This window comes from Frischella sp. Ac48 (genome assembly GCF_019641635.1).
GTDB lineage: Bacteria > Pseudomonadota > Gammaproteobacteria > Enterobacterales > Orbaceae > Frischella > Frischella japonica.
Map to the genome: position 1 here is coordinate 567,694 of NZ_JAETXP010000009.1, position 57,671 is coordinate 625,364.

A 57,671-nucleotide genomic window follows, 5' to 3' on the forward strand; every position below is an offset into this window, starting at 1 on the left:
GTCTCCTATTTTTTGTTCAAGCGTTTCACCGACAGCTGGTAGTATTCCTTCTTTGCCAGTTAGCAAATAAAGAGCTCGCTTATTAATACCTCGATATTGCGCTCGTGCAACCATTTCTTGACCGCAATAGCAACCTTTTGTAAAACTAATGGCATCAAAAAGTTGAAGATTAAACGCTTGTGGTAAAAATTGTTCACTTGCTTTAAGGTCAATAATAGGATAATTAGCTTGCATATCCAGTAATGTCCATTGTTGAGATGAAGAGTGGGGTAAATGAGTTAAAACAGATAAGGATGCCATATCTTGGGAAGGTCCTATAACGATATAACGTGGTTCAGGATAATCAATTTTTATATAAGTAAGATTTTTGATGGTGGCACAATTATTTGTTTTGGTTAATTTAGTTAATTCTTCAATTTGCACAGATGTGATGTTTCTACCTACCAATCCCATCATGGTCAGTGAAAAATCTGCTGCTATGGTGACTTTAGAAAATATGGCAAATTTTTTGAGAGCATCTATTTGCCGATCGAGAACGCTTTTACGTACAATATAGTAAATATCATCGGCACGTTTAAATAATAATAAATTACTCAATGTCTTACCTTTCGGATCACAATGTACACTAAGTAACCAATGACTTTCATTTAATTGATTAATATCGGCAGTAAGTTGCCCTTGTAAGAATTTGCTGTTATCAGCACCAGAGACCTTGACTAATTGCCAGTCATCAAGCGTTAAAGTTGATAATGGTAAATTTTGCGCGGGATATAGCATAGTTGAGCACCTAAAAACGTATTTTGTTGTAATATATCATACCTCTTCAAAGTAATTAAGCTCATGAACTACCTAAAAGGGATTAAACTCATCTATAAAATTTAATGACTAATTTGATTAAATCAATCATTTAATTTGCCAGATGGGTTGCAAAAAGACTTCAGATTTAATAAAAATTAGTTAAAAAAGTTAAGAATAACCGTTCAACAATTTTAATTTAATTTCCCTAATTAATTTATGTGGCGAACTGAACTTAAGTTATCTTTAAAACAATATTTGATATTTTCTGGATTCTATCTGGTATTCATTATTTTATTAATGGCATCATTTTATCAAACTAGTCTAGATGATTTCACATCGATAGCGATATTGTTGCTAATCATCGAATGGTGGCGAGCGTGTTGTTATAGTAGCAAGATGTGCGGTGAATTGGCATTATTTTATCACATAGGGCAGATATATTGGTCTCGCCAACGTTGGAATGTGATAAAAAAACCGTTATTCTTGCACTACTTCGTCATAATCAATTTGCAATCCAGGCGCAATGGTAAATATGGTATATTGTTTTTAACATATGACAATTTATCTTATCAAGATTGGCGAGGATTACATTATTTTCTTAAACTGTTTTATAATAATTGAGCTTCTTAATTAAAGGTTTGCTATATTCAAGATTATTTTTGCAAACTAGGATTGAGTATAATTATCGGTTAGCTACATGGTAATTAAATGCATTTATTTCATATTTCGGCAGTTTTATGTGTTAGACCAATTTGATAAAGTTGATTTTTTTTCAACCCATAAATTTCTGCGACTATAGCTGCTGCTTTTTTCAGTGGCAATTCTCGTTGTAATTGATGAAGTAATTGAATGGCTTTTGGATCAAGCGTTTGTTGCTCAACTTGTTGAAAACCTTCAATAATTAGTACAAATTCACCTTTTTGACGATTAGAATCTATTTTTAACCAAGCAATAAGTTGACCAAGAGGTTGATGAATCACTGTTTCCCAAGATTTGGTAAGTTCCTTGGCTAAGACCACCATGCGATCAGCGCCATAAATAGTGAGCATATCATTCAAACTATCCATAATCCGATGGGTTGATTCATAAAATACGATAGTGCGTGTTTCTTGTTGTAACTGTGTTAATAGATCAATTCTAGACTTGCTTTTTGATGGTAGAAAGCCTTCGTAACAAAAGCGGTCTGTCGGTAACCCTGATACGCAAAGCGCAGCAATAGCCGCACAGGGGCCCGGTATTGGTACGACGTTAATTTTCTGCTCGTAACAAGCTTTTACTAGATGATAACCAGGGTCATTGATTAATGGTGTTCCTGCATCTGATATTAAAGCGATTGATAAGCCAGATTTAAGTTTTTCAATGAGCACGGCAGATTTTTGTTGTTCGTTGTGATCATGTAAAGCAAACAAACGACCTTGTATAGCCAAATGTTGTAATAATAGACCACTATGACGAGTATCTTCAGCGGCAATTAAATCGACTTGTTTTAAAGTTTCGATCGCCCTAAGGGTAATATCACCCAAATTACCGATGGGGGTTGCAACAATATAAAGGGTAGACGGTTCCACTGTGATGAATGACGACATAATATCCAATAAATATAGTATGAAAAATTTTTTTAATAACTTAACATAAAAAAGATACGAATTGGAATGATTATTCCAAATAGAATTTTTTAATACAAATAAAAATTATTTCTATTAATGCTATTATCATGTTTTTTTACAAAAGTTGTGTATAATAATAGCAATCTATACTGAAAATAATCCATTATGCTAAACTGCATATTACAGAAAAATAAACATTTAAATTCAGTTGATTATGTAAATTATTAGTAATGATAATTTATGATTGCTATGATAGTCTTATTGTAACGATTAATGTTGTAGAATTGAATTATTTGATTTAATGTGAATTATTAAGGAGTATTGTCTTGATTACGTTAGCTAACCAAAGCATGATTAAAAGTTCAATGAAAAAATGTTTCATAAGTTCTTTTATTCTATTCATAGCATCTTGTAGTCAAACTGATCCCGCTCGGGTAAAAGACATATCTGATTCGCCAGAATTTGTCGCTGGCTCAACCACAGAAAATGTTAGTGAAGTGACATCTGATTATACAGTTCCACCTAAAAATATTTCATCCTCGGAAACGTTTTCTTCAACTACTACAACCAGTAGTAATGGTGATATTGTAGAAACGTCACAAGAACGATTTTTTTATAATCGTAATTATGAAGATATTCCTAAAGGCGGTTATCAAGGTAACACTTATACCGTTAAACGTGGAGATACTTTATTTTATATCGCTTGGATAACAGGTAATGATTTCCGTTCTTTAGCAGCTAAAAATAGAATTTCTGCACCTTATGAATTAAGTGTCGGGCAAATATTGGATGTGAGTGGTGGTACTACAACGGTTGTGGTTACCCGAAAAACTGTTATACAGCCAACACAAACAAAAACTAATCCAAAACCAATTACAACAACTACTACCACCACAACTTCGAGTAATAATCAAAAGCCAGTCACACAAATTAATACCACCACAAGTACTCCCCTTGTTGATCAAAGAAAGCAGCCAATTATCTCGCCAAATACAGCTGCCATCGTTTGGCAATGGCCAGCTAAAGGTAAAATTATTGAACGATTTTCAAATGCATCTAAAGGAATTGATATAGCGGGAAATGTCGGGGATAAGATAGTTGCTGCAGCAGACGGAAAAGTTGTCTATGCCGGTAACGCATTACCAGGATATGGTAATTTAATTATTATTAAGCACAATGATGATTATTTAACTGCTTATGCACATAATCAAAGTTTTTTAGTGAAAGAGCAACAAGATATTAAAGCTGGGCAGCAGATAGCCACAATGGGCCGTACGGGTACTAGTTCACCACGACTACATTTTGAAATTCGTTACAAAGCGAAATCAGTTGATCCAACGCGTTATTTATCTAACCCATAAGAATTTGACTAGGGATTCAAAATGTGACTGTTAAAGAATTGTTAAAATATTAATTCTAAATGAAAGGAGTTATCCATGGCAGTAAAAAAATTAGTCTTAATTAGACATGGTGAAAGTGAATGGAATAAAGAAAATCGCTTCTGTGGTTGGACAGACGTAGATCTTTCTGAAAAAGGTCATCAAGAAGCAATTGAAGCGGGTAAGTTACTAAAATCAGAGGGATTTAAGTTCGATTATGCATATACTTCTGTTTTAACTCGAGCGATTCATACTTTATGGCATGTTCTTGATGGCGTGGAACAACCGTATGTTCCTGAAGAAAAAAGTTGGCGCTTAAATGAACGCCATTACGGAGCCTTGCAGGGGCTAAATAAGGCAGAAACGGCAGCAAAATATGGTGATGATCAAGTGAAATTATGGCGTCGTGGTTTTGCAATCACGCCACCAGCTTTAGAAAAATCAGATGAACGTTATCCAGGTCATGATTCTCGTTATAAAGGTTTAACTGACAAGGAGTTACCATTAACTGAAAGTTTAGCGCTAACCATTGAACGTGTTTTACCTTTCTGGAAAGAGAGTATTGCACCTCGCGTTGCAGCTGGTGAACGAGTTATTATTGCCGCTCACGGTAATTCGTTACGTGCCCTAGTTAAATATTTAGATAACATAAGTGATGATGATATTATTGAACTTAATATTCCGACAGGAGTGCCGTTAGTTTATGAGTTCGATGATAATATGAAAGTTATAAAACACTATTATTTAGGGGATGCTGATGCGATTGCAGCAAAAGCCGCAGCTGTTGCCAATCAAGGCAAAGCCAAATAATTAGACTATTGTGATAAACTAACAAGGAAGCAAAGTGCTTCCTTTTTTAAAGCTTAATAGATCATTTATACGCTACACTTTTTTATCAATTTAGATAGTATTAGCAAGTTATCACTTTAGTTTGTTTAGTGACTTGCTCAACTAATTGAGTATCTACTGATTGGTTGGTAATCAGTCCCGTTACTTCACACCAGTCGCAAATTTTATATAAACTTTTACGTGTAAACTTGCTGTAATCAGCTAAAATAAAGCGCTGTTCAGAGTGAGCTAGAATGACCTGATCAATATAGGCATCCGATGATGAAGGGCTTGATGGACCATTTGAGTTACTAAAGCCATCAGTCCCTAAGAAGCAAAAATCAACATGAATTTGATTAATCATAGCTACTGTCCAGCCACCACAAACCGAACTGCTTTTATTACGTAATTCGCCACCAAAGAGAAAAACTTGATTTTCTGATTGAATTAACAAACTTGCCACCGGTAATGAATCTGTGAATATTTTAAAACCCGATTTAATAGATAAAAGTTTAGCTAACTCCAAAGTAGTACTACCGGTACCAATAATCATGGTGCTATTTTGCGGGATTAATTTTAATGTTTTTTGAGTTATCGTTTTTTTAATAATAATTTCTTTTTCTCGGACTTGAAAAGAGTGCTCAAAAGCAGATTGCTTTAATGTTGCTTCACCATGGCTCTTAATAGCAAAGCCAATCTGTTCTAAATGAGCCGATATTCCGTTAAATTGTCATATTAATTTTACATTAAATATTATCTTAAAAAATTTTCATCAAATTTGACACGATATAGTAACAATAGGTCAACAAATTGATCCTAATTTGGTTAGTCATTTTTTTAAATTATATAACTCAAGCGAAACATATTTTTGTCGCTGGTGCGAGTCGTTCAGGGTTAATGATTAATGCTTTTGCTAATCGTTTATTACATTTAGGTTATTCCGTAAGTATCGTTGGTGAAATTAATTCCCCCTATTCCCACCAGCCAATTTGTTGATTATTAATTCAGGATCAGGGGCAACGCTACGTTAATTGAACAGGCGAAACTCGTAAAGCAAATAAGGTTAATATTTCCTTAATTACCAGCAATATGGCATTGAGTCTAGCAAAACTTGCTGATTGTGTGATAACAATACCGTGTGAAATGCGAACAAGTAAACAACCCATGGGTTCATTATTTGAACAATCTAGCTTACTTTTAACGGATAGTCTGGTATTGTGTTTAATGGCTCAGCAAGCAGAAACCAGCCAGTCAATGACGGTCAGACATGCTGACCTTGAATAAGTTGGATATTAAAACGATGAGTTGTTATTCAGCTTAATAGTTGTTTAAATGTATTTAATAAGCTTACAAAAATCGGATATGTTGTATTAACTATAATTAGATTAAGTTACTTTATTTCATAACAATAAAAAAATCATTATAATAGCGAGTTTTGGAGCATTAATCATTGAGATGAATATGAATCGAAGTAACATTAAGTCATTTAAATCACAACTACATCCTCGTAATCGACATCGCAATGGTTATGATTTTCAAACTTTGATGGCGATATTACCAGAATTTTCTCAATATGTATCTCATAATCAATATGGTAACTTATCAATAGATTTTTCTGATCCGAATGCGGTGAAATTGCTTAATAAAGCATTATTGTTACAATTTTATCGCATCAATTATTGGGATATCCCGAAAGACTATTTATGTCCACCCATCCCAGGTCGGGCTGACTATATTCACTATTTAGCTGATTTATTGGCACAAGACAATCAAGGTAAAATACCAAAAGGGCGAGGGATTCGCGTGTTAGATATTGGTATAGGAGCGAATGTGATTTACCCCATTATTGGACATGCTGAATATGGTTGGTCGTTTATAGGAAGTGATATTAATCAAACAGTTATTAAATTAGCTAAACAGATTGTTCAAGCAAATGGGAATTTGTCATCAGCATTAGAGTGTCGTTGGCAAAAAGATAATCAACATATTTTTAAAAATGTAATAAATCATCATGAACGATTTGCTTTAACACTATGTAATCCACCTTTTCATGCTTCATTAAGCGAAGCACAAGCAGCAACACAACGTAAGTTATTTAATTTGGGAAAATCATTTGATCCTGCCAAACAACCTATGCAGAATTTTGGAGGGCAAAATAGTGAATTATGGTGTAAAGGGGGAGAAGTAGCTTTTATTGGTAAAATGATTCAAGAGAGTACATTATACAAACAGCATTGCTTATGGTTCAGCTCGTTGATTTCAAAAAAGGATTCGTTAGCGATCATTAAACGTAAATTGAAACAAATTAATCCGCAAGATGTTATTACTGTTCCGATGGCGCAAGGGCAGAAAATTAGTCGCTTTATAGCCTGGAGTTTTTATACTTCACAACAACGACAACAATTATTAGGTCAATGGCAGCACACATCGCATGAGTAATAAATCAAAGGATAGCAATTCTAATTTGATATCCTTTTAAAAGATCATACGTAGCTTACTACAACATTCCTTTGAGGCGATATAAAATATTTAATGCTTCTTTGGGCGTTAAACTATCAGGATTAATATCATGTAAAGCTTGTTCAACTTCTGATGTTTCATGTTCAGTAATTAGGGTTAATTGCGAACTATCGACATGACTACATGAGGTTTGTAGTGAGAGTGATTCTAACTCTTTTAATTTCTGTTTTGCTCGTTTTAATATCGTATTGGGTACTCCGGCTAAGCCTGCAACTGCGATACCATAACTTTTATTTGCTGCACCTTCCCGCACGGTGTGTCGAAACGCAATGGTATTGTCATGTTCAATGGCATCGAAATGAATATTATAGATGCCATTGATATGATTGGGTAGTTGGGTTAATTCAAAGTAATGGGTCGCAAATAGGGTCATCGCCTTAATGTGATTAGCTAGATTTTCAGCACATGCCCAAGCTAATGAAAGCCCATCATAGGTTGATGTGCCTCGACCGATTTCATCCATGAGTACCAAGCTTTGTTCAGTTGCGTTATGCATAATGTTGGCTGTTTCAGTCATTTCAACCATAAAGGTCGAACGTCCCGACGCCAAATCATCTGATGCACCTATTCGCGTAAAGATGCGATCAACAGGCCCAATAACTGCTTTAGATGCAGGAACAAAGCTACCAATATAAGTCAGTAAAACAATCAATGCGGCCTGACGCATATAGGTGCTTTTCCCGCCCATATTTGGGCCCGTAATAATAAGCATTCTGCGGTTTGGTGATAGCAAAAGCGAGTTTGCAATAAATGGTGTTTTTAAAACTTGCTCTATAACGACATGTCGACCATCTTTAATTTCAATTCCGGCGCTATTAGATAATGTCGGGCACTGATAATTAAGTGTTAAAGCACGTTCAGCAAGGTTAGTTAGTACATCAAGTTCAGCTATTGCATCAGCACTCATTTGCATATTCGCTAAATCAGGCAATAGTAACTCAAAAAGTTGATCGTAAAGTTGTTTTTCTAAAGCTAATGCACGACCTTTAGAGGTTAACACTTTATCTTCATATTCTTTTAATTCTGGAATAATATAACGTTCAACATTCTTCAATGTTTGCCGTCTGGTATAGTGAATCGGCGCTAAATGGCTTTGCCCTCGACTGATTTGAATATAGTAACCATGTACCGCATTAAATCCGACTTTTAAGGTATCGATACCTAGCGTTTCACGCTCGCGAATCTCAAGTTGTTCCAGATAATTCGTTGCACCGTCAGCAAGATTACGAAGTTCATCTAATTCGGCATTATAGCCAGTTGCAATCACCCCTCCATCACGAATAATAACGGGTGGGGCTTCAACAATCGCTTGATTTAAAAGATCGGCTATCTGATCAAATTGATTGATTTTAGCTCGTAAAGCAATTAAATAAGGTGATGAGTGATGATTTAACAATTGTTGTAATTCTGGCAATACATTATAGGCATCACGTAAACGAGCAAAATCGCGTGGGCGTGCTGTTCTTAACGCTAATCTGGCTAAAATTCGTTCCAGATCACCAATTTGCTTTAAGATCGGTTGAATATCACTAAGATCTTGCTGTAATTCGCTAATGGCTTCTTGTCTATTTTGCAAAATAACCACATTACGGATAGGCGAATGCAACCAACGTTTTAACATTCGGCTTCCCATAGCGGTTTGCGTTTTGTCTAATATATCGGCAACCGTATTTTCAGTGCCACCACATAAATTTTCGGTGATTTCTAAGTTTCGGCGAGTAGCTGCATCTAAAACAACAAAATCATAGGCTGACTCTTTAATGATAGAGCGAATATGGGGCAGGGCTGTGCGCTGAGTATCTTTCACATATTGCAATAAACAACCAGCGGCAGACAATGCATAACAACAATCCTCAACCCCAAATCCGACTAAATCATTCGTTCCAAATTGTAACTTAAGCTGTTGTTTCGCTGTTTCAAGATCGAAGTCCCACAATGGGCGCCGTCTTAAGCCATTACGATTGTCAATTAATGACATGGATTCGAAATCTTCAGGATAAAGGAGTTCAACTGGATTAGTCCGCTGTAGTTCTGCTTGCATTGCTTCAACGTTATCGCATTCAAATACAAAAAAACGACCAGAACTGATATCAAGAGTTGCATAACCAAAATGATTTTTGTGCTGCCAAATGGAAGCCAGCAAATTATCTTTTCGATCTTCTAAAAGTAATTCATCACTTACTGTGCCAGGAGTGACTATACGAACAACCTTACGCTCAACAGGCCCTTTACTGGTAGCAGGATCGCCAATCTGCTCACAAATTGCGACCGACTCACCCAACGCAATGAGTTTTGCTAAATAACTTTCAACTGCATGATAAGGCACGCCTGCCATTGGAATAGGTTCACCATTTGAAGAGCCTCTTTTAGTTAACGAGATATCAAGAAGTTGCGAAGCCCGTTTAGCATCATCATAAAACATCTCATAAAAATCACCCATACGATAAAACAGTAAAATATCCGGATTTTCTGCTTTCAATTTTAGGTATTGTCGCATCATTGGTGTGTGGTCGGTGAAGTTGTCGTATTCGGTCATATTATCAATTCTTTTTTATCTAAAACTCAGGCGATTACTATATATAATCTTACTAACTTTTTCGCAAAATCTTTGATTTTGCTTTTAAGTATTAAGGTAACTGTCTTAAAAAACCTAAAAATCGGTGAAACTTATTATATTAGGCATAGTTTAATATTAAATGATTGTATCACTTTATAGGCTGTATTGAAAATGAGGTGATTAAGTTATAAGCAAATTAAAGTTTATTATTAGAGTTTAGTCTGGTAATGATTAAATTTAGCTGATGGTGTAAGGATAGAAGATTAAAACTGAAAAAATTGTTCTATGGGATAATCGCAGCACAAACCATATCCGGTATGGCGCATAGCGGCATTGACAGCATTCCTCGTGAGGGTACGTGGTTATTAGATAAAGGTAAGCGTGTTGTTGACGCTAGAACCAATGCTGATTTAAAAGACTTCTTGCAAACATCGAATAAATCAGGCGGTAATATAACTGTTAATGTGCCCGTTAATATCGGTGATAGCGGTTTATCAGATGAGGAAGGAAAGCAATTAGGTAAAAATATAAAGGAAGCAATCCGTCTTCAAATCCAACATGAGCAGCGACCAGGAGGGCTACTAAATAAGCGTTGATTTAATGGTTTAAATTTCATACTATTACCTAAAAAATAAGGAGAATGGCATGAAAAAGTTAATTGTATTTATTATATTTATTGTGATATCAATAGCAGTATTTTTGATTTATGTATCTGAGGCTATTAGTGATAGTGACGTTTTTTTGTATGACCTAAAACAGCGTTGTTCATTTGCAACAAAAGAAAGAATGGTATCGCCATCTTCTTATAAAATTCTGGATTTATCTTTGTATAACAAAAAAAATTGGGATAAAGATAGAATTGAAAAATATTTCTCAGAATATAAAATAAGTGAAATTTTAAAAGAGGAGTATAGTGATCCTAGTAATTTTTATGACATAACAGCTATAGTTAAGTTTTCTTCTAAAAACGGGCTTGGGGTTGACTTGGTCGGATATTCCTCATGCGAATATTTTATTACTAACGTTCCTACAATAGACATTGACGGGGTAGGCGATATAAATATAGATGGACATGATTTTAGTAAGGATAGTTTAGATTATATTTATGCTAAACTAACTTTGAAAAAACGCGTAAAAGAGTATTCATTAATGGATAAAATAAAAATGCTAATGAATATGGAATTTAACTATTGACTACCAAAGCAATTTAATCAAACCCTCTAAGAGGGTTTTTATTGGTTATTTTTTTGCTTTATCTGCATCAGCTTCTTTCTGGGCAAGGTAATTTGGTATAACAACTCTATGTAGATAAGTTTGAATATTCATATTAAGTTTATTAGCTTGATCCATTATTAAATCGTATTTTTCTTTTGGTAAATTTAAGTAGACACCAATTTCTTTTTTCCCTTTATCTTCATCAGATAAATCTGTTTCTTCTCCGTACGCCAACCAAGAAAAAGGCACGCCTAAGTGGTTGGCTAGTTTTGAAATTATATTAGCTCTCGGTTTATTTATGCCTGCTTCATATCTAGATATTTGGGCTGCTGCGATACCCGTGCGTTTTGATAATTCTTCTTGAGAATATTCAAGTTGAGCTCGCCTTTGTATTAATCGTTTTGCAAAAGTGTCATTATTTGTCATAAATAGTATTGAAATGTATTGACATGGTTAATTATTAAAATTAGTATACTATACATTTCATGACACTTTAAGACATTTAATTATTAATTATGAAAACAAGAAAAAGTATATCTTTAATAAGCAATCATATTGGATTAGATAAAAAATTAAAATCTAAATTATCCGTATCTGAAAATGGTTGTCATGAATGGACTGGAGCAAAAAATTATGATGGTTATGGTGTGATTTGGTTTGAAGGATATTCTTGGGCTACTCATAGAATTGCTTACGAATTAGCTTATGGCGCTATATCTCAAGACAGCAAAAATTTTTGGGTATTGCACAAGTGCGATAATCCGTCATGCTGTAATCCTGAACATTTATATGTTGGTTCTCCGTCTGACAACGCAAAAGATTGTGCTGAAAGATGTAGAAAAAGTGTAGGTTGGCGTTTGTAGGCTAGTCAAGATCCTAATTTTGACCCAAGGAGAAAAGTAGGGACTGTTTATTATGAATACAGAAACGAAATAAAAACTTTACATGAATGGGCTGAACTTTTTGGAATCAATGCGAGAACTTTAGATCAGCGATTTGCAGCAGGATGGGGAGAGGAAGATATTCCTACACCAGCTAATAAATATAAAAGACATTTATTAACAGACTGTACTACTCACTATAGAAGGTTTTCAGGTATAGCAGAAGTAAATCAATATTTAGCAAATAAGGAGAAAACATTGGAAGAAAATAAAGTGTCTATATCAGCCCGAGCGCCCAACTGGATGAAAACTATCCTAAAAAACTCAGCTAAAAATTATGATAGAAATATCAGTTTAGAAATCACTAATAGATTGAAACAAACATTAACAGAGGAGGAAAAGAAAATTGCAGGTATTTAAAAAAGCAAAAACCCCAAGCGCGCCAACACCTGAGGTCTCAATCATTAATCCCAACCCTAAAGGAAATAATATAATGAAAAATGATACATCTTTAGTTAATAAAAGTCAATTGACCATGTCTAGCCGTGAAATTGCGGAGTTGACAAATAAACGTCATCCAGATGTAAAACGTGATATTAAAAATATGTTAGAACAGTTAGAAATAGGTGTGAGCAATTTTGCTCATACCTATAAAGATGTTCAAAATAAACAACAAACAGAGTATTTACTCCCCAAAAAATACATTGAATGTTTATTAACTGGCTACAGCGTTCCTTTGAGAATGAAAGTTATTGATCGTATGCACGAACTTGAAGAAGCAATAGATTGGTCAACAGACAGAAAGCCAACAGTTTTACCAAAACACATTGGCTTGGCTGAATATAGAAAAGCCAGAGCAATATCAATAGCAACTAAATCAGCAGAAGTTATTTGTAATCGATTCAATAATCTTAGTAAGTCGTCTCAGCAAGTTATTTTCGCAAAAATGGTTAATAGTTCTGTAAATGAAGAAATAATTCCGCTCCCGAGATTGGAAAACAAAACATTTTCGGCTAGCGATGTCGGTAATATGCTTAATATATCTTCAAACATGATTGGTCGTATAGCTAATAAGCTCAACTTAAAAACAGAAGACTACGGAATTTTCGTATTAGATAAATCTCGCTCATCAGATAAACAGGTTGAAACTTTTAAATATAACGAAAAAGCAATAGATGTAATAAAAAATTATCTTATTAATAAAGAAATCGCTTAACCAATGAACAACAAATTATAAGCCCTCTAAAAAAGGGGGTAATTACGAGGATATAGCATGTCAAACACAAAATTAGAAACAATTCAGTTTCACAATCAACAATTAATCGTTCTTAATCACCAAAATAAACCGTATGTCGCAATGAAACCAGTATGTGAAAATATAGGGTTAAATTGGGCAGCACAATTCAAAAGAATTCAACGTCATCATGTACTTAGTCGAGGTGTTGTCATGATGACAATACCTTCTAAAAGTGGTACTCAAGAGTACATTTGTTTGCCAATTTCAATGATCAACGGTTGGCTTTTCGGTATTGAAACTAGTCGGGTAAAACCAGAAATTAGAGCAACACTAGAACAATATCAGCTTGAATGTTTCGATGCACTTTATAACCACTTTATGCCAAAAGTAGCACAACAATACCCTAATACAATTTCACTAGAACAACAACAAGCAATTCAACAAGCTGTTAATGAGAGAGTCTATCGAACAGATGAAAGGCATCAAGCTATATACACCAAACTACATCAGCAATTCAAAATACCTCGCTATCAAGATTTGCCAGCAAATAAATTCGAGGAAGCCATTAAGTGGTTAAGTGGTATTCATTCTCGAAGCGGATTATCTGATGAAGATTGGTATGATTTAGCTTGGTTATATAAAGCCGCTGAAAGAATGCGATATCAAATAGAATTTAGAGCCTGCATTGAGAGTGATTGATTCAGGTTTTAGAGGGGCTTTCTATTCAATGTCTCATGAATATAAGCGGACTTTAAATGATGCTAGAATAATCATTAATAGAGAAACAGCGCATATTAAAGCCAAAAATATTATCGATAAATGGAACAATGTCTTGCCAGTTATTAGACATTGCTAACAAAATTAAATACCAACAACCCGCTTCGGTAGGTTTTTTTATTGCCCAAACCCTTTAAATAACATACCATACCTAAAAAATAAGGAGAATGGTATGAAAAAAGTTATCTTTTTAGGCTTATTTGGTTTTGTTTTAACCGCTTGTAACACTATGAAGTATAATTATGTAGTTGAAACTAAACAAATAAGCTATCCGGCTTTGAATGTTGTTACAAAAACCTTTATTGGCGATGATATGGTTAGACAAGGAACGGTAGCATCAAGGGATGTTATTTATTTTCCTCAAACTACAGTAGTTAGTAGGGGGGTAGATTTTACAATTCATGCAGGAGAATACCCCAAAGTAGGTGAAGATCAAAAATGCCTGTTTTTTGGTTTAAATGAGTTAAATTCTGGAGTGACAGTGGGAAAATCAACCTTTGCGGATATACCTGTAGGAATTAGAATTAGTAAAAAAGATAATGATTTATGTATTGTAACTGTTAGCGGTGGATCTATATGTAAAAGTGACGCTTCATTTTCGTACCAAAAGAAAAACGTAACTTATCAAAACGCTTTCCAACAAATACTAATCTATAATGGTAAAGTAGGGAATAAGATTAACATTGGGTATAAAGAATTTAATAATGATTTTGCTCGCCCTGCATTTTCAAATAATGTTGAATATGATTTATCAGAATCAAAAGTTATAAGATATAAAGGCGTAGAATTAGAAATTATAAAAGCAACTAATCAATTCATTGAATATAAAGTATACAGTAATTTCAATCTTAGATAAAAAGCCCTTTAGGCATAATTGCTAATTGCAATTCGTATTAACCCGCTTTGGCGGGTTTTTTATTGTTTAAATAAATTTTAGATACAATAATGAATTAACAACTAAAAATCATCAACGTGTTTTGTTTTGTGCTGCCAACTCATATTCACTGTTATTTTTATACGAAATATGATCATTGTGAATGTCTTTAACATCATAATCACCTGATTCAATCATATCTTGCACAGTTAACAAGATGGCTTCGGTTGCCATTGCTGGGATTTAGCTTTCTTTGTCGACAGCAGAATAACAACTATATTTATCATTGTATAGTGGATATCCAATAACAGATCGTAAATTAGTTGAAATGACTATTGGTTATTTTCCGAAAAAAATGTAATTAGCTTATGGTTATGTAATTTGCAAAATTTTTAAAATTGAAAAAATATAGAGTGACAAGAAAAAAATTTATGTACTACAATCTATTGAATAAAAAAAATCGATTTTATCATTTAGAAAATGATTTTTTTATTTTTAACGAAATATATTTAAGATGGTAAAGTAATTAAAAAAACAAGATTTCGAAAGTTTTAGAACAACGCCAATTTGTTCCTTGTTTCACGGAACAACTTTGGAAAGAACAGAAGTTATATTGTCTTTCTTTAATTAAGGATATAGTAACAATCTCATTTTTGGGATGAAGATATTAGGGAGAAGAAACTTAAAAAGAAAAAAAGTTATTAGTAAATAAATAAGAAATATAATACGATGCTCTTGTTATTATCAATACAGTGTTTCTAGAGCATTGTTTTCGTTATTAGAGATTTAGGTCAAATGAGTCGAGACAATTTTTCTAAAAAAATAATTCAGATTTTGCGTGAACGAGTTGCGCATAGATGTTCGAATCCAGATTGTAGAGTTGTGACTTCTGGACCCACAAAAAAAGTTGATAAAGCTAATAATTTAGGAACAGCGGCGCATATTTGTGCAGCATCGAAAGGTGGTCCAAGGTATGATGAAAAAATAACCAAAAAAGAGCGTAGTAGTATTGATAATGCTATTTGGTTATGCAGAAATTGTTCTTTCAGAATTGATAATGATGAAACAGGATATCCTGTTAATTTATTATATCAGTGGAAAAAAGAAGCAGAAAAGAAAGCATCACAAGAAATGGGTAAACCTTTGCCAGATAATAAAGAATTATCAAATATGTTAGCTATCGCTTGTGGAAAAAAAACACAAACATTTTTACCTAATGCAATTAGTAATATTCATTATGCTGCTGAAGATTATTTAGAAAAATTAGACCCTCGGTTTGAAGTTAACTCATCCTTTTATCAAGGACAAACATCATATTTATTATCAGCTAAAAAAGGTGAGTCAGTTAATATAAAGTTAAAACTAAATAGTGATACTAGTAAAATTAGAGAATTAGACTGCCGATATAATGAATTAATAAAGTATGGTAATGATTTGATTATCGATAAATGTTATATAGATAGTGAAAGTTCTAAATTATTAAATTTTTTGTCTCAAGGGCGTATGGGAAAGCTAATAATTAGTCCCAGAAAGACAGAAATTTTGGTTATTATAAATTTAATTCAGAAAGATACTAATTTGATTGAAACCATAGGAGAGTTTAAAGGGTATTTTTCTTATGGTAAACAAGGTGGAAATATTGAAGCCTTTGGATTCAATAATCATATTAAGTTATCTATAAAATTTGAGCACGATAATCAAACCATTGGAAACTGTTTTTTTACTCTTTCTTTAAAACATGAATTATGGAATGATTTGGATATCAATCAGTTACCATATTTCAGTAAATGCTATTCTTTTTTTCACAAACTGTCTGATAAATGGGATATGCAATGTAAATTAGAAAAAGATGGAGATCATATAGCAACTATTGACTCTCTCATTCCAAAAAAAGGAAATTATAAAAATATAATGACTTTGTTAAATTACACAGAGAGATGTAGAAAATTAGCAATCTATTTAAATAAAATTATTAAATACCAGTCAAACGTCCAATTTACAGCAGAAGAACACAAATTAATAAAAGAAACAGTTGATAGAATCAATTCAAATATTATTTATAATTTTAATTTTTTTGAAGAGAATCCGATTATAGATATAATTGTGACTGACAAGTTAATATCAGATATTAAGATGAAAAAATTAATAAAATTATGTTTTGTCGCAAAAACAGCAGACACTATCAAAGTTTTTAGTGATGTTTTGACATTGCCGAAAGTTAAAATAACATTAAGCAATGTATTACCATGTATCTTTGAGAAATCTCTTGAACAAATAAAAAAAGGAGATGAAGTTAAAATTGAATTGGTACCAGGTGAAAATTTTTCTTATATAGAATGTTTTGAGTGCACTTAAACAAAAACATCATATAATGGTACTTTAACTTATTTGTATTGATAGTTCTGTAAATGTATCAACAGCTTTGTAGCAAACAAATCATAGAAATTCTAGATGGTGATGTCAATGTTGGACAATACTTAGGTCAAGAAAGAAGTATGCCCTATTTAACTGGTCCTCAATTATGTGCTATCTCAACTACTTTTGGATTAACTACTAATTATTCAAAGGATAAGTTAAGTAGATGGGTGTATTTAGAAAATTTATTAAAATTCTGTATCCAAAATAATAAAGTACCTGAGTTATTATCATATTTGTTTTCAAAAAAACAATTTGTAAAAGAGTTGAACGATTTATCAACTAATGACATAGATATTACATATCAATTCATAGTATCCGAGGCATTAAAAAAAATTAATTCTATTTTATATTTCAGTGATTATGAATTAGTAAAAATAGATCATCATTTTTTGGTAAAAAAAATTAATGATTCCATAAAAATATTATCTCCAGCGATAAAAATAATTGATAGAAATTATATTAAAGAGTTGTCAGATAGAGCATTTGAGGATATAGAAAATGGTTATTTCGATAGTGCTCTTACTAAGAGTAGGACATTATTAGAAGAAGTGTTTTGTTATGTGATAGAAATGTCAGGAGAAATGCCTGCTGATAAAGGTAATATTTCTGAATTATATAATCAAGTGAAAAAATTATATAAAATGCATACTCACAAAGATCATGATGTAAGAATAAATATGCTGTTGTCTGGTTTAGAAAAAATATTAAGTTCTATTTCAAAAATGAGAAATAAAGCAAGTGATTCACATGGATTGGGAAATAAAAGAATTAACATTGAAGCTCGTCATGCCACTTTATATTTAAATTCGGCAATAGCAATGGGGGAATTTATAATTGATGTATATTTACATTCTAACATTGAGAATAACTCCTAATTTTCGAAGTCTAAGTAAATATTTTATTACTGTAGTATAGGCTTGCATTAGAAATTTAGTGCTATAAGCATTCTAAAATTATGTGGTGTATATAGTTTACTAACCCACTTCCTGATTTTAATGTAGTTAAATTGTTAGTTTTTTTATCATTCAGACTCCTCAAAGTGTAACAAAAAGTATAACAAATCATTTAAATTAAAAAAATCTAATTAAAATTCAATTGATTAATACAAACGCATCATTGGGGTATGACTAGAAAGATTTTCATTATTAATCATAGCATTAATTCTTAATTGTATTCCAACAGTTGTATTGGTGATTTCCAATATTATAGTTTAGATAATATTAAAAGATTTACTAATCTAAATTGTGGCATATTTAATATAATTATATTACACCGATATATTATTATAGCGTAAAAAGAAACCTTAAGACTATTTTCTTCGCGAGTCAAATGAAAGGTGATTAATTTAATATCAAATTTAAATATTAACCATAGCCGCCCTATTTTAGATAAGTGCTGCTATGGCTAAAAGTGATTTGATTCAGTAACTTGAAAAATTATTCCGAATTTATTATGTTTTTATTTATGATGTAAATGAAGTATATGGCCCATTTTATGTGCTTTGGTTGCTAAATAATGTTCATTATTCGGGTTTTCGCCAACTTCTAATGGAATTCGTTCGGTAATGGTGATACCTGCTTGCTGTAGGACTTTGACTTTTTCTGGATTATTGGTGAGTAATTGGATTTTATTGACGCCAAGAAGTTTTAACATATCGGCACATATTGTAAAATCGCGCTCATCAGCAGCAAAACCCAATTGCTCATTTGCTTCAACGGTATCCAGACCTTGATCTTGTAATGCATAGGCTCTGATTTTATTAAGCAGGCCTATATTACGACCTTCCTGACGATGATATAGCAAAATCCCTTTACCTGCTTTAGCAATTTGTTTTAAAGCTGCTTCAAGCTGAAAACCACAGTCACAACGCAGGCTGAATAATGCATCACCCGTAAGACATTCAGAGTGAATTCTAGTTAGAATAGGTTGTTGCTCATTGATATCACCAAATACCATTGCAACATGATCCTTGCCGGTGGTCAGTTCCTCAAAACCGATGATGATAAAGGTTCCCCAAGGGGTAGGTAGCTTTGCTTGAGCAACACGTTTTAATTGCATTGAAAACTCCAGGTTTTTTAACATTTAAAAAAGACTTATTATATCTTAAATCTAATTCAATGTTGATATTGATTGATGTGAGTTTTTTGTGCTGATTTTGTGTAAATAAAGTTAAAATTAGCTACAAAGAATGTATTTGTTGTACAGTCATTTCGCTAAATAATAGTATGATGTTTAATAACTATGTTATTATGTCATAATTCTTTATAGTCAATGAAAATATCTATGTTTGTAAACTTTCGTAAAAGCTTATTGATTCTAATAATTCTTTTAATTACACCTTTAATATTTTTAACCATAAATTGGCGTTGGCAGCCAGAATTGTTAAATAATTATTCTTATTATTTTTATTGGCTAACCGAAACAGCTGGCTCCCCATGGAGCATTATTACATGCATTTTTTTTTCATTGATAATGGTGTTATGTCTAAAAATCAGATCAAAAAACTTGTTAATTAAATTAATATTGATTTTAGCTGTTGCTATTGTAGCAGGTCAGATAATTAAATCTGGCATTAAAAATTTAATGGCCGAACCAAGACCATATGTATTATGGATGGCTGATAAATATCAGATTAATGATAAGTATTTTTATTCTTTACCTCGTATGGAACGGCAAGCATTATTACAAGTTTATTTACAATCCTCTTCAGAAGTTCCGAACTGGTTATATCAACATTGGCAGAAAGAAACGGGTTATAGTTTTCCATCAGGACATACGTTATTTGCGGTAACATGGGCGTTTTTAGTTTTCTTTTTATTAAATTTTAAGCGTTCTTATCTAATTATCGGCCTTATTATAGCTTGGGCAATATTAGTACAAGTCAGTCGTTTTACATTAGGGATGCATCATCCGATTGATGTGATATGTAGTACCTTCATTGGATGGCTGATAGCTTTATTTACTTATTCGTTCGGAATTGAGCGATACGTGTTTAAAAATAAACAATGAACTTTATAATGTTAAATTTAATACTCTAAAAGTCAAACTATAAAATGATTTTAAATAAGTATATAATTTTAATATATTCTGTTTGATTTATTAATATGAATAGTTGAAGGAAACATTAATGAAATTTATATTACTATTTTTTGTATTGATTGTGATTTTTGTGGTCGCGATAACTTTTGGTGCTAATAATGACCAAAATGTTGTATTTAACTATTTGGTTGCACAATCCCAATTTAGATTGTCTTCGCTATTGGCAATGTTGTTTGGTATAGGATTTATGTTAGGTTGGCTCTTTAGTGGTTATTTTTATTTTAAAGAAAAACTTAAATTGTCTTCGACAATGCGTAAACTAAAAAAATTGCAGAAAAAATACGATGAAGAAATCGTAACACGTCAAAAAGAGCAAGTCTCTACTTTAACAGAGCGTAAATAGAAGCGTATTATGTTTGAATTATTATTTTTGTTATTGCCTGTTGCTGCTGCTTATGGATGGTATATGGGGGGGCGTAGTGCAAAGCAAAAATATCAAAATGATTCAAACCGCTTATCGCGTGAATATGTTGATGGTTTAAATTTTCTTTTATCTAACCAACGCGATAAAGCGGTTGATCTGTTCTTAGATATGTTAAAGGATGATTCCGGCACTTTAGAAGCCCATTTAACATTAGGGAATTTATTTCGAACGCGTGGTGAAGTTGATCGCGCGATTCGAATTCACCAATCTTTGATGGAAAGCTCTTCGTTATCTTTTGAGCAACGCTTGTTGGCCATGCAACAATTGGGGCGTGATTATATGACGGCGGGTTTTTACGATCGTGCTGAAAGTATATTCACTCAATTAATTGATGAAGAAGATTTTCAACAATATGCGTTACAGCAATTAATTATTATTTATCAATCTACTAGTGAGTGGAATAAAGCAATTTCAGCTGCGGCAAAGTTAGTTAAATTAGGTGAAAAAAAATATAGCTGTTATATCGCTCAATTTTATTGTGAATTAGCCGTATTAACTATTGCGAGTGAAGATTTTAATAAATCATTATTTTATTTACAAAAATCAATATTAGCTGATCCTAATTGTGCCAGAACTTCATTAATGTTTGGGCGAATCTATATGGCTCAAGAAAATTATATTAGTGCTATTCATCATTTCACTCAAATTCTAGACCAAGATAAAGCATTTATTAGTGAAGCATTGCCTTTTTTGAGAACTTGTTATCAATATCTCAATTCACAAGAAGAATTCAAAGAATTTTTAAAACGTTGCGTCGAAGTTGATTCAGGTAGTATGGCGGAATTAATGTTGGCTGACTTGATAGAAGAGCAGTCTGGCCGCGATGCAGCACAGTATTATATATATCGTGAATTAGTTAAACACCCTAATCTGAAAGGATTTTGTCGCTTAATGGATTATCATTTGGCAGAAGCAGAAGAAGGCAAAGCTAAAGAAAGTTTATTATTATTACGTAATATGGTTGGTGAGCAGATTAAATCTATTCCCAATTATAGTTGCGAAAAGTGTGGTTTTACCGTTAATTCAATTTACTGGTTATGCCCAGCCTGCCGCTCTTGGGCGACGATTAAACCGATCCGTGATTTTAAGCAACATAGTAAGTAAAATGCTAGACTTCAGCTTTTGTATTTAAAAAGATTATAACTGCTATACTTTTTTACCAATCAAACGTGTATTTTTATAAAAAATACCAATTTAAGAGAAAGAAACCATGTTTTTAATTGATTCCCATTGCCATCTCGATAGTTTAGATTATCAGCAAAAAACTATTGATGTAGTGCTAGATGAGGCGTATAAACGAGATGTAAAACATATCTTAAGTGTCGCCACCACACTGTCTGGTTTTCAATCGATGTACCAATTATTAGATCAATATTTTGATAAAATATCACTCTCTTGCGGTGTTCATCCACTGAATCTAGGGGATGAGCCTTTTGACTTGACATTATTTCGACAGTTAGCGACTAATAAGCACGTTATTGCACTTGGAGAGACAGGATTAGATTACTATTATCAACAAGATAATGTAAAACAACAAAAAGCTGCGTTCGCAGAGCATATCCATTTAGGAAAAGAACTCAAAAAACCGATTATTGTCCACACACGTCAAGCGAGAAAAGATACCTTAGATCTGATTAAATCAGAAAATGCTTATTCAGGGGTATTACACTGTTTTACTGAAGATCAGGATACTGCTCGACAATTACTTGATTTAGGTTTTTATATTTCTTTTTCAGGAATTATTACTTTTAATAATGCTGCTGAGTTACGTGAGGTGGCAAAATTTGTGCCTTTAGATCGTCTATTAATCGAAACTGATTCACCCTATTTAGCCCCAGTTCCTTTTAGAGGCAAAGAAAATCAGCCGGCTAATGTGCGGCAAGTTGCTGAATATTTGTCTATATTAAAAGGAACTTCGTTGGAGATGCTCGCTGAGGCAACAACTAATAATTTTAGCCATTTATTTGGTGTAACAATATGTTAATATGTGCTGAATTGATGAACCTTTGATAACAAATTTTTAGATGTTAATAAATAACAGCTTAATCGCAATTTATCAACATCATAATAATATTGATATGTAAAATGATTATTGATAATAACTGAAAACAAAAAGGTAAACCTATGGTTCAAGAAACAATTTTTAGCAGAATTATTCGCCGTGAAATTCCATCTGATATTGTCTATCAAGATGATTTTGTAACTGCTTTTCGAGATATTTCACCCCAAGCACCTGTACATATTTTGATCATACCCAATAAAATTATCCCAACTGTCAATGATATTAGTGAGCATGATGAAAAAATATTAGGTCACCTATTTACTGTCGCGGCTAAAATTGCTAAACAAGAGGGGATTGATGATTCTGGTTATCGTCTGATAATGAATTGCAATAAAGATGCAGGTCAAGAAGTATTTCATTTACATATGCATCTACTGGGTGGTAAAAATTTAGGTAAGTTGGTCGAATAAATTCAGAGCAGGATGGTAAATCATGAAATATTTTCGAAGTACTATTATTTTTGCAGTATTTTTAATGTTAAGCGGATGTCAAACGTTGACAAAAACCAATAAACAATCACAAGCAGCGCCGATTATCACTATTGATGAATCACCGGTAACAGCGCAAGCGCCAAAATTATTGGAACAACCACCAAAACTTATTCAAACAAACTGGCAACCAGTTATTCAACCATTAGTAAAAAATTTACTAAGAACGGTCAAAATAGATGAAAATAATCAGCTATTAATTAGTGACGCGAAAAATTATAGTAGCCAATATGTATCATCAACTGAAATGAATAAAATTATTGTCAAATTAATATCGCAAAAACCGGTTTTTAACATTATCGATAGATTAATAATAAATCAATCTAAATCGGTCTTAGGTATTCCTTATAACGATTCATCCGTTTCACGTAGTAAAATGCTGACGTTAGCAAAAAATGTTAAGGCTGATTATCTGTTATTTACTACAGTTAACGAGCAATCTAACTTACCGGATACTCCTGTTGATGTTGTTATGGAATTAGTCTCTGTCGAGACCGGCAAAAAAATCTGGCAATCATCGACCGAGCAACTAAAAGCTAAACCTGCGTCAAAAAGTGAGAGATAAATGGGACCATTAATGATTGATGTACAGGGCTTAGTGCTCTGTGATGATGATAGAAGATTGCTGCAAAATAACAGTGTTGCAGGTGTCATTCTGTTTGGTCGCAATTTTGAAAATCCTCAACAGCTTACTGAATTAATTCGCGAAATACGAGCATGTACTGCTGAACGACTATTAATTACGGTTGATCATGAAGGTGGAAGGGTACAGCGTTTTAAACATGGTTTTACTTTATTACCACCCGCTCAAGCTTATGGCAAATTATGTGATTTAAAATCAGCAATAAAACTTGCTTTCGATGCTGGCTGGTTATTAGCCATGGAGCTAATGGCGTTTGATATTGATTTAAGTTTTGCTCCGGTTTTGGATTTAGGCCATGACTGTCTAGCTATCGGTTCACGCTCATTTCACTCGGATCGGGTTATTGCTGAAAAGATCGCATCAGCAATGATAGATGGTATGCATAATGCTGGTATGAAAACAGTCGGTAAACACTTTCCAGGGCATGGGGCGGTTATTGCCGACTCCCATAAAGAAACGCCAGTTGACAACCGTAATCAAACAGAGGTTTACAACGATATGCAGATTTTTGCTGATCTTATTAAAGCAAATAAACTGGATGCTATTATGCCAGCACATGTAATTTATTCTGCTATTGATAATAAGCCTGCAAGTGGCTCACCGTTTTGGTTAAAAACGGTATTAAAAGATAAATTAGCCTTCAAAGGAATTATATTTTCGGACGATCTTTCAATGGAGGGTGCAGCTTTTCTCGGTAATTATGCAGAACGAGCGCAAGCTGCATTAGCTGCTGGGTGTGATATTTTACTAGCATGTAACAATCGAGAAGGTACATTGTCGATATTAGCGGATCTAGATAATATAACGAGTGAAAAACCTAAATCATTATTGAGTCATACAAAAGTTGATTATCATACATTAGTTAATAGCCATGAATGGAAGATACGCCACCAATCTTTAACCCAACTCAATGAATTATGGCAACAATCGCTCAATCAATTAGGTAATAAATAATGCATCAAAATATCTATTCACCGGTGGCTTTTTTGGCAGTAGCATCTAATGGATTATTGATTGAACTCAATCAAGTTGCGCAAACCCTATTTTCATTGCCGGAATTTTTATTAAAAGATACGGCAAAGCACAATTTTAAAGTTAACCTTCACCAGCTTTTTAAGCTTGATGAGCGTTTACCTGTTTCAGACTTAAATAATATTAAAATTATTATTAATCAACAGTATTATTTGTTACAAATAATCGATAACATCGAACGTTTAATTTTGATCATTCAACCCGTGAATTATCTAAAAAATAGTTTGATAATCGAAAATAGAGTCCATCAACAAGCCTTTGATGTGTTCACCGCAATTAGCCTAACAATGCAGAAGTTAATCAAACAGGCTAAGGCCTTCTCCCGTCAGTCTGAACCGTTGCTTATTTCGGGTTCGACCGGAAGTGGAAAAGATCTCTTGGCTCTAACTTGCCATCAATACAGCCAACGTGGGGATCAGATTTTTCTAGGGTTAAATTGTGCAGCCATGCCAGATGAGGTCGTTGAGAGTGAGCTTTATGGTCATGCTCCAGGCGCTTATCCAGGCGCAGTTGATGGTAAAAAAGGTTTTTTTGAGCAAGCCAATGGCGGATCAGTATTATTGGATGGCATTGATGAAATGTCGTACCGAATGCAAACTAAATTGATTCGTTTTATCAACGATGGTTCTTTTAGACGGGTTGGTGATGATAATGAAGTTAGAGTCAATGTAAGAATTATTTGCGCTACCAAAGTTGATCTTTATTCTCTGGTAAAACAAGGCAAATTTCGGGAAGACCTTTATTATCGTTTAAATGTATTACCACTTTCTTTACCTGATTTAAAAGATCGTCAAGATGATATTATCGCGTTAGCTGTTTATTTTATCAATGAATTTGCTAATAAGCATGGTATTTTGCCACCCACATTAAGTCAATCAGCCGAGCAGGCATTATTAAGTTATTCTTGGCCTGGCAATGTCAGAGAATTAAAAAATATTCTATACTCTGCTTTAGCACAACTTAATAGTGCTCAACTGACCGAGAAAGACATTCTCCTGCCAAAAAAAATGGAAAGTATCCTACAGTTGACAGATAACAATATTGAAGGCAAAACGTTAGACGAAATGACTAAACAGTTTGAAAAACAAATACTACAACAACTTTATCAAACTTACCCGAGTTCGAGAAAACTTTCAAAACGCCTAGGAATATCTCATACTGCAGTTGCAAATAAATTGCGGGAATATGGGATTGGTAAATAAAAATTTATAAAAAAAATTAAATTTGGGAGTATTGAGTTGAAAATTTATGCTATAAATCTCGCTTCGCAAACTGAGAAGAAAAATTATATTATCAACGAATGTAAAAAACTAAATTTAGATATAGATATTTTTGATGGGGTATATGGTGCTGAATTATCAGAAGAATATTTAAAATCAAATGTGCTGGATTATCCTAATTGTTATTTAACCAGAGGTGAAATTGGTTGTGCCTTAAGTCATATTAAAATCTACGAAGATATTATCAAAAATAATCTCCCTTATGCTATGATCTTGGAAGATGATGCGGTTTTAAGTTCACAGTTACCAAATTTTATTGCTGACTTTGAAAAATTTAATACTAAAGAAGGTATTTTTCTTCTGATTGATGACTTTAAATATATTGTTAATAAAAAAATCAAAATAGGAAGTTTTGATATCTATCCCGTTGAAAGTGCAACAACAACTACGGGTTATATTATTACATTAGAAGCAGCAAAATCGATGGTAAAGTTTCTTTATCCGATACGTTATGAAGCTGACATGTTTAAGATTTTCAAAATGTGTACAGGCACAAAAATCTATGCCACTGTACCACATTTATTGAGTTCGAATGATAAAGATAAATCGAATTCATCTATCGAAGATGACCGAAAGCTATTAGTTGAAAAGAGAAAAACTTATCGAAATAATCTGTTTAAGAATTATGAAAAAAGAAAACGATTTAAGCGCTTTTTATGGCGTATTTTTATAAAACCAAAACAGAAGATACAAGTATATAAATCCTAATTTAAATCATTAACTTCGAAGTCTATTTATTAAAAATTGGAGAGCTCTATTGTATAAAAAATAAAAATAAGTTTTTCGTTAAATCTAATCGCAACATTAGTAGTTAAAATTCTTTTGTTAGAGATATAACAACATAATCATTATGTTTAAAATTAAAAATATTGTTCTTTTTGTTCAACGATATTGGTAATTTCAATGAAGCGTGAAAAATTCAAATAAAAGAACTGTGTATTTTATACTGTGATAACTCATACAAAAATGAAGTAATTATATTATTTAGTTAAGTAAAACTAGTGTTTTAAAATTAAAGCGAATTCTTTTCGTGAGGATATTTTAAATTTAAATAATAATTTTTCATTTTTTGCCAATCCATAATCATCAGAATCTCTTCTTTTTAAGAATCTAGTTAGAATTATTTTTTTGAAAAAGGTTAACTTATCCCTTCTTGCATAATCAGGTAACCATGACCCCATGAAATGGTGTATAGCATAATTATTTTTGTTAATTTCGGGCATACAAAAATAATAAGAAGGGAAAATAATAGCATTATTCATTAACTGAACTTGGCCGTTGGGATTATACGGTGGCAATAAATTAAAAGCTTTTTCAAAATAATTGGTGATTCTAATTGTAATAGGCATTAAATCAAATTCATTATTATTTTTGAATTTTAATCCACTATATAAATGTAATAAATCTCCAATTATTTTATTTCCCTTTTGAGCTCCTATAACAGCTGATGCTATTGGGAAACAAGATTTTTTATGAATTTCATGACTGGTAAAAAAATCTAAGTGCATAAAATTTTCAAATGTATTAGTTACTTCAACATCTGTATCTAAATAAATACCACCTTCATGATACAATGCATAAAGTCTTATATAATCAGATGCAAAAGCCCATTTCCTATTATTGAAAGCTTCCAGAGCATAATCATTTTTTATAAATGAAAAAGAATCATTATTCCATTCCTTTATTTCAAAATCTGGGAAATATTTTTTCCAGCTATCAATACATTTTAAAATAAAATCATTTTTTGGTGAATCACCAAGCCACACATAGTGAATCTTCTTTGGTATACTGTGCATAAGAAATGATAACCTTTCAATTGATCATTTTGTAAAATTGTTATAAATTCAGATTTAGGTATATTTAGCGATTAAGATAAAATAGCGGATGCGATTATAATGGATTTCTTAATATTCAAAAAGTTTTATTTCAATTTTTCTATATCAAACAACAATAATTAATTAGAATCTAGCTCATTAGATTTAAAATATCACCCTACAATAAAATCCGTAATGAACTCAATATAACTAATCTTGATCAGTTAATATCTGTGATATCAGTTGCTAAAAATTTTTTTTTAAGTTTTAAAGGAGTGCGATTTCCAATCGCCGCTATTTTGATGATATCTAATATCATTAAATTGGCTTTGTATTGTCAAATGCATGTATCAATATCAATTTAATATAATAATGCTAACTTTATTTGTAAAATAGAATAATATTTTGATGATTTATAGAGGTAATAGTGAATCCTATTTAAAAGGGATCATTTTTAAGTAACGAATCGTTAAATTATAGGGCTATTAAGTTACGATATTGTTAACAAAACATGAATTTTCAAACTGTTTGCTTTTATTTAGTTATTTCGATATTTTTATATTTTCAATTAGCTAATAAATGGTTAGATCATGGTTTATTTTACTAAAAATATACTAATACTATTTATTTAAGTATAATTCCATAAATTTAAAATTTATATGGCATGTCATGAAAATACTATTTGTTGGTGAAGCCCTTTCCGGATTTGGTGGTACGGAGACGGTTATAAAAAAATTAACGCAATTTATTGAAAATGATACACAAGAGCAACATCAATATATGCTCTATTTTTTATGTCGTAATAACAAATTTGATAAAACATGGTTAATAAATAAAAAAACCTTTTTTGAATATGCAAAATTGAATATTTCTTTTATCCGAAAAATGCAATATGTCAATTCATTAACAAAATTTATCAAGAATTATCAACCTGATGTGATTATCTCATTTGATATTACAACCTGTGAATTGGCAGCTAAAGCGATAAAAAAAACGCAATTATCTATCCCATTAGTTTCTTGGGTTCATTATTCCTTAGAACATAAAAAGCATCCAGAATGTGTCACTTATGCCGATTATCATTTTGCAATTAGTCGAGGTATTCAACAACAGTTAAATAAACGAGGCATAGCTAATGATAAAATATTCACTATTTTTAATCCCGTAACCAATCATTCTGATGCAATAGCCAGACCAGATCCTAATAAGCCAAAAACATTTATTTATATTGGTCGATTGAAATATGAAGGTCAAAAGCGCTTAAAAGATATGTTTGATACCTTTGCTCAAATTACAGGTAATTGGGTATTGCATATCATTGGTAATGGTTCTGATAAAGCTTTATGTCAAGATTATGTAATGCAATTAGGTATTGAAAATAAAATAAAATGGCATGGCTGGCAACCAGAGCCTTGGGATTATGTTAAAAAAAATATCAAACAAATTAATGCATTACTGTTAACTTCTTCTTTTGAAGGATTTGGTTTGGTATTAGTAGAAGCAATGTCATATGGTATATATTGTATTAGTTCTGACTGTCCTTCTGGCCCTGCGGATATTATCCAAAATGATATTAATGGCAAATTATATCCATTAGGTGAGCTGGACATTCTCCGTACCGAGATAACGGCTATTATAGATGGCAAAGTGTTGCCATCATCTGAGCAAATTAAAATATCTATTAAATCGTTTTATGATGATGAATACTATCAAAACGTTAAACAACGTTTACATTGGATCATAAACCATTTTAATTAAAAGAGACCGACATGTACTTTAATCAAGACCAAGTTATTTCTAACGTACTAAATTATAATTATTTCGATGATCAAAATGATATAAATTCTTCGTTTAATATTGCCTACGGAATAGACAAGAATTTTTTATTTGGTTGTGCAATATCGATTTCGTCAATATTGCTAAATAATAAAAACCAAAAATTTCAGTTTCATATTTTTACTGATTATTTGGATGATGATTTCAAAGCGAAATTTAAAGCACTCGCCCAGCAATATCAGACAAGTATTTCAATTTATTTGGTAAATTGCCAAGAGCTTAAAAAATTACCGAGTACTAAAAATTGGTCTTATGCTACGTATTTTCGTTTTATTATCGCTGATATTTTATACCCCACTATCGATAGATTACTTTATATTGATGCCGATATTATTTGTAAGGGATCACTTGAAGAATTAATTAACCTTGATATTGATGAATATGTAGCCGCGGCTGTAACTGAAGGTGAATCTCCATGGTGGCAAAAATGTGCGCAACGTTTAGCTATTGATAATTTGATATTGGGCTATTTTAATGCGGGTTTTCTTTATATTAATATCAAAAAGTGGCAAGAAGATGATGTTAGTGGTAAAGCGATGACACTTTTAGCTCAAGAAAGTATTAGAAGCAAATTAGCTTATTTAGATCAAGATCTCTTAAATATGATCATTGTTGGTCAAGTCTATTTCTTAGATAAACGTTATAATCGTCAATATAGTATTAATTATGAGCTAAAAGCGGCAAAAGGGACTTATTACCCAAATCCGATTGATGATGCAACCATATTTATTCATTATATCGGACCAACAAAACCTTGGCATACATGGGCTGCAGCGTATCCATGTGCAAATTACTTTATAGAAGCGAAAAGGCATTCTCCTTGGCAAAATGATCCATTATTAGTTGCTATGAATGCCAATCAGTGGCGATATTGTGCAAAACATCAATTTCACCAAAGAAAGCCAATGGCGGGCTTATTAAGTTATTTTAAATATTATTGGTATAAAATTTTTAAATAATGGATTAGCGATAATAAATAAAAGGGTCACTTGTTATAAGGTATTTTTATTAATCACATCGAGTGACCTATCACTTACAGATATGGATTTTATAACTCTTTTTGTTTCTTCTGTTAAAAAATAATTCAATGGGTTGTGGTCATAATTTCACATAAATCGTCAATAATTGCGCTAGATTAAACAAATATTGAGTAATGAAAACTACAAGCGATTAAATCAATATTCATAATGTAGGAAAAAATATAATTTAAGGCAATTTTTGCCAGAATAATATCAGTGGTAGTTTGTGCTAGATGATGAAGAGCATGTGTTGTGGTATATTCCAAAAGTGTCATCGCTAAGATTTTACCATTTACATGATCGTCTGGTGTGAACTTTACTCAGATAGCTTAAGCATTTTATTAAATCGATGTTTTTTGTAATACTAAGTGGCAGCATAGAATATTGTTCGTCTATTGTTTAATAATGAGTCTTTCTAGTTTAGAGCTGTGCAGTTACAACCTTTATTTTGGTATGCGAACTGACAACACACGTTTTCAAAACCAAATTATCCCGACAACAGTTCGTTATACAAAAAATTTTCCATATAAGCTTTTTGAGCAAAACAACTATCTGAAGCGTAAATATAAATGTTTGACATTTTGTTAAAACCAATAACGCGATCTACTAAATATTTATATTTAATACAAACGATATCTAATATCACTTGTGACGTTTAAATGAATATTTAACACATGCATGCTATTACATCTGATCACTATCATATAATTATGATAATGTCTGTGGATAATATTATTCAACATGTGAAAATATAACATTTAGAAATAAAAAAATTTTTATCTCATAAAATAGTTTTTTCATGGAAAAATAATGATTAATTAAGTAGTATTAACAACCAGTTAATACAGTGCGAAATTTTAGAAACATCTCGGGAATTTGGTAATATGATTTTTAAAAAGAAAATAGGGAAGCTGACCGTTTTTATTAAAGATAATGATAGTTTTTATGAAAAAATATTAGATGAATTTTTATCAAATCGTATGGCTATAAAGAAATTATTACGCAGTGAAGATGAAACCAAAGTGTGGTTGATTGATACTGAAAAAGGGCCAATGGTTTTAAAGCTTTATGTACCAAAAACCAAACGATTTGAACGTATTTTGAAATCCTTAATTAAACGTGATTTTTATCAAAGTTTAATTTATCGTACTAATAATGCAGTTATTCATGGTGCGAGTATGATTAATGATATTTATCTTTTAGCACAAAAAAAAATATGTAATTATGCTTATGTTCATATTATTTTAATGGAATATATTGATGGCATTCAAATTCGTGATTTGGAACCGATTTCCGATGAGTTAAAGTTAGAGATTACTCAGGTTATCGAGCAAATTCATAGTTATGATATGGTGAGTGGCGCGCCACACAAGGAAAATACGATGTTAACTAAAGATGGGATTAAATTAATCGATCTTTCGGGTAAAAAATGTACTTGTGTCAGCCGAGCTAAAGATAGAATGGAATTACAAAAATATTTAGGTATAAAAAATACCAAACAAGATCTAGGTTATTATATTTATATATCAATTAAAAATCTGAAAAAAACTTTTAAAAACATTAGAATTAAACTTGGTTTAAGAAAACCTTAAATAAATTATAATAAAGATGAGTAGAAATAGATTTACTCATCTTTCTAGTAACAATCCATCTATTTAGTCACTAATTTAAAATAAGCTTCTAGGACTGTTGAGTTTTCTTTTTTAATACTTGCTATAAAACGTTGCCATTTTCTATCGATGGAACGTTTAGCAAAATAGCGACAATAATTATCAATTTTTATGAGTCGCGCGTTACCTATATTATCGATAATCACCAAGCGATTACCAATATGACGTTTTTGATACAAGATATTTTTACTTTTTATTGTCATGGTAATAATGCGATCTTTTTGAAGAGCATCATATAAATGATTTAATGCCAAAGCCAGATCAGTTATCTCTTTATCGGTTAATGCTTGTTTTAGATAATTTTCCAGTGAGATGGAGATTTGATTATTATCGTCACGAATTAAGTCATAAACATGACCAATACCTAAATCGGTGTCAATTGGACCATAGTATTTTGATAAACAGTTCCAACGAATATGGCGTTTAAGTAGATGATTATAGTATTTTACTTCGCGATTCGTTTCTGTTTCGGCACCAGCATTATAATTAATTTTGATACATTTATTTTGATCTTCGGGATGACGATAACATTTACGATGTAACCCCTTGCCAATATAATTTTCTGGTGTGAGATAAATAATGTTTTTCATAATTTTAAACTAATAAGAATCCTATAAAATGGTTAACTATTTTTTATTTCTTAACTTTCTGGAAAATTTAATCCATTTATCTCTTAATCCAACAAAATGATATAAAAGCCCAGGTTTTTCATTTAAATTAATATCATAATAACGTTTCAGATGACGAGCATCTTTAGCTTTAGCAATACAAAACATACCATTATCTGATAAATCAATAAATTTAATGTCATTATTTTCATTCAGCAAAATATTAAAAGGATTCAAATCGCATGATGCTAATCCGTATTGATGTAATTGTTTCACTGCCGTTTTTATTTTCATAGTTAAAGGTGAATAATCGTCACAAAAATCCTTAATTGGTTTGCCTTCAACATATTCACTGAGTAAAAAAGTCTCTAAAATATTATGGGTTCTATACTGAGCGACCACAAAAATGCTGCCAACCAGATTGCAACCCTGTTGTTTTGCTTTTTCAATACGTTGTTGAAGATTGAAATAAAATGACCCTTGCAGAAAGAGTTTGATTTTTTGATCAAAATGAGCAATTTTTTCACTATCCCATTTTATCGTATATTTTTTACCATCAACTTCAATTAACCAAACAGCACGTGTTTTTTTTTCAGTTAAAGTTTGGTAGGGTATTTGTTTGGACAAAAATTGTTTTAGCATAGTGACATACTGATTATCACTAGCATGAATAGTAAAATTTTCTAAGGAAGTCGACTTAATCATAAATAATTAATTACAAAGTTAAAAAAATTTATTGTTAATGATTATTTTAACACGTTTATTTTTTAATTGACCGGAATAATTAGAATCCATTTTTTAAGTGATGTTAGTTAATAGGGTCTATTTAATATCAAATTGATTATTAAATAACAATTGGTCTTATTAAAAATAGCTTAATAAGACCTGATAAAATATGTTGGTAGCGATCAATGCTCATAAAAATATTTCATATTATTTAAAGCCTGATGAATATATTGGTAATTAGGAACATCATCCACGGTTTTGTTATATTGATCCATATAATGACTAAAACCGACACTATTAACTAGATAAATATTTTTCGGTGTGCGCACAGCATAACTACTATAATTAGACATCAATAGCCAATTGCGATTGCTAATAGGCCTAAATAAATCGTAACCTGTTGAATAATCTTGAATATCATTCGTCACTGATAAATAATGCTTCATCAAAGATGGTACAACATCTTCGTGACTTGTTAAAACATTCGCTAAGGCATTCTTGTTAAGTTGATAAGCCTCTTCGCCATTACTACCAATAACAATAAACGGTACTTTAGTTTGAGCATCGGTATAATTACCATTATGACCCCAAAATCCCATATGATTATCATTCATTTCTTGAGAATGATCGCCAGTGATAATAATAATGGTATTATCAAGCGTACCTGAATTTTCTAACTCAGTGTAAACTTGTTGTAATAAATAATCGACCGAATAAACACTCATTTTATAGCGATTGAATATGGGTTCTGGGTTAGTATCATTACTTAGACTTAAATAGTTAATATCACTTATCGGTTGATATTTCAAATCTAAATCTTTTAGAAAATCGTAACCATGGGGTTGATCATAAAATAAGAATGAAAATGATGGACGTGATGTATCACGACTATTAAACCAGGTTAACCAATCTTTAGTTAAATTTACATCTCTTTCAGATGCACTATTACCAGCACTATTAATGCGTAAGTTTTCTATACTGACAAAGGCTGTTCTATCAAATTCAGGTGCTGATATTTTTGCTGAAGAGAAGATACCAATGTTATAGTTTTCTTTTTGTAATGTCGTCACAAATAACGAAGGAATACTATTATTGAAAAAACTTTGCCAGTAAGTACCGGGAATACCATAGAATAGCCCAAAAATACCTGTGCGTGTTGCATTACCGGTAGAGTAATGATTATTAAAAATTACACCATCATGTTGTTGCACAAATTTATAGGTATTGGGTGTATTTTCTTGATTAAATGTGTCATAACGCCAAGAATCTAAAACGATAAAAATAATATTTTTTGGGTTAGGATTTGATGCGATTTGAAGTGAATGTTTGGGGTATATAACATTACTTTTAAAATTAACGGTAGTGCGGATATTCTTTTGTAAACCTTCTTTATCAAAAATACCCATTATTTTTTTTGAAGTTAGTGGATAATAGTGAGGAATATACTCTTTGATTACCACAATGGGTGCATAGGCATAATAAGCTGAGATCATATAAACAATATTACTCATTAGTAGGCTAAAAATGAAGAAAATTAACGAGATTTTGAGCCATTTTCGTTTGGTTTTTGCTTGCAGTGCTTGATTGTTAAGATAACGATCAATCAGACATAATATTGTGTATTCAATTAAAATTACCGAAAGAATTAGCACAAACATTAAAAGACAGGTAGCCATAGAAAAATCGACAACTTGTCCTGATAAAACTAACGATAATACTGATTGATTAATATGAAATCGGTATTGTTCAAATGTAACTGTATCAATATAAAGCATAATTAGCGTAGCGCCAAAGATCACGGCAAGTAATATATTGTGTAAAAATCGAGGAGTTTTTCTTATACACAAAAGTAAACTAAAACAAATAATTGATAGCAGTAAATAAAAAATAAAAGTTTGACTGAGTACAGCAAAAAAAGCAAATAGAATGCTAATACAATTCAAGGATATACCCGGTACTAAAAAGTACTTAATGGCAACTAAAGAAGAAAATAAAACATTAAGTAAAAGAAATATAAATAGTTTTTTCATCAAATTCACTTAGAAAAATAGACATGCTAACTTATAATAAAAAAATCATTGCCATTCTATATGAATTTAAAGAAATAAGCATTATCAATATAGCAAGTGATAAATAGATAAAATCACATTAACTATCTAAATAAATAAAAAAGCCCAATAGCACGATTGGGCAAAATGATGAAAAAGGAATAAATAACTATTCCTCAAATATATTATAAAAAAATCAATGAATTAACTAATCGTTTATTCATATCCATGTAATAGGTTAAAGTTTATCCAATTTATTTAGTAATGAATATCTAGCTAATTAAAAATCATTTATTTTAGGGTAGCGATTGATTATCAATGATGATGAAAACGGTTATCATTGGCCAAGTTAGTGAAATTTTCTATTTTAGCTTTTATCAGGCATAATAGTGCCATTTTTTTGAAAGGGTTGATGTATTAGTGTGTGATGATTTTGCTCCGAATGGCTTACTCGCTAAGACGATTAAAGATTTTGTTCCCCGTGAACCACAACAGAGAATGGCTGCTAAAATAAGTCAGGCTATTGTAGACGATAAAAATTTGGTTATTGAAGCGGGAACAGGTACAGGAAAAACGTTCGCCTATCTTGTGCCAGCTTTCCGCAGTAATAAAAAAGTGATTATTTCAACTGGTTCAAAAAACCTTCAAGATCAACTTTATTCTAAAGATATACCCATTATAAAAAAAGCACTTGGTTTTACGGGAAAATTAGCCCTTTTAAAAGGTAGAGCAAATTATTTGTGTTTGGAAAGATTGATTCATCATAATACCGCACCAGGTGAACTAACAAAACCCATGCAGACTGATTTAGTACGAGTCAAACAGTGGTCTACTAAAACTACTGATGGCGATATCAGTAAATGTACTACTGTTACTGAAAGTAATCCAATTTGGCCAATTTTAACCAGTACCAACGATAATTGTTTAGGAAGTGATTGCCCTAATTTTGATGAATGTTATGTAGTCAAAGCCAGACGAAAAGCACTGAATGCCGATATTGTTGTGGTTAACCATCATCTATTCTTGGCCGATATTGTTGTAAAAAATACGGGATTTGGTGAGTTAATTCCCAAGGCTGATGTTTTTATCTTTGATGAAGCACACCAGCTACCTGATTTAGCATGTCAATATTTTGGTCAACAACTGACCAGTCGACAATTAATTGATTTAGCTAAAGAAATAGCTTTATGTTATCGAACTGAAGTGAAAGATCTAGTTCAATTGCAAAAGTGTGCTGATAAATTACAAAAATGTACCCAAGATTTACGTATCGCCATTGGCAATGTGAGTAATAAAGGAAATTTAAGAGATTTGTTCACTTATACATCGGTTAATCAGGAAGTGGAATGTTTACAAGCCTCGTTAAATTTTTGTCATGAAGTTTTATTATTGGCGATTGGACGATCATCTACATTAGATAATTGTTTTGATAGAGTTAATCAGTATCAGCAACTACTTACTCGTTTGATGAGTATTCATGTTACGGGGTTTAGTTATTGGTATGAATGTATGGGGAATCATTTTTCATTGGCACTTACCCCACTTTCGGTTGCAGATAAGTTTGCGCACTTAATGGATGAACGCAATGGTAGCTGGATTTTCACCTCAGCGACATTATCGGTGAATTCCAAATTAGATTATTTTACACAACGATTAGGATTGACTGAATCAGCTTCAATGATTTTAGAAAGTCCTTTTGATTTTACTCATCAAACACTATTTTGTGTACCACGTTATATTCCTTCGCCAAACGAAAAAGACGTAGCTCAGAAATTAGTGAATATTTTATTACCGGTGATAGAAGCGAATAAGGGGCGTTGCTTTTTCTTATGCACTTCGCATATGATGATGAATGAATTAGCAAAACTTTTTCGTGAAAAAACAACATTGCCTATTTTAGTGCAAGGTGAAACTAGTAAGACGCAATTATTAGCACAATTTATCGAATCGGGTAATGCTTTATTAGTTGCAACCAGCAGTTTTTGGGAAGGCGTTGATGTTCGTGGTGATATTTTATCCTGTGTTATAATTGATAAACTGCCATTTGCTTCACCAGTTGATCCGTTGATGAAGGCAAGAATTGAAGATTGTCAATTGCGCGGTGGCAATCCTTTTAATGAAATACAAATTCCAGAAGCGGTGATTACATTAAAACAAGGCGTAGGTCGACTAATACGTCATCATCAGGATCGTGGAGCAATTGTCATTTGTGACAATCGATTAGTTATGCGTTCCTATGGTGCGATATTTCTTAATAGTTTACCACCGTCACCACGAACACGAGATATCCAAAGGGTTACTGAATTTTTATTATCCCCCAAAGATAAACCAATTAATTAATCTTTCATTTAAAAGAGATATTCAATGAGTTGTAATATATTAGCAATTGATACATCAACAGAAGCGTGTTCTGTTGGTTTACTTTTTAATGGTCAAATTAGTGAAAATCTTGTTATTTCGCAACGTGATCATACTAAACACATTCTTCCTATGATCGACAAAATTTTAAGACAGTCCGATTGTAGTTTAGCTCAACTTGATGCAATTGCGTTTGGTCAGGGGCCAGGTAGTTTTACCGGAGTGAGAATTGGTATCGGTGTGGCACAAGGTTTGGCATTAGGAATTAATTGCCCATTAATCGGAGTGTCAAATTTAATGGCTTTAGCGCAAGGAGCCTATCGCAAAACAGCGGCTAAACATGTGATATCGGCGATTGATGCGAGGATGTCAGAAGTGTATTTAGGTGTCTATCAATATTTAGATAATGGGAACTGGCAAGCAATGATTGATGAGTGCGTGATTAAACCGGGAGAAGTTGCCAATAAACTTAGTCATAGCCAATTAATAAACCCTGTTATAGCAGGAACAGGATGGCAAACATATTCAACAATGTTAGACAATGTAAAAGATAGCTACCATTATTTGCCTGAAGCGCAAGATATGGTTGTTATTGCAGAAAAACACTTTAAAGAGGGCCATATAACCGCTGTAGAAGAAGTACAAGCAACATATTTACGTAACGAAGTCACTTGGAAAAAACTACCAGGTAAATAGCAAAGGGTATGTAAATACCCTTTTTCTAAGTAAAACAGCTAACTTAAATTATTAATTTTTGAATAAATCCAAATGCTCTTTTGCATAAGCTTCAAAATCAGTGCAACCACCAATTGGTTTTTCATCAATAAAAATTTGTGGAACGGTTTCAACTGGTTTACCAACGCTTTTTGATAAATCTTCTTTAGTAATACCTTCAGCTTGAATATCCACATAACGATATGAAAAGTCATCACGTTCTTGGGAAAGTTTTTCTGCCAATTCTTTAGCTCTCACGCAATAAGGGCAACCAGGTCGACCAAAAATGACTACGTACATTAAATACCTCTTTATGTTATCAACATACTAATTACTATACTCATCTTTAGTAAAAAGTGAAATAGTTAATGATGGTTATTCTAATAAGGATGAACAATTAATAACCGGCTAAGCAATTTTTGAATCAATAAACTAACCTCAAAATTTAATTATAAAATACAGTTACTTTTGATAAATTTTTATAGTATATTTTTTACTAAACGTAGTTGATAACACAAAATTGGTTGTGTCAAAAGGTGTATAAATATTGGATAATCACTATAATTTTAGGCGTTTTTTTATTAGTCTAATCAACGATATTTTCAATTAATGTGGCAGGATTTTCGGGTTTATGAATATTATTACTTTGTTATTTTAATTGTTTATTATCATGATAGTAATGTAGTTATTCTATTATTACATACAATAATTAGTCATATAATTGATTTACGTGTGACTTTTAGAAAGCGAAAAGATTATGTTAATTGTTCCTAATTTTACGATTATTTCGGCTTGGCTCAATAAGTTGAAAGTGGTTTACCATCCATCAGAAGACAGTAATATCATTGAATTAGTTTATTTAAAAAAAGTGAAGGGTATTTCTTATGCGTCGATAATACTTCTTGATGATATTCTAACTATCTCAATTTATTCTCAAATTAAGCAGGTAGCATTACAAACCCTAATTGGCGAAGTGAGTCAAATAAATAATTCGACTTTTTTAGCTAAAGTTTATTTGGAATTACGAGAAGATGAAAGTGCAAAATTAATATTTTCCTATTCGATGCCAATTTCTGAGGGTATCACATTTAATCAATTTTGTTTATCGCTTTCTCGTTTTGAAGAAGAGGCACTACAAGTCATTGCTGAATTGGATCAATGCGACTTATTATTAAATGCATTAGACAATAATGGTTGTTTAAAGGGCAATCACTTCAATATTTACCATTAATTTTAGAATCACGAAGGTAATGTTAATTTTTGGTAAAATAGTAAATTGATTGTTTAATTATGTGTAAAAAACAATCGATTGTATGGTAAATTTTCATTATTGTAAATTAATAGATGAACTTATATTGAAATTAAGGTATTTTATGTCCTCATAATCTAGGTTGTAAATCTATTGTAAATATTTAATCAATATTTAGTAGAGACTACAATTATCTTGGTTTGTGACCTGTTTGGTTCAGGTGAATTAGGTGTTTGTTAATATGATTAATAAACATAGTGTTTAGCATGTTATTACCCGAAGGGAGTGGTGCGCATGTTTTCTCAACATAAAAAATCTCAAAGTAAATCTTTCATTAAAGTTCTTACCTTAGTAGCAAGTATTTCTGCAGGTTTTACTCATAATGCTAACGCAGAAGATCGTGTCGTTAATTTTTATAATTGGGCTGGGCAAATTGGTTCAACAACGATTGCTGATTTTGAACATGCCACTAGTATAAAAGTCAATTATAGTGTGTTTGATTCTAATGAGGTATTAGAAGGAAAACTCATGGCAGGTCATTCAGGGTATGATGTTGTTTCTCCTTCAGACAGTTTTCTAGCCAGACAAATCCAATCAGACATCTATCTACCACTGGATAAAAGTAAATTAACCAATTGGGATAATTTAGACCCAAATCTAATGCAACTGATGCAAACACATGATCCAGATAATAAATATGCTATTCCTTATGTATGGATGACTACAGGTATTGGTTATAATATTGATATGGTTAAAGCGCGTTTGGGTGAAGATGCACCAGTTAATAGCTGGGATCTCGTTTTTAAACCTGAAAATATGGAAAAATTGCAAGACTGTGGGGTGGCTTTTCTGGATGCACCAACCGAGATTTTTGCTAGCGCATTACAATATTTAGGGTTAGATCCTAACAGCCCTGATGCTAAAAATTATACTGGACCTGCTTATGACTTATTATCAAAAGTAAGACCATATATTCGTTATTTTCATTCATCACAATATATTAATGATTTAGCAAATGGTGATATTTGTGTAATTTTAGGTTGGTCTGGTGACATTTTACAATCGCGCGATCGAGCAAATGAAGCACAAAATGGCGTAAGAGTAGGTTATGAAATCCCAAAAGAAGGTGCACTGGTTTTCTTTGATACCTTTGCTATTCCTAAAGATGCGGAACATGTTGATGAAGCCTTAAAATTCTTGAATTTTATTCTTAGGCCAGAAATTGCTGCTCAAGTTACCAATGATGTTAACTTTGCCAGTGCCAATAAAGTTGCTTTTGATAAATATGTTAAACCAGAAGTAAAGAATGATCCTGCTGTTTATCCATCACCAGATGTAATGAATAACCTCTTTACTTTGAAAGTTCAAGATCCAAAACTTGAACGCACAATTACGCGTACATGGACAAAAATTAAGACTGGTAAATAAGTTGTTTGTTTTTGAGTAATAGACGGTAGATTCTTAGGATTTTGCCGTCTAGTTTTTTTTGACTTGTTGTTATGAGGAAAGTATTGATGAATAATGCAACAACAAATCAGGTTCAACTAAAAAAGAAGTTAGTTACACCATTATTGGAAATTAAAAATTTAACTAAAGTTTTTAATGACGATTATTATGCAGTAGATGATATTAATTTAACAATTTATGAAGGTGAGATTTTTGCCTTATTAGGTGCCTCAGGTAGTGGTAAGTCTACTTTATTAAGAATGTTAGCCGGTTTTGAGCAGCCAACATCAGGACAAATTATTCTTGATGGCAAAGATTTATCAACGGTACCACCATATAATCGGCCAATAAATATGATGTTCCAATCGTATGCATTGTTTCCTCATATGACGGTTGAACAAAATATTGCATTTGGCTTAATGCAGGATAAATTATCTGCAGCAGAAATTCATCAGCGTGTAAAAGAGATGTTAGCGTTAGTTCATATGGAACAATTTGGTAAACGTAAACCTCATCAATTATCAGGTGGGCAAAGGCAGCGTATAGCATTAGCGCGTAGTTTGGCGAAAAGACCAAAATTATTACTACTTGATGAACCAATGGGAGCATTAGATAAGCAGCTACGTGATCGCATGCAGCTTGAAGTAGTATCTATTCTAGAAAAAGTTGGTGCTACTTGTGTAATGGTAACCCATGATCAAGAAGAAGCTATGACAATGGCGGGACGGATTGCCATCATGAATAAAGGGCAATTTATTCAAATCGGTGAACCTGAGGAACTTTATGAGCATCCTAACAGTCGCTATAGTGCTGAATTTATAGGTTCAGTAAATATATTTGAAGGTATGTTACAAGAGACATTAGAAGATGGCTTACTTATCAACTGTCCAATGTTAAAACATCCAATTAAAGTCGATTATGATTCTCCTGCAGTTGAAGGGGTACCTATTATGATCGCATTAAGACCTGAAAAGATTCATTTATGTGATGAAATTCCAGAAGATCGTTATAATTTTGCTGTTGGTGAGGTTGTGGATATTGCTTATTTAGGCGATCTCTCAATTTATCATGTGAAATTACATAGTGGGCAAATTGTTATAGCACAATTGCAAAATGAACATCGCTATCGTAAAGGTATGCCGACGTGGGGCGATGATATGTACCTCAGTTGGGAAATAGACAGTTGTGTCGTGTTGACTGAATAATCGTGGTTTTTATGAGGAGATTTTCAATGCGGGCAATTGGGATCTGTTTTGTTTTAAACATACTTGCTTTATTAGTGTGTCTTAGCATGATGGCTAATATTAACGACAATAATGCTTTATTAGAGCTATGTTTTACGCTATTTCTTTTAGGTTTTCTAATTTCTTTATTGGGTTTAATGTTACTTAAATATAAAGTATCTAAGTTAGCTTACTGGTTAATTATTATTGGTAGTGTGATTTCATTGCCGACCCTACCTGTTGGTCTCATCTTAATCTATTTTTGTTACAAAAATATGGTGAAATTGCAAGATGATTCAGATTTGATGACAGATTATGGTCGTCTATTAGTTACTTTAATACCTTATTTATGGATGCTATTACTCTTTTTACTGCCATTTTTAATTGTTTTTAAGATTAGCTTCGCTGATATGATAAGAGCGATTCCGCCTTATACAGATCTGATTAACTATGAAGATGGTGTGTTAAATATAGCCTTTAATTTTGGTAATTACTTTAATTTAGTTGATGATACCATTTATATAAATGCATATTTACAGTCATTAAAAATTGCCTGTATTTCAACATTTTTATGTATTTTAATTGGTTACCCACTTGCATGGGCAATTAGCCAATGTAAACCTTCAACGCGTAATATTCTATTATTATTAGTCATATTACCTTCATGGACTTCATTTTTAATTCGTGTTTATGCTTGGATGGGGATTTTAAAAAATAATGGTTTATTAAATAACTTTTTAATTTGGTTAGGAGTAATTGATCAACCATTAATTATCCTAAATACCAATATAGCTGTTTATATCGGTATTGTTTATTCTTATTTACCTTTTGTGGTTTTACCGATCTATACATCATTAAGTAAAGTTGATAATACCTTGATCGAAGCCGCATTAGATTTAGGTTGTCGACCATTAAAAACATTTTTCAAAATTATTGTTCCATTGACAAAAAGTGGCATTATTGCGGGCGGAATGTTAGTTTTTATTCCGGCGGTTGGTGAATATGTTATTCCAGAATTACTCGGTGGATCAGATACGTTAATGATTGGTAAACAACTTTGGTTAGAATTTTTTAACAACCGCGATTGGCCGGCTGCATCAGCAGTGGCGTCAGTAATGTTGTTAATTTTAATTGTGCCAATATTTTATTTTAATAAATTTCAAAATCGTCAAATGGGAGGTAAATAGTACATGACAAATTTACCTATTTTGATACGTTCGATTCTTGCTGTTTTTTTTAGCTCTTTAATTGGATCGTTTATCCTGACAGTATTAATCTCGGCAAGTGGTTTCGATATTGTTGTTGATCCACTTGAATATGCACATGTTTATTTTGGGGTAATGATTTTTAGTATAATTGTAACTTGCATAATTACTGTTGTTCTTTTATTGCGTAGCCTTAAGTTTTTTATCTTATTTATTACGTTTTCATTTTTATACGTACCAATGTTAATGCTAGTTATTTACTCATTTAATAGTTCAAGACTGGTTACCGTATGGGCTGGTTTTTCAACTCATTGGTATGGAGAACTGTTAGCAAATCACGCTTTATTAAGTGCCGTTGGATTAAGCTTACTCATAGCCGCAGCTTCAGCTACACTTGCGGTTATTCTTGGTACTTTAGCTTCCTATACAATTGTTCGTTTTGGGCGTTTTAGAGGAGCTAATTTATTTTCCTTTATGACAACAGCACCTTTAGTTATGCCTGATGTTATAACAGGTCTAGCATTACTGCTTATGTTCGTTGCAATGGGACATATGATTGGGTGGCCACAAGATCGCGGTGCCATAACGATTTGGTTGGCGCATGTAACATTTTGTACAGCCTATGTTACGGTCGTGGTTAGTGCCCGTTTACGAGAGTTGGATAAATCGATAGAAGAAGCCGCGATGGATTTAGGGGCTAATCCATTAAAGGTCTTTTTTGTTATTACGTTACCCATGATTATTCCAGCATTAGTATCTGGCTGGTTATTAGCTTTTACATTATCATTAGATGATCTGGTTATTTCCAGTTTTGTCGCTGGACCTGGGGCAACAACCTTACCAATGTTGATTTTCTCAAAAGTAAGGTTAGGCGTTAGTCCAGATATCAATGCGTTAGCTTCAATTATTATCTTAATTGTTTCTGTAATTGGCTTTATCTCATGGATTTTAATGAGAAGCGCTGAAAAGCGTCGTATACAAGAAATGCGTAATATTAATAGATAGTTAAATTTAGTTATTTAATAAAAAGTAGGGGCTAAATTTTGCCCCTTTTTTGTTATTCTAATCAGTGTTAGCAGAATAATTGAATGATTAATATTGTTTAATGATGTATATAATTTAGAATATTACTTGTCACGATTCATCGCTGAACTTATTACACTACAGCATTATCAACTATTTTATATTTATGGTAGATAATTTTTTATATAAATTAAAACTGTCACTGTAAGATGAAAAAAATGTACCAATAAAAGATGTATGATGGCTTTTAAGTAGAAATAGTGTATAGCAAACTATATCAAATTATATAAAAGATAAATGGTGATTGAAATAAGTGACGAGTATTATGTGCTGTGTCAGTTTTTGAGCGTACAATGATTGCATATTAAACGCGACTAAATTAACGATAAAATAATCACTGTTATATATTACTAAAATACCTAACAATTAGGCATAGTCAAAAGTTCCCTTAAGCCGGCAGAAAATAGCCAAAATCTCTGTTATTTTAAAATATGTAAAGTGAGCACTAAGTGTGAATTAAAATAAAAGGGTAAATAATTTACCCTTTACGTGATGTAAATATTGTGTGGGTTAAATAATTAACGCTTTGGCTTCCTCATCGCTTAACAAAGCTTTGACTTCCTCATCACTTAAAGATGGAATTGCACGAGTAAACATACGTGTCATATATAATAAATATGCTAGTCCGATAAGAAACCATATAATACCAATCAAAATTGCCATTTCATCAAGACTGGTCCATAACCATAATGATAATAAAAGACCAATTGCTGGTAATACACCATATTTAAACAATATTTCTATGGTTAAGTGTGCTTTACGATTAATATATGTCTTGATTACACAAAGATTAACAAAGGTAAAAGACATTAAAGCGCCAAAGCTTATCATCGAAACCACCAAATCCAATGGTAAAACTAATGATAATAATGAAAATGTCGCCACAAATATAATGGATAGATGCGGCGTGTGGAAACGTTTATGTAATCGATAAAAGATCTTTTTCGGTAACACACCTTCGCGTCCCATTGCAAAAAATATTCGTGACACACTAGTTTGCGCCGTCATAGCTGAAGCAAACACACCAGTTAAATAAGCCGCCAAGAAAAAGTTAGTCATGATAGTTTTACCAATTGCACTGATTTCTCCAACCTTACCAACGACATATAAACTAGCAACATCAGGGTCATTTTCAAAATCATGCCAGTTTGGATATGCCAAATGGGAAGCGTACGACATGATTAAGAAAATACAACCAGCGATGATAACTGTCCACAAAATCGCTTTTGGTAGATTAGTTTTAGCATTAGTGGATTCTTCTGCCAAAGTTGCGATGGCATCAAAACCTAAAAAAGCCAGACACAAAACAGCTGCACCAGAAAATAGACCACTAATATCATCGGTGGTACATAATAGCGGTTTTAATAATGTATCAGTGGTATGTTCAACATTAGAAAAAGCAAGAATAACAAAGAGTGTGATAAAAACAAATTGTACAAAAATCAGTATAAAATTCACTGAATTGATTAATTTAATACCTAAATAATTCAATGTACTTACAAGGATTAATGATGTTAATACAAACACATAAGCCGGGATTGATGGCATGGCTTGGTGTAAGTAAATACCTAATACGAGATAATTCAGAATGGGTAAAAAAAGATAATCTAAAATTTGTGTCCAACCGATTAAAAATCCCATTCTATTACCAAATGTATGTACTACATAGGAATAGGCTGAACCAGCAATAGGATATTTATTAGCCATGCGGCAATAACTCAATGCGGTAAACAAGATCATCATTAGGGTGATAACATAAGCTATAGGTAAATGACCATCTGTAAAAATGGTGACTTGCCCGTAAGTGGTAAATATTCCTAATGGAACCATATAAGCTAAACCAAACGCAACTAATGCAGGAGTGGTTAAAACTCGTTTCATTTTTATTGCGGACATTCACGTTGCTCCTGTGTCCAGATTAACAATAAAAAACTACTAATATAGTTTTATGCCTTCAAGTTCGATGTAATTAATGATAATTACTTCAATCATAACCTTATATTGATAAAAATCATCTTATAAGTCACACTTTTTCATTTTGTTGATAAACTAGTCTCCCTCCTATTATTGTGTTGATTACGTTAACATGCTCAATTTCTTCGGGGCTAATGGTAAATGGATTCCGATCAATAATAATTAAATCGGCAAATTTACCAACTTCTATTGAGCCAATTGTTTGTTCTTGACCTAACATAAATGCCGCATCAATGGTAGCAGCACGTATAACTTCTGTGACAGTTAGATTACGATCTGTTGCTAAACGTTGAGCATTATTACCGGCTCCGATACGTGTTACAGCGACTTTGAAATCAAACCATTCATTCAATGGATCGATTGGCCAATCACTGCCAAAAGCAATTTTAGCGCCAGCATCAATAAATTTTGCACTAGGTTCTAATTCTTTAAAACGTTGTTCACCAAGCATATGATGAAATTGATCAATCATCTCATTAGTTGGACCTGCCCATTGAAAAGATAAAGTAGCAATCGTATTTAATTGCGCAAAACGAGCATAATGAGAAGGGGCTGCTAACTCATTATGGGCTAAACTTGGTCTTATATGCGCAAGTTCCGGATGTTTGGTTCTTAATGACTCAATATGGTTGAGTACAGTCTCAATAGCACCTTCACCAACGGTATGCATATGCGGATAAAATCCTGCTTTACTTACTTCAATAATCAAATTTTCTAGAATTGTGTTGTCATAATACAAGTCACCTACACGATCACTTGCTACATAATCAATGTTATTAGCAGTACCTTGATTGATTCGATAAGGTTCCAGTAATGAAGCAGTCATAATTGGCGCTTGTAATACCCCATCGATAAAAAATTTAACTAAAGAAATTTTAAGCCCAGGTTTTGGTAACCATTGAGAATCACTATAGGTTTGAGCAAATAATTTAGCTTCTTTAACCGCTTTAGGAATATCCTGAATAGTTGGGGCATCGTCGGGAGTAATTTCAATGGCACCGAATAATCGAATAGTAAGATTGTTATCATCAGCTAATGTTTTAAATGCGTTAAATTGTAAATCAGCAGCACGTGCATCCATTGCTGTAGTAACACCTTGTTGATTCAATTCAAATTGTACACGTTTTGCCACTTCAATAGCTTGTTCGGCATTGAGTGCCGGAATGCTATCAAAAGCTCGCATCGCGGGCGCATCTTCTAAAATACCGTTCAATTCACCGTCAGCAGTTCGGCCAATTTTACCATCTTTTGGCTCTGGAGTATGGCGATTTAAGCCAAACATTTCAAGTGCTCGCGTATTGGCAACTAAAGTATGACAATCATTGGAAAACAAAATAACCGGTCGACGTGTATTTAGTTGATCTAAATCTGCACGAGTAATATCGGTGCCTAACGGCAATACTTCCTGACGTAACCAGCCACGAACTTGTAACCAATCATTAGCGCCCTTACAAGGATCATTATCTAAATAGTGCTGGATTTTATCTAAAGTTTGCGCGATAGTTAAACTCGCATAATCAAGATGGCAACCGGAAAGTTGCATTCCCCCCCAAAAAGGGTGTAAATGTGCATCAATAATGCCAGGTAACATCGTTTTCCCATGTAGATCAAAAATCTGCGTATGTTCAGTAATTAATTTTTGAATTTGCGCTGTCGATCCAGTTGCTATAATATAGCCATCTGTAACTGCGATAGCTTCACAAACTGTATTAGTATTATCAGCTGTATAAATATAACCATTTATATAAGCAATATCCGCATAAGAACGATTTTCTACCATGATAACGATGCCTTACCAATTTAGTGTATAAAAAAGGACAAGGAAAGATAGCAGATTTATTAGCGGTGACAAGTAAAATTTCACTTTATTAACAATAATCATTAATAAAATGGTTGAGTTTGGTATAAAACAATGTTAAATATATTAATTAAGTTACAGCGTCACTGAGTATAAATCATGAAATATCAACAATTAGAAAATTTAGAGTGTGGCTGGAAATGGAAATATTTAATAAAAAAATATCGAGAAGGTGAGCCAATAACACGCTACATTGAAAAAAGTGCTGAACAAGAAGCGATAAGACAGTTATTGAATTTAGAAAACGATCCGATTAAAGTAACAAATTGGATAGCCCATCATCTTAATCCAGCTTTAGTCAATCGGATGAAGCAAACGATAAGGGCAAGACGCAAGCGCCATTTTAATGCAGAACATCAAAATACTCGTAAAAAATCCATCGACCTTGAATTTCTAGTATGGCAACGTTTAGCTAATTTGGCTAAACGACGTGGTATGACGTTATCTGATGTCATTATTCAACTGATTGATGATGCGGAACAAAAAGATCAATATGCTAATAAAGTATCAACAATTAAAGATGATTTAATTTCTTTGCTGGCTAACAATAAAGATAAAAAAGGCAAAGTTAACAAATAATATGTGAACAAAATTAAAAAGTATAGGTAATAAATTATGGGAAAATCCCTTGTTATTGTGGAATCACCAGCTAAAGCGAAAACGATTAACAAATATTTAGGAAAAGACTATATTGTTAAATCGAGCATCGGTCATATTCGAGATCTACCTGTCAGTGGCAATAAAACTACTGAATCTAGTGATGAAACTAAAAAAACTAGCAGTAAAGAAACGACTAAAAAAGTTAAACGCTCATCACAACAAATTCTTGTCGATAGAATGGGCGTTGATCCCTATCATGACTGGAAGGCAAATTATCAAATATTACCTGGTAAAAATAAAGTTGTTGCCGAGCTAAAAAAATTAGCAAAAGATGCTGATACCGTCTATCTGGCAACCGACTTGGATAGAGAAGGAGAAGCTATTGCTTGGCATCTTAAAGAAGTTATAGGGGGAGATGAAGATAAGTATCGTCGAGTTGTTTTTAATGAGATTACCAAAACTGCAATTCAAAATGCGTTTAAACAACCGTCTTTCCTTGACATTGACAGGGTTAACGCTCAACAAGCACGTCGTTTTATGGATCGTGTGGTTGGTTTTATGTTATCACCATTATTATGGAAGAAGGTTGCCAGAGGTTTATCCGCCGGTCGAGTGCAATCGGTGGCGGTAAGATTATTAGTTGAACGCGAACGAGAAATCCATGCTTTTACGCCTGAAGAATATTGGGATCTTTTTGCTGAATTGCAAACTCGGTCAAATGAAACCTTGTCAATGCAAGTCACTCATTTTGCTGGTGAGGCTTTTGAACCGAAAGATCGTACGGCGATCGATCTGGCCGTGCAAGAATTAAATCAAAGCCAATATCAAATTAAAAATATTGAAGAAAAGCCAACAAAAAGTAATCCGACAGCGCCTTTTATTACTTCTACACTGCAACAGGCAGCAAGTACCCGTCTTGGTTTTGGGGTCAAAAAAACCATGACGCTCGCACAGCGTTTATATGAGTCGGGATTTATTACCTACATGCGTACTGACTCAACCAATTTAAGTCAAGACGCTTTAAACATGGTCAGAGGGTATATTGAAAAACAATTTGGCTCAAAATATTTACCACAAAAGCCAAACTTCTATGCCAGTAAACAAAATTCACAAGAAGCTCATGAAGCGATCAGGCCATCTGATGTGAAGTTGACCTCTGATCAACTCAATGAGATCGAGTCTGATGCCCGTAAATTATATCATCTTATTTGGTGTCAGTTTGTGGCGTGTCAGATGACTGCTGCCGAATATAATTCGACGACCATAACAGCGCAAGCCGGCAATTTTACTTTGAAAGCCAAAGGTCGAACCTTGCGTTTTGATGGTTGGACGAAAGTACAACCGCAGTTGCTAAAAAATAATGATGACAAAATTTTACCCGCGATTAATGTTGATGAAATAGTTAAATTATTAGCATTAAATCCGACGCAACACTTCACTAAACCACCAGCACGTTACAATGAAGCATCACTGGTCAGAGAACTTGAAAAACGAGGTATTGGTCGTCCATCAACTTATGCTACGATTATCTCTACCATTCAAGAACGAGGTTATGTAAGACTTGAAAATCGCCGATTCTACGCGGAAAAAATTGGCGAAATTGTTACAGATCGATTAAGTGAAAATTTTAATGATTTAATGAGTTATAACTTTACCGCGCGTATGGAAGATACGCTTGATGAAGTAGCTCATAAAAAAATAGATTGGAAAAAAGTATTGGATACCTTTTTTAGTGATTTCACAAAACATCTCGAAGTAGCTGAACAAGAACCCGATAAAGGTGGAATGCAATTAAATCCATTGGTGTTAACACCAGAAATTAAATGTCCAAATTGTCAACGTGAGATGGGTATCAAAACGGCTAGTACTGGGGTATTTTTAGCTTGCTCAGGATACAGCCTACCACCAAAAGAACGTTGTAAACAAACCATTAATTTAATTCCCGAGCATGAGGTTTTAAATTTCTTAGAAGAAGATAGTGAAAATTCAGTTGCTGAAACAGATGCTCTACGGGCACTTAAACGTTGTCCTAAATGCCATACTGCAATGGACAGTTATTTATTAGATAGTACACATAAATTACATATTTGTGGTAATAATCCAATTTGTGATGGCTTTATTGTTGAAGAAGGGAACTTTAAAATCAAAACCTATGATGGTCCCATCATTGAATGTGATAAATGTGGTAGTGATATGCACCTCAAATCAGGTCGTTTTGGTATTTATATGGGGTGTACTAATCCAGATTGTAAAAATACCCGTAAGATTTTGAAAAATGGAGATGTTGCTCCACCAAAAGAGGATCCAGTTGACTTACCTGAATTAAAATGCAGTAAATCAGATGCTCATTTTGTCCTCCGTGATGGGGCTTCAGGAGTATTCTTAGCCGCTCATAATTTCCCTAAATCACGAGAAACTCGAGCGCCATTAGTTGCTGAATTACAACGTTTTAAAGATCGTTTACCTGAAAAATTTATCTATTTAACCCAAGCTCCCGCAACAGATCCACAAGGGAATGATGCTATTGTTCGATTTAGTCGCAAAAACAAGCAACAATATGTTACTTCTGAGGTAAACGGTAAATCTACTGGCTGGGTGATGAATTATATTGATAATAAATGGGTGGAAAACAAAAAATAATTGTCTTTTAATGTAGGCTTTTTTTAGTCTGGTAAAAAGTTAAATTTTTAGATAATGTTAAACTGAAATTTAAATGAATAATATTCTATTTATTTTCACAATTATCTATAAAATAGATGAATTGGATAATCGAATAATCATTTCGGTTATCCCGTTACATTGTAAATTTTCAGAATAGGGTAATAAATACCAACGTTCCTAACGATGCCAATTATATCGTTTTAATAATAATCATAATTGAGGTGTAGTATTTATGAAGCTACAACAACTCAGATATATAGTCGAAGTTGCTAATAATGCACTTAATGTATCTTTAACAGCAGAAAAACTTTACACATCGCAACCCGGCATCAGTAAGCAAATTAAACAATTGGAAGACGAATTAGGGGTACAAATTTTTTTACGTTCTGGAAAACACCTTTCAGGTATTACTACTATTGGTGAAATAATAATTGAAAAATCACGCGAAATCTTAAATAAAACACAAGATATTAAAATGATTGTGCAAGAATTTACCAAACCCAATTTAGGTGTGCTTGCTCTTTCAACCACTCATACTCAAGCCCGTTACGCTTTGCCTGAAGCGATTCAAACATTCGTACAAGATTATCCCAATATATCATTAAAAATGGAGCAAGCAGATTCCACGCAATGTCTGATTAATTTAAAAAACCGTGTCAGCGATTTTGCTATTACAACAGATCTGAGTAATTTAACTGATGATATGATTGCATTACCTTGCTACCACTGGAATCAATCAATTATTGTTCCCAAGCAACATCCTATCTCTGGACGTGCATTGATTTCGATTGATGAATTAGCAAATTATCCTTTGATAAGTTATGATTTATCGAAAGAAGGGGCTGATATTCGGCAGATTTTTCTCAAAAATGGAAAAACTCCTAATATTGTATTTAATACCGCCGATGCAGATTTGATCAAGACATATGTTCGCTTAGGTACTGGTGTTGGGATCATCGCTAAAATGGCAATAAATGTTCAAAATGACATTGATCTTGCCGTATTAAATGCTGGCCATATTTTTCCTTATAGTACAACTTATATCGTTTTTTTACGCTCGTTATATTTACGTAATTATATGTATGATTTTATTAAAAAATTTTCTCCGCATTTAGATAAATCGATTATTCATAAATCGCTTGCTTGTGAAAATAATCAACAGGTTTTAGCCATGTATAATGGTGTGAAATTAATGATTAAGTAGGTTATAATAACTGGGTTTTTTATATTCACTAGCTTAAGGGGCAATCATGCTTAATGCATACAAACTCAAAAATAAACATTTAGCCAAAATTCAGGATGAATTAGATATAAAAGGCTCAGCTTGGGTTGATTTGATTGAACCAGAAGAAAATGACCGAGCGATTGTATTATCGCAATTAGGTCAAAATTTAGCAACTAGTATTGAATTGGATGATATTGAGGCTTCGGCGCGCTTTTTTGAAGATAAAGAAGGGTTACATATCCACTCGTTCTTTTTTTACAATGACGCTGAAGACCGGGCTGGTAATGAGACGGTTGCCTTTACGATCAATAAAGGGCGTTTATTTACTTTACGAGAAAGGGATTTACCGGCTTTTCGTTTATATCGCATGCGTTCGCGTTATCAAGAAATGAATGATGGTAATGCTTATGAAATTTTGCTTGATTTATTTGAAGTTAAAGTTGAGCAGTTAGCCGATCAGATCGAAAATATTTATAGTGAACTTGAAGAACTGAGTTTAATTATTATGAACCGCAGTGCTCAAGAGCACTACGATGAAGCGATCACGAGCTTGGCTGAGTTGGAAGATACCGCTTGGAAAGTTCGACTTTGCCTAATGGATAGCCAACGAGCACTTAATTATCTGGTCAGACGAGCTAAAATGCAAATGGACCAATTAGAACAAGCGCGAGAGGTTGTTCGTGATATTGAATCACTGATTCCGCATAATGAATCTTTATTTCAAAAGGTCAATTTTTTAATGCAGGCTGCCACAAGTTTTATTAATATTGAGCAGAGTCGTATTATTAAAATCTTTTCAGTAGTTTCAGTCGTCTTTTTACCGCCAACGGTGGTGGCATCAGCCTATGGAATGAACTTTGATTTTATGCCTGAAACCCATTGGGAATGGGGCTATCCAATGGCGTTAATTTTAATGTTGGTGGCGGGTATTGCGCCGTATGTTTATTTTAAATTGAAGAAATGGTTATAAATCATGAAAACCGACTATTACTTTGCTGGCACTTTAGTTAATTATCTTAATTTTAATGTTTATCCTTTGTCCTGATAGTTAAAAAAGTAACGGAGTATTCAAGTAGTTGTTAATATTGAAGTAAAAAGTGCTTCAATTTTATTCACGATACTTAAAATTAAGTTCAATTTAAGTGGCGTTAAATTGAACTTAATAATCAACCATTAAAAGTCAATATCTAGACCTAATTGAAAAGTTCTTCCCGGAGCAGTAAACATATTAATATATTTACGATCTGAATTTTGATATAGCTTATTATTACTTAAATAATCCCAATATTTGTGATCGGTAAGATTATAGATACCTCCACTAAGTTTGATATTTTGGGTAAAATTGACATAACCAGTTAAATCAATAATACCATAGCCGGGAACGCTGAAATATTTTTCATTTGAATTGGGAATAGGTTGACCATTATTATCATAACTTTCGCGAGAGGTTGCTTTAGCTCTTTTACCTTTTTGGATGGTTGACGTGAGAGAAACACCATAAATGTTATTTGGATCATCCCAATTTAAACCTATGACGCCTTTCATCGGTGCGACGGTGTCAATTTCAACATTTTTATCGCCTAAATAATTAGATTTTGATTTACCTTGGCTATAACCAATCGCCAAATGAGCAGATAAACCGTTGAATGATACAATCCAAGTACCTAAATTCACTTTACTACTTAGTTCAGCACCATAAATGTAGGCTTTATCACGGTTTTCCGCTTCAAAAATCGTACGGGCTCGGGTACCTGCAATGCTTTTTCTATAACGGGTATAGGCTATAAAATCCTTATATTTACTATAAAACACCGAACTTGCTATTTGAATACCATCGGTTGGTTGACCTTTCACACCAAGCTCAAAATTATGACTTGTTTCCGTTTTTAATTTAGAATTACCCAATAGCGCATAGATATTGCTATGTGCCATATACGAACCATATAGTTGATTTTGATTCGGCATTTGTGCACCGCGTTTATATTGCAAATAAGCCGTAAAATTAGGTTTTATGTCATACATAAATGCCAAAGATGGTAAAACTTGGAAATCACTATTACTACGATATTGTTGAGCAAGTTGTGATGCACTAATGCTACTAACTGCCATATTTTCTAGGTGACGCGGTTTGGTATTTTTGTATATTATTCTTACCCCTGGTATCGCATAGATTTTGTTTGATGTGTCGTTATTAAATGCTATTCGGTCTTCAGCAAATCCACCTAGCTCGTAACTACGACTGTCTGCCTGTGGTTTTGTATAGTCCCCATCTGGGAAAATAACAATATGGTTTGGCCTAGCAGACGTGTAAAACGGGGATTCATCCTGACTCCATTTTCCGTTAATTCCAACTGAAATTGTTTGGTTATATAAATGTTTTAACAAAGTTGAAGCAAAACTATAGCTTTTTGTATTATAGTGAGTTTGGATGTTGAATTTATCACTGCCAATAGTATTGATATCAGTATTATCATAAACTTTAGTTTGCTGATAATTGATTTGGGTCACTAAGCTATCAATCCAACTAAGGTTACTAGGTTGCCATTGATCTTTAAGCATAACACTTAACCGATTATTCTTATTATCTTGATGGTCGTGAGAACTAATGGCTGAACCTCTGTTATTCCAGGTATCATAATGGGAATGTTTAGTTTTATTATTATAATCTACATGGGCACTAAGTAAATGCTCATCAGTTGCCTGCCAAGCTATGCCAACCAAAATAGAATTTGACCGCCAATTCTCTGGGTAAGCACTGATAGAATCACCATAATTACGTGTTTGTTGACCATCACGACGACTTAAAACTAGAATACCATTTAATTGATCATCTCCGAATGCCATTGTTAAACCTTGATTAAAACTTTTATCAGCACTATCGTAACCATTTTGATAACCAAAATAGCTTGGTTTGCCAGGATAAAGGTAATAGTTAGCAGACTTAGTTTTAAATGATACTGAGCCACCTAAAGCATTATTTGGATTAGCGACAGACGTTGAACCGGACTCAATATCAACTCTGTTATACATATATGGGTCAATATAATCACGTCCAATAGCATAAGTACCAAAACCAGCACGACCGACGGTATTGAAACGACGTTGTGCAATAGGTAACGCCATACCATCTACATCGATCGATACGCGGTTGGCATCTAATCCACGTATGTTATAACCAGAAAAACCACCTCTGTCCCAACTGCTCTTAGTACCACCTGCTCCAGCGATACTTCCTGGTGCTGAAATTAATGGTTGATAACGCATTATCGTACCAAAATTTGTACCGCCATTGCGACGAATATCTTGATCAGATATTTCTTGTGACGTACCTGGTTTTTTATCTGTTTCATCGGCGGTGACAGTCATAATATCATCAATAGTTTGCTCTTGATCTTTCTCTACGGAAAGAGCCGGTAATGAAATGGCTAAACTAATTGCCAAAGTAATCGTTTTTTTTAAATGAGTGAATTTACACATCGTTATCCTTAAAATTAATTAATCAATAAAATAATTCTCAAGTTTTACTTGCTAATACCGATTTACTATCACTATCGGCATTGTGTAACACATATGAAATGACCTTCAGATTTTGTTGTAACAATGAAAAATTAAAATTGCTCACCACAATATTTTTAATAAAATCAATGTCATATTAATGATAAACTGATCATTTTGGATAGAAACCCTGATAGAGCACGTCAACTGCTTGTGTTACTCTAGGACCTAATCCTAAAAGATATGCTTGATCAATGGTGATGATACGATGATTTTTCCATGCTGCTGTTTCGGTTAATCCTGGAATAGCAGATAATTTATCTAAGCCTCCCATTTGCTCAACCGATTGACTCGTGAAAACTATTGCTTCCGGATTACTAATTATGAGTGATTCAGCGGAAAAGGTTTTATAACTGGAATGAGTGGCAATATTATCCCCTCCTGCTATGGTCATGATTGCATCAGCAACGGTATTCTTTCCCGCAATCATATTATTTCCACCCATACTTAGCATAAAGAGCACTTTAGGTTTTTGTGGATGTTTAGCAATCTTTTGTTGAACTTGTGTGAGATGTTGCTGAATTTGTTGCACAAGTTGATTAGCTTCAGTGATTTTATTTAGTTTATGACCAATAGTAGTCATATTCAAATATAGCAATTCAGGAGTAGGAGGAACGCGTTGCAATGATAATATATCGACATTAGCTTGACTGACTTGTTCAATAATATTATTCGGTTCG

At 32.8% G+C, this 57,671-nt stretch carries 54 protein-coding genes and 1 pseudogene (2 of these 55 only partly in view); 39 read left to right on the forward strand and 16 right to left on the reverse strand.

From position 1 onward, the window contains the following. Positions 1–777, reverse strand: partial view of a tRNA-modifying protein YgfZ gene (gene ygfZ, locus JMI89_RS07275; RefSeq protein ID WP_220679683.1) — the 5' portion only. Its footprint begins 153 nt before the window's first position; the window shows 777 of its 930 coding nt (coding positions 1–777); the start codon lies at positions 775–777; the stop codon falls past the left edge of the window. Between the two features lie 237 nt (positions 778–1,014). Between ygfZ and JMI89_RS12045 the strand changes: the two genes are divergently transcribed. Then, the gene (locus tag JMI89_RS12045) at positions 1,015–1,419 is read left to right on the forward strand and encodes a protein YgfX (RefSeq protein WP_220679684.1); all 405 of its coding nucleotides are present in this window, start codon (positions 1,015–1,017) and stop codon (positions 1,417–1,419) included. A 98-nt stretch (positions 1,420–1,517) separates the two neighbouring features. Here the strand turns inward: JMI89_RS12045 and rsmI are convergent, their stop codons facing one another. Beyond that, positions 1,518–2,384, reverse strand: a complete 867-nt coding sequence (gene rsmI / locus JMI89_RS07285) for a 16S rRNA (cytidine(1402)-2'-O)-methyltransferase (RefSeq protein ID WP_187754978.1) — start codon at positions 2,382–2,384, stop codon at positions 1,518–1,520. Between the two features lie 371 nt (positions 2,385–2,755). Between rsmI and nlpD the strand changes: the two genes are divergently transcribed. Further along, positions 2,756–3,766, forward strand: coding sequence for a murein hydrolase activator NlpD (gene nlpD, locus JMI89_RS07290; protein WP_187755090.1), 1,011 nt, complete (start codon positions 2,756–2,758; stop codon positions 3,764–3,766). A 75-nt stretch (positions 3,767–3,841) separates the two neighbouring features. Next, a complete protein-coding gene (gpmA, locus tag JMI89_RS07295) occupies positions 3,842–4,594 on the forward strand; it encodes a 2,3-diphosphoglycerate-dependent phosphoglycerate mutase (RefSeq protein WP_187754979.1) in 753 nt (250 codons plus the stop codon). Positions 4,595–4,694: 100 nt separating this feature from the next. Here the strand turns inward: gpmA and JMI89_RS07300 are convergent. Continuing rightward, positions 4,695–5,321, reverse strand: a pseudogene (locus tag JMI89_RS07300) (DeoR/GlpR family DNA-binding transcription regulator); the annotation flags it as partial. Between the two features lie 101 nt (positions 5,322–5,422). Between JMI89_RS07300 and JMI89_RS07305 the strand changes: the two are divergent. The 3 genes from JMI89_RS07305 to rlmF all read left to right on the forward strand — a co-directional run bounded on the left by JMI89_RS07305 (position 5,423) and on the right by rlmF (position 7,051). After that, complete coding sequence (locus tag JMI89_RS07305; RefSeq protein WP_220679686.1) at positions 5,423–5,608, forward strand: hypothetical protein; 186 nt, start codon at positions 5,423–5,425, stop codon at positions 5,606–5,608. Between the two features lie 93 nt (positions 5,609–5,701). After that, positions 5,702–5,896 (forward strand): hypothetical protein, encoded by a 195-nt coding sequence (locus JMI89_RS07310; RefSeq protein ID WP_220679687.1) that lies wholly within the window; start codon positions 5,702–5,704, stop codon positions 5,894–5,896. Between the two features lie 177 nt (positions 5,897–6,073). Then, complete coding sequence (gene rlmF, locus JMI89_RS07315; protein ID WP_220679688.1) at positions 6,074–7,051, forward strand: 23S rRNA (adenine(1618)-N(6))-methyltransferase RlmF; 978 nt, start codon at positions 6,074–6,076, stop codon at positions 7,049–7,051. Positions 7,052–7,109: 58 nt separating this feature from the next. On the opposite strand, the gene mutS is transcribed toward rlmF, so the two are convergent. Beyond that, a complete protein-coding gene (mutS, locus tag JMI89_RS07320) occupies positions 7,110–9,668 on the reverse strand; it encodes a DNA mismatch repair protein MutS (RefSeq protein ID WP_220679689.1) in 2,559 nt (852 codons plus the stop codon). A gap of 299 nt (positions 9,669–9,967) precedes the next feature. On the opposite strand from mutS, the gene JMI89_RS07325 reads away from it, so the two are divergent. Next, positions 9,968–10,285 carry a hypothetical protein gene (locus JMI89_RS07325; protein WP_220679690.1) on the forward strand — a complete coding sequence of 106 codons (318 nt, stop codon included), beginning with the start codon at positions 9,968–9,970 and terminating at the stop codon, positions 10,283–10,285. Between the two features lie 49 nt (positions 10,286–10,334). Next, the gene (locus JMI89_RS07330; protein ID WP_220679691.1) at positions 10,335–10,883 is read left to right on the forward strand and encodes a hypothetical protein; all 549 of its coding nucleotides are present in this window, start codon (positions 10,335–10,337) and stop codon (positions 10,881–10,883) included. Between the two features lie 45 nt (positions 10,884–10,928). Here the strand turns inward: JMI89_RS07330 and JMI89_RS07335 are convergent, their stop codons facing one another. Beyond that, positions 10,929–11,330, reverse strand: a complete 402-nt coding sequence (locus JMI89_RS07335; RefSeq protein WP_220679692.1) for a helix-turn-helix domain-containing protein — start codon at positions 11,328–11,330, stop codon at positions 10,929–10,931. A gap of 89 nt (positions 11,331–11,419) precedes the next feature. Between JMI89_RS07335 and JMI89_RS07340 the strand changes: the two genes are divergently transcribed. The 6 genes from JMI89_RS07340 to JMI89_RS07365 all read left to right on the forward strand — a co-directional run bounded on the left by JMI89_RS07340 (position 11,420) and on the right by JMI89_RS07365 (position 14,655). Further along, positions 11,420–11,767 carry an HNH endonuclease signature motif containing protein gene (locus JMI89_RS07340; RefSeq protein WP_220679693.1) on the forward strand — a complete coding sequence of 116 codons (348 nt, stop codon included), beginning with the start codon at positions 11,420–11,422 and terminating at the stop codon, positions 11,765–11,767. A gap of 276 nt (positions 11,768–12,043) precedes the next feature. Further along, positions 12,044–12,205: a hypothetical protein gene (locus tag JMI89_RS07345; RefSeq protein WP_220679694.1), complete on the forward strand. Its 162-nt coding sequence runs from the start codon at positions 12,044–12,046 to the stop codon at positions 12,203–12,205. Continuing rightward, positions 12,192–13,001 carry a Rha family transcriptional regulator gene (locus JMI89_RS07350; protein WP_220679695.1) on the forward strand — a complete coding sequence of 270 codons (810 nt, stop codon included), beginning with the start codon at positions 12,192–12,194 and terminating at the stop codon, positions 12,999–13,001. Before JMI89_RS07345 ends, JMI89_RS07350 begins: the two co-directional genes overlap by 14 nt. A gap of 57 nt (positions 13,002–13,058) precedes the next feature. Further along, positions 13,059–13,721 (forward strand): phage antirepressor N-terminal domain-containing protein, encoded by a 663-nt coding sequence (locus tag JMI89_RS07355; protein ID WP_220679696.1) that lies wholly within the window; start codon positions 13,059–13,061, stop codon positions 13,719–13,721. Positions 13,722–13,749: 28 nt separating this feature from the next. Next, positions 13,750–13,878 carry a hypothetical protein gene (locus JMI89_RS12050; protein WP_370633717.1) on the forward strand — a complete coding sequence of 43 codons (129 nt, stop codon included), beginning with the start codon at positions 13,750–13,752 and terminating at the stop codon, positions 13,876–13,878. Between the two features lie 93 nt (positions 13,879–13,971). Beyond that, a complete protein-coding gene (locus JMI89_RS07365; protein ID WP_220679698.1) occupies positions 13,972–14,655 on the forward strand; it encodes a hypothetical protein in 684 nt (227 codons plus the stop codon). Positions 14,656–14,766: 111 nt separating this feature from the next. On the opposite strand, the gene JMI89_RS07370 is transcribed toward JMI89_RS07365, so the two are convergent. After that, a complete protein-coding gene (locus JMI89_RS07370; protein ID WP_220679699.1) occupies positions 14,767–14,907 on the reverse strand; it encodes a hypothetical protein in 141 nt (46 codons plus the stop codon). Positions 14,908–15,468: 561 nt separating this feature from the next. Here JMI89_RS07370 and JMI89_RS07375 point away from each other — a divergent pair. Together JMI89_RS07375 and JMI89_RS07380 are read left to right on the forward strand one after the other, a co-directional pair. Continuing rightward, complete coding sequence (locus JMI89_RS07375) at positions 15,469–17,028, forward strand: hypothetical protein (protein ID WP_220679700.1); 1,560 nt, start codon at positions 15,469–15,471, stop codon at positions 17,026–17,028. Between the two features lie 53 nt (positions 17,029–17,081). Next, positions 17,082–17,966, forward strand: coding sequence for an abortive infection family protein (locus tag JMI89_RS07380; protein ID WP_220679701.1), 885 nt, complete (start codon positions 17,082–17,084; stop codon positions 17,964–17,966). Positions 17,967–18,549: 583 nt separating this feature from the next. Here the strand turns inward: JMI89_RS07380 and ribA are convergent. Next, on the reverse strand, positions 18,550–19,149 hold the full coding sequence (ribA, locus tag JMI89_RS07385; RefSeq protein WP_187754985.1) for a GTP cyclohydrolase II: 600 nt from the start codon (positions 19,147–19,149) through the stop codon (positions 18,550–18,552). 447 nt (positions 19,150–19,596) lie between these two features. On the opposite strand from ribA, the gene JMI89_RS07390 reads away from it, so the two are divergent. The 9 genes from JMI89_RS07390 (at position 19,597) to JMI89_RS07430 (ending at position 26,827) form a co-directional block, all read left to right on the forward strand. Then, positions 19,597–20,100, forward strand: coding sequence for a phosphatase PAP2 family protein (locus JMI89_RS07390; RefSeq protein WP_220679702.1), 504 nt, complete (start codon positions 19,597–19,599; stop codon positions 20,098–20,100). Between the two features lie 118 nt (positions 20,101–20,218). Then, positions 20,219–20,533 carry a LapA family protein gene (locus tag JMI89_RS07395; protein ID WP_187754987.1) on the forward strand — a complete coding sequence of 105 codons (315 nt, stop codon included), beginning with the start codon at positions 20,219–20,221 and terminating at the stop codon, positions 20,531–20,533. A 9-nt stretch (positions 20,534–20,542) separates the two neighbouring features. Next, positions 20,543–21,718, forward strand: coding sequence for a lipopolysaccharide assembly protein LapB (gene lapB, locus JMI89_RS07400; protein ID WP_220679703.1), 1,176 nt, complete (start codon positions 20,543–20,545; stop codon positions 21,716–21,718). A 106-nt stretch (positions 21,719–21,824) separates the two neighbouring features. Then, a complete protein-coding gene (locus JMI89_RS07405; protein WP_187754989.1) occupies positions 21,825–22,598 on the forward strand; it encodes a YchF/TatD family DNA exonuclease in 774 nt (257 codons plus the stop codon). Between the two features lie 140 nt (positions 22,599–22,738). Continuing rightward, entirely contained in the window at positions 22,739–23,086 is a 348-nt protein-coding gene (locus JMI89_RS07410; protein WP_187754990.1) for an HIT domain-containing protein, read from the forward strand. Between the two features lie 22 nt (positions 23,087–23,108). Further along, the gene (locus JMI89_RS07415; protein ID WP_187754991.1) at positions 23,109–23,729 is read left to right on the forward strand and encodes a hypothetical protein; all 621 of its coding nucleotides are present in this window, start codon (positions 23,109–23,111) and stop codon (positions 23,727–23,729) included. Then, on the forward strand, positions 23,730–24,761 hold the full coding sequence (gene nagZ, locus JMI89_RS07420; RefSeq protein ID WP_220679704.1) for a beta-N-acetylhexosaminidase: 1,032 nt from the start codon (positions 23,730–23,732) through the stop codon (positions 24,759–24,761). Then, on the forward strand, positions 24,761–26,041 hold the full coding sequence (locus JMI89_RS07425) for a sigma 54-interacting transcriptional regulator (RefSeq protein ID WP_220679705.1): 1,281 nt from the start codon (positions 24,761–24,763) through the stop codon (positions 26,039–26,041). The genes nagZ and JMI89_RS07425 overlap by 1 nt, the downstream gene beginning before the upstream one ends. A 36-nt stretch (positions 26,042–26,077) precedes the next feature. Further along, positions 26,078–26,827 (forward strand): glycosyltransferase family 25 protein, encoded by a 750-nt coding sequence (locus JMI89_RS07430; RefSeq protein ID WP_220679706.1) that lies wholly within the window; start codon positions 26,078–26,080, stop codon positions 26,825–26,827. A 290-nt stretch (positions 26,828–27,117) separates the two neighbouring features. Here the strand turns inward: JMI89_RS07430 and JMI89_RS07435 are convergent, their stop codons facing one another. After that, positions 27,118–27,915 carry a glycosyltransferase family 32 protein gene (locus JMI89_RS07435; protein ID WP_255562864.1) on the reverse strand — a complete coding sequence of 266 codons (798 nt, stop codon included), beginning with the start codon at positions 27,913–27,915 and terminating at the stop codon, positions 27,118–27,120. Positions 27,916–28,602: 687 nt separating this feature from the next. On the opposite strand from JMI89_RS07435, the gene waaB reads away from it, so the two are divergent. The 3 genes from waaB to rfaY all read left to right on the forward strand — a co-directional run bounded on the left by waaB (position 28,603) and on the right by rfaY (position 32,380). Further along, positions 28,603–29,691, forward strand: a complete 1,089-nt coding sequence (gene waaB / locus JMI89_RS07440; RefSeq protein ID WP_220679708.1) for a lipopolysaccharide 1,6-galactosyltransferase — start codon at positions 28,603–28,605, stop codon at positions 29,689–29,691. A gap of 11 nt (positions 29,692–29,702) precedes the next feature. Continuing rightward, positions 29,703–30,728, forward strand: a complete 1,026-nt coding sequence (gene waaO, locus JMI89_RS07445; RefSeq protein ID WP_220679709.1) for a lipopolysaccharide 3-alpha-galactosyltransferase — start codon at positions 29,703–29,705, stop codon at positions 30,726–30,728. Between the two features lie 944 nt (positions 30,729–31,672). Next, positions 31,673–32,380: a lipopolysaccharide core heptose(II) kinase RfaY gene (rfaY, locus tag JMI89_RS07450; protein WP_220679710.1), complete on the forward strand. Its 708-nt coding sequence runs from the start codon at positions 31,673–31,675 to the stop codon at positions 32,378–32,380. A gap of 59 nt (positions 32,381–32,439) precedes the next feature. On the opposite strand, the gene JMI89_RS07455 is transcribed toward rfaY, so the two are convergent. The 3 genes from JMI89_RS07455 to JMI89_RS07465 all read right to left on the reverse strand — a co-directional run bounded on the left by JMI89_RS07455 (position 32,440) and on the right by JMI89_RS07465 (position 35,822). Then, complete coding sequence (locus JMI89_RS07455) at positions 32,440–33,048, reverse strand: YrbL family protein (RefSeq protein WP_220679711.1); 609 nt, start codon at positions 33,046–33,048, stop codon at positions 32,440–32,442. Positions 33,049–33,084: 36 nt separating this feature from the next. Then, positions 33,085–33,771 (reverse strand): lipopolysaccharide core heptose(II) kinase RfaY, encoded by a 687-nt coding sequence (locus JMI89_RS07460; RefSeq protein WP_187755000.1) that lies wholly within the window; start codon positions 33,769–33,771, stop codon positions 33,085–33,087. Positions 33,772–33,974: 203 nt separating this feature from the next. Then, on the reverse strand, positions 33,975–35,822 hold the full coding sequence (locus JMI89_RS07465) for a sulfatase-like hydrolase/transferase (RefSeq protein WP_187755001.1): 1,848 nt from the start codon (positions 35,820–35,822) through the stop codon (positions 33,975–33,977). 438 nt (positions 35,823–36,260) lie between these two features. On the opposite strand from JMI89_RS07465, the gene JMI89_RS12055 reads away from it, so the two are divergent. Both JMI89_RS12055 and tsaB read left to right on the forward strand, forming a co-directional pair. After that, positions 36,261–38,180 (forward strand): ATP-dependent DNA helicase, encoded by a 1,920-nt coding sequence (locus tag JMI89_RS12055; protein WP_220679712.1) that lies wholly within the window; start codon positions 36,261–36,263, stop codon positions 38,178–38,180. 24 nt (positions 38,181–38,204) lie between these two features. Further along, positions 38,205–38,894: a tRNA (adenosine(37)-N6)-threonylcarbamoyltransferase complex dimerization subunit type 1 TsaB gene (gene tsaB, locus JMI89_RS07475; protein ID WP_187755003.1), complete on the forward strand. Its 690-nt coding sequence runs from the start codon at positions 38,205–38,207 to the stop codon at positions 38,892–38,894. 51 nt (positions 38,895–38,945) lie between these two features. Here the strand turns inward: tsaB and JMI89_RS07480 are convergent, their stop codons facing one another. Then, the gene (locus JMI89_RS07480; RefSeq protein ID WP_187755004.1) at positions 38,946–39,212 is read right to left on the reverse strand and encodes a GrxA family glutaredoxin; all 267 of its coding nucleotides are present in this window, start codon (positions 39,210–39,212) and stop codon (positions 38,946–38,948) included. A 457-nt stretch (positions 39,213–39,669) separates the two neighbouring features. On the opposite strand from JMI89_RS07480, the gene JMI89_RS07485 reads away from it, so the two are divergent. From JMI89_RS07485 to JMI89_RS07505, 5 genes are all read left to right on the forward strand, one after another. Further along, the gene (locus JMI89_RS07485) at positions 39,670–40,143 is read left to right on the forward strand and encodes a YbjN domain-containing protein (RefSeq protein ID WP_187755005.1); all 474 of its coding nucleotides are present in this window, start codon (positions 39,670–39,672) and stop codon (positions 40,141–40,143) included. Positions 40,144–40,455: 312 nt separating this feature from the next. After that, complete coding sequence (locus tag JMI89_RS07490; RefSeq protein WP_187755006.1) at positions 40,456–41,589, forward strand: extracellular solute-binding protein; 1,134 nt, start codon at positions 40,456–40,458, stop codon at positions 41,587–41,589. An 86-nt stretch (positions 41,590–41,675) separates the two neighbouring features. Further along, complete coding sequence (potG, locus tag JMI89_RS07495) at positions 41,676–42,812, forward strand: putrescine ABC transporter ATP-binding subunit PotG (RefSeq protein ID WP_187755007.1); 1,137 nt, start codon at positions 41,676–41,678, stop codon at positions 42,810–42,812. A 293-nt stretch (positions 42,813–43,105) separates the two neighbouring features. Then, the gene (gene potH, locus JMI89_RS07500; RefSeq protein ID WP_187755092.1) at positions 43,106–44,017 is read left to right on the forward strand and encodes a putrescine ABC transporter permease PotH; all 912 of its coding nucleotides are present in this window, start codon (positions 43,106–43,108) and stop codon (positions 44,015–44,017) included. Positions 44,018–44,020: 3 nt separating this feature from the next. Next, a complete protein-coding gene (locus JMI89_RS07505) occupies positions 44,021–45,040 on the forward strand; it encodes an ABC transporter permease subunit (protein ID WP_220679713.1) in 1,020 nt (339 codons plus the stop codon). Between the two features lie 588 nt (positions 45,041–45,628). Here the strand turns inward: JMI89_RS07505 and JMI89_RS07510 are convergent. Both JMI89_RS07510 and JMI89_RS07515 read right to left on the reverse strand, forming a co-directional pair. Further along, complete coding sequence (locus tag JMI89_RS07510; protein ID WP_187755008.1) at positions 45,629–47,014, reverse strand: APC family permease; 1,386 nt, start codon at positions 47,012–47,014, stop codon at positions 45,629–45,631. Positions 47,015–47,141: 127 nt separating this feature from the next. Next, positions 47,142–48,872, reverse strand: coding sequence for an amidohydrolase (locus JMI89_RS07515; RefSeq protein WP_187755009.1), 1,731 nt, complete (start codon positions 48,870–48,872; stop codon positions 47,142–47,144). 177 nt (positions 48,873–49,049) lie between these two features. Here JMI89_RS07515 and matP point away from each other — a divergent pair, with 177 nt between their 5' ends. The 4 genes from matP (at position 49,050) to corA (ending at position 54,406) form a co-directional block, all read left to right on the forward strand. After that, a complete protein-coding gene (gene matP / locus JMI89_RS07520; protein ID WP_187755010.1) occupies positions 49,050–49,529 on the forward strand; it encodes a macrodomain Ter protein MatP in 480 nt (159 codons plus the stop codon). Positions 49,530–49,565: 36 nt separating this feature from the next. Next, the gene (gene topA, locus JMI89_RS07525; protein WP_187755011.1) at positions 49,566–52,190 is read left to right on the forward strand and encodes a type I DNA topoisomerase; all 2,625 of its coding nucleotides are present in this window, start codon (positions 49,566–49,568) and stop codon (positions 52,188–52,190) included. 253 nt (positions 52,191–52,443) lie between these two features. After that, on the forward strand, positions 52,444–53,415 hold the full coding sequence (locus JMI89_RS07530; RefSeq protein WP_187755012.1) for a LysR substrate-binding domain-containing protein: 972 nt from the start codon (positions 52,444–52,446) through the stop codon (positions 53,413–53,415). 46 nt (positions 53,416–53,461) lie between these two features. Then, positions 53,462–54,406: a magnesium/cobalt transporter CorA gene (gene corA / locus JMI89_RS07535; RefSeq protein WP_187755013.1), complete on the forward strand. Its 945-nt coding sequence runs from the start codon at positions 53,462–53,464 to the stop codon at positions 54,404–54,406. Positions 54,407–54,609: 203 nt separating this feature from the next. Here the strand turns inward: corA and JMI89_RS07540 are convergent, their stop codons facing one another. Further along, positions 54,610–56,913: a TonB-dependent receptor domain-containing protein gene (locus tag JMI89_RS07540; protein WP_220679714.1), complete on the reverse strand. Its 2,304-nt coding sequence runs from the start codon at positions 56,911–56,913 to the stop codon at positions 54,610–54,612. A 190-nt stretch (positions 56,914–57,103) separates the two neighbouring features. Then, a protein-coding gene (locus JMI89_RS07545; protein ID WP_220679715.1) for a hemin ABC transporter substrate-binding protein crosses the window boundary here: on the reverse strand, positions 57,104–57,671 show its 3' portion. Its footprint extends 281 nt past the window's final position; the window shows 568 of its 849 coding nt (coding positions 282–849); its start codon lies off the right edge, out of view; its stop codon occupies positions 57,104–57,106.

Coding starts and splice junctions, on each gene's coding strand:
- mutS (WP_220679689.1), bottom strand. CDS start 9,668: ATGACCGAATACGACAACTTCACCGACCACACACCAATGATGCGACAA.
- JMI89_RS07355 (WP_220679696.1), top strand. CDS start 13,059: ATGTCAAACACAAAATTAGAAACAATTCAGTTTCACAATCAACAATTA.
- waaO (WP_220679709.1), top strand. CDS start 29,703: ATGTACTTTAATCAAGACCAAGTTATTTCTAACGTACTAAATTATAAT.
- JMI89_RS07310 (WP_220679687.1), top strand. CDS start 5,702: ATGGCATTGAGTCTAGCAAAACTTGCTGATTGTGTGATAACAATACCG.
- topA (WP_187755011.1), top strand. CDS start 49,566: ATGGGAAAATCCCTTGTTATTGTGGAATCACCAGCTAAAGCGAAAACG.
- JMI89_RS12050 (WP_370633717.1), top strand. CDS start 13,750: ATGTCTCATGAATATAAGCGGACTTTAAATGATGCTAGAATAATCATT.
- JMI89_RS07465 (WP_187755001.1), bottom strand. CDS start 35,822: ATGAAAAAACTATTTATATTTCTTTTACTTAATGTTTTATTTTCTTCT.
- JMI89_RS07425 (WP_220679705.1), top strand. CDS start 24,761: ATGCATCAAAATATCTATTCACCGGTGGCTTTTTTGGCAGTAGCATCT.
- JMI89_RS07490 (WP_187755006.1), top strand. CDS start 40,456: ATGTTTTCTCAACATAAAAAATCTCAAAGTAAATCTTTCATTAAAGTT.
- rsmI (WP_187754978.1), bottom strand. CDS start 2,384: ATGTCGTCATTCATCACAGTGGAACCGTCTACCCTTTATATTGTTGCA.
- JMI89_RS07395 (WP_187754987.1), top strand. CDS start 20,219: ATGAAATTTATATTACTATTTTTTGTATTGATTGTGATTTTTGTGGTC.
- tsaB (WP_187755003.1), top strand. CDS start 38,205: ATGAGTTGTAATATATTAGCAATTGATACATCAACAGAAGCGTGTTCT.
- JMI89_RS07530 (WP_187755012.1), top strand. CDS start 52,444: ATGAAGCTACAACAACTCAGATATATAGTCGAAGTTGCTAATAATGCA.
- JMI89_RS07460 (WP_187755000.1), bottom strand. CDS start 33,771: ATGATTAAGTCGACTTCCTTAGAAAATTTTACTATTCATGCTAGTGAT.
- nlpD (WP_187755090.1), top strand. CDS start 2,756: ATGATTAAAAGTTCAATGAAAAAATGTTTCATAAGTTCTTTTATTCTA.
- JMI89_RS07340 (WP_220679693.1), top strand. CDS start 11,420: ATGAAAACAAGAAAAAGTATATCTTTAATAAGCAATCATATTGGATTA.
- JMI89_RS07540 (WP_220679714.1), bottom strand. CDS start 56,913: ATGTGTAAATTCACTCATTTAAAAAAAACGATTACTTTGGCAATTAGT.
- JMI89_RS07405 (WP_187754989.1), top strand. CDS start 21,825: ATGTTTTTAATTGATTCCCATTGCCATCTCGATAGTTTAGATTATCAG.
- gpmA (WP_187754979.1), top strand. CDS start 3,842: ATGGCAGTAAAAAAATTAGTCTTAATTAGACATGGTGAAAGTGAATGG.
- corA (WP_187755013.1), top strand. CDS start 53,462: ATGCTTAATGCATACAAACTCAAAAATAAACATTTAGCCAAAATTCAG.
- rlmF (WP_220679688.1), top strand. CDS start 6,074: ATGAATCGAAGTAACATTAAGTCATTTAAATCACAACTACATCCTCGT.
- rfaY (WP_220679710.1), top strand. CDS start 31,673: ATGATTTTTAAAAAGAAAATAGGGAAGCTGACCGTTTTTATTAAAGAT.
- JMI89_RS07480 (WP_187755004.1), bottom strand. CDS start 39,212: ATGTACGTAGTCATTTTTGGTCGACCTGGTTGCCCTTATTGCGTGAGA.
- JMI89_RS07415 (WP_187754991.1), top strand. CDS start 23,109: ATGAAATATTTTCGAAGTACTATTATTTTTGCAGTATTTTTAATGTTA.
- JMI89_RS07435 (WP_255562864.1), bottom strand. CDS start 27,915: ATGCACAGTATACCAAAGAAGATTCACTATGTGTGGCTTGGTGATTCA.
- JMI89_RS07335 (WP_220679692.1), bottom strand. CDS start 11,330: ATGACAAATAATGACACTTTTGCAAAACGATTAATACAAAGGCGAGCT.
- JMI89_RS07380 (WP_220679701.1), top strand. CDS start 17,082: ATGTATCAACAGCTTTGTAGCAAACAAATCATAGAAATTCTAGATGGT.
- potH (WP_187755092.1), top strand. CDS start 43,106: ATGGTGAAATTGCAAGATGATTCAGATTTGATGACAGATTATGGTCGT.
- JMI89_RS07515 (WP_187755009.1), bottom strand. CDS start 48,872: ATGGTAGAAAATCGTTCTTATGCGGATATTGCTTATATAAATGGTTAT.
- JMI89_RS12045 (WP_220679684.1), top strand. CDS start 1,015: ATGTGGCGAACTGAACTTAAGTTATCTTTAAAACAATATTTGATATTT.
- JMI89_RS07375 (WP_220679700.1), top strand. CDS start 15,469: ATGAGTCGAGACAATTTTTCTAAAAAAATAATTCAGATTTTGCGTGAA.
- potG (WP_187755007.1), top strand. CDS start 41,676: ATGAATAATGCAACAACAAATCAGGTTCAACTAAAAAAGAAGTTAGTT.
- JMI89_RS07365 (WP_220679698.1), top strand. CDS start 13,972: ATGAAAAAAGTTATCTTTTTAGGCTTATTTGGTTTTGTTTTAACCGCT.
- nagZ (WP_220679704.1), top strand. CDS start 23,730: ATGGGACCATTAATGATTGATGTACAGGGCTTAGTGCTCTGTGATGAT.
- JMI89_RS07330 (WP_220679691.1), top strand. CDS start 10,335: ATGAAAAAGTTAATTGTATTTATTATATTTATTGTGATATCAATAGCA.
- JMI89_RS07505 (WP_220679713.1), top strand. CDS start 44,021: ATGACAAATTTACCTATTTTGATACGTTCGATTCTTGCTGTTTTTTTT.
- JMI89_RS07510 (WP_187755008.1), bottom strand. CDS start 47,014: ATGTCCGCAATAAAAATGAAACGAGTTTTAACCACTCCTGCATTAGTT.
- waaB (WP_220679708.1), top strand. CDS start 28,603: ATGAAAATACTATTTGTTGGTGAAGCCCTTTCCGGATTTGGTGGTACG.
- JMI89_RS07410 (WP_187754990.1), top strand. CDS start 22,739: ATGGTTCAAGAAACAATTTTTAGCAGAATTATTCGCCGTGAAATTCCA.
- ribA (WP_187754985.1), bottom strand. CDS start 19,149: ATGCAATTAAAACGTGTTGCTCAAGCAAAGCTACCTACCCCTTGGGGA.
- JMI89_RS07455 (WP_220679711.1), bottom strand. CDS start 33,048: ATGAAAAACATTATTTATCTCACACCAGAAAATTATATTGGCAAGGGG.
- lapB (WP_220679703.1), top strand. CDS start 20,543: ATGTTTGAATTATTATTTTTGTTATTGCCTGTTGCTGCTGCTTATGGA.
- JMI89_RS07485 (WP_187755005.1), top strand. CDS start 39,670: ATGTTAATTGTTCCTAATTTTACGATTATTTCGGCTTGGCTCAATAAG.
- matP (WP_187755010.1), top strand. CDS start 49,050: ATGAAATATCAACAATTAGAAAATTTAGAGTGTGGCTGGAAATGGAAA.
- JMI89_RS07370 (WP_220679699.1), bottom strand. CDS start 14,907: ATGGCAACCGAAGCCATCTTGTTAACTGTGCAAGATATGATTGAATCA.